This window comes from Daejeonella rubra (genome assembly GCF_900103545.1).
Lineage (GTDB): Bacteria > Bacteroidota > Bacteroidia > Sphingobacteriales > Sphingobacteriaceae > Daejeonella > Daejeonella rubra.
This window is the reverse complement of the sequence record NZ_FNHH01000029.1, coordinates 1-50,112: the sequence shown is the minus strand read 5'-3', so window position 1 is coordinate 50,112 and position 50,112 is coordinate 1. Positions and strand designations below refer to the sequence as shown.

The window sequence follows — 50,112 nt, the reverse complement described above, 5'->3', positions numbered from 1 at the left end:
GGTAACCTTTCCCTCGGAATCGTGGCGTACTTTGCTTCGGAATGGGCGGCGTACTTTGTGTCGGAATCGTGGCGTACTATGGAGCGGAATATCCATAAAGCAGGTCTGAAAATCATTCTAAACAAAAACACCCTTAAGTTCAATCAAACTTAAGGGTGTTTTTGTTTTATGTCAATTTTTACTTGAAAATGTAACTGATATACTTTTTATCAGAATTACCAGGTCTTTTAGTGCCTCAGATTCCTGATCTTCTGTTCATCAAGAACTATAATTGTTCCATTGTCTTCTACTTCAATCAATTTTTCAGTCTTGAATTCTTTAAGGGTTCTGATGGTTGATTCTAAAGACGAACCAACTACATGAGCAAGATCTTCACGGGAAATATTTATAATACTTTTGCCGTTTTTACTTTCTTTTAATTTGTCTATCAGCCTTACAATTCCTATGGCCACTTTCTTTCTTAATGAATTATATGCCATATTGATAATTATTTTTTCATTTTCACTAATGTTTTGGGATAACATAGTAATGAACTCTTTTGCGATAATGGAGTTTGTATGGATCTTTTGCAGGAAGTCTTCCTTTGGAATAAGTACAATTGAAGAATCCTCCATCAGTCTGGCATTTTTGCTGTAATTGCATTCCTTCAATATTTCGGTATATCCAAAGAAATCTCCTTTAGAGTATATGCCTGTAATTAGTTCTTTGCCATCTTCATTAACAATAAATTCTTTAACCTTCCCTGATTTAATGTAGTATAATGCTGAAGGTCGTTGTCCGGGCATATAAAGAACATGCTTTCTTTTAAAATATTGGGTCTCATGCCTTTCTGTTATGAGACAACTTGCTTTACCTATACTACTAGGACTAAAACTATCGTCTTTTTCAGTATCACTTGTCAAATGAAATTTGTTTTTTAAACTTTCATTTTTGTCTATTCTTAATCTTATGGTATTTAACAGATCGTTGCTGTCAAATGGTTTTACCAGGTAGTCATCAGCCCCAAGGCTCATTCCTTTTCGTTGATTCACATAATCTGCATTTCCCGAAAGAAAGATAAAGGGTGTTCCTGAAGTTTTAGGATGATTGCTTAAAATATGAATTACACCATAGCCGTCTATATCCGGCATTTGCACATCACATATAATAAATTGGGGGCTTTCTTTTAAAGCAGTTTCAATACCGGTCTTGCCATTATCGCAACTTAGTACTTTGTAGCCGGAGAGGCTTAGTAACTGATCCAGTTTATCTCTAAAGGATTTATCATCTTCAATCAATAGGATTTTTTTCATTTCTAATACTTTGCTGAATACTGAGGTTAATAGTTCTTCACGACATGTTTTAAAAGCTTATATGGTCAGGATTATTTTTCATTTAGTAGTATTAATTCAAATTGATCTCAAAAAATAATATACTATTACAAATAGTTTATTATATATGATTATGATTATTTAATACTACTCTTTTACTAATTTGTTGGGGTTCCCGTAAAAGTGTTTTATATATGAATTTGTCTATTTCAATCTTTTCCTTTTATAAATTGAAATAATAGGTTTAAGTACCACAAACTAAATTTACAATAAAATATTTATTTTATTATATGATTTTAATCAATTTTTTAATTGATTAAAATCAGTTTTATTCAATTGTAAATTTGTAAGCTATTGATTATGATTTGATTATTTTTCTAAGGCCTGAACTAGATCCAAAATTAATATGATTTTGAATAGGCTTAAAATGACAAAAGCTGATCTATCGATCAGCTTTTGTACTCGGAGCGGGAATCGAACCCGCACGACCTTTAAGGGTCACAGGATTTTAAGTCCTGCGTGTCTACCAGTTCCACCATCCGAGCAGATGGTTATTCGATTTTATATTCCGGTAACCGAAACCGTTCTCGTGTCTACCTCCCGATAATAATCGGGATCCACCATCCGAGCAGATGGTTATTCGATTTTATATTCCGGTAACCGAAACCGTTCTCGTGTCTACCTCCCGATAATAATCGGGATCCACCATCCGAGCAGATGGTTATTCGATTTTATATTCCGGTAACCGAAACCGTTCTCGTGTCTACCTCCCGATAATAATCGGGATCCACCATCCGAGCGTGGATTATTTACTATTTCAAACAAAAATTCCCTCTGTGAGGAGGGAGTTTCTTATTGGAGCGAAAGACGAGATTCGAACTCGCGACCCCGACCTTGGCAAGGTCGTGCTCTACCAACTGAGCTACTTTCGCGTTTTGGTGAGTGCAAATATAGGCAGAAAAGCTATTCTGGCAAGTATTTTTTAATTTTTTTACAACAATTAATCTAACTTATTGTTAATCAGTAAGTCTGTGATCAAGTCAAGCTCATATCCCTTGCTTGCAGCAAAGCGCGTCAAAAGATATCTTAGTTTAAATGGCTCTTTTTCGGAAATCATTTTTGATTTTTTTTCAAGAATTTTCTTTAACATGGACAGATAATCATCGTCATCAATTGCTTTCAGAGATTTAAGGATCAGCTTGTCCGGAATCCGTTTCAGTTTTAAACCTTGCCTGATCTTGATCTTACCCCATCCTTTAATTCTGAATTTACCCAGTGAATAGGCGAGGGCAAAACGTTCTTCATTCAAAAAATTTTGTTCTATTAGTTCTGATATGATCTCTTCAACATCTTTTTGATGCAATCCCCATTCATAAAGTTTGTTGCGAATTTCAAACTGTGATCTTTCCTGATAAGCACAATAACTTTCTGCCTTTACTTTAGCCTGTTCTCTGCTAAATATTTTCGGACTGGGTTCTTCATTTCTCAAAGCATTGAAATATCGTAAATATTTGAGAGGATTCCTTAAAAATTATTCAAATTTACGTCATGAATCACCTTCTCTATAGCGTTGAAGAATTGACTGAGATTTTTAATGCCAGAGCATTCGTCAGGGATAGGGGATCAGTTATCAGAACCTTACTCACAGATAGCAGGAAGTTGAATGATCCTGCAAAGGGTTTGTTCTTTGCTTTGAAGTCACGCAGAGATGGTCATAGTTTTATTTCAGAGGTTTATAAACAGGGAGTAAGAAACTTTGTTATCTCAGATCCTGACTTTTCCATTTTACAGTTCAAAGACGCTAATTTTTTCCTGGTTCAGGATACCTTAATGGCTCTTCAGAGCTTGTCTGCAAGTCACCGCAGCAGGTATGATTATCCTGTAATTGGAATAACAGGAAGTAATGGAAAAACAATTGTAAAAGAATGGCTTTATCAGCTACTTTCTCCCGAAAATAACATTATTCGAAGTCCCAAGAGCTTTAATTCACAGATCGGTGTGCCTGTTTCTGTTTGGGAAATGAATGAAGAGTATGATTTTGCGATTTTTGAGGCCGGAATCTCCAAATCAGGGGAGATGGAAAATCTTGCTAAAATTATCAGACCAACCATTGGTATTCTTACCAATATTGGTGAGGCACATCAAATAGGTTTCGAATCTAATGAAGAAAAGATCAGCGAGAAATTGAAACTGTTCGAGCTTGCAGATCTTTTTATTTACTCAGGAAAATACCTGCATGAATTTCAGGGTACCTTGCCAGGTGAAAATAAATTCACCTGGAGTTTTTATGAAAAAGCAGATCTGGAAATCATTAAAGTTGAGTCACTTGATAATAAATTCCAGGTTTTACTTGCTCAATATTTGGGAAGGGAAATACAGGCTATCATACCTTTTAAGGATCAGGCATCCTTAGAAAATGCTGTAATTTGCTGGGCGACCATGCTGGCACTTGGTTATGAACCCGGAGAAGCTAGTATAAGGCTTGAGAAGCTCATTCCAATTGGAATGCGACTAGAATTAAAAAATGGCATAAACAATTGTTCTGTGATTGACGATTCATACAGCCTTGACCTTTCTTCACTTGCAATTGCTTTAGATTTTTTAAAACAGCAAAATCAGCATCCACGCAGAACATTGATCCTTTCTGATATTCCAGGGGTTGATTCTGAGCTTGTTTATGAAAAAGTCAGGCATTTGCTCGTAAATAAATCAGTCGACCGCCTGATCGCGGTTGGAGAAAAGATCATTAAATATGTCACAGATTTCCCTTGTGAAGTTGAATTGTTCAAATCGACTGAAGATCTCCTCAGTCAATTTTCCTCTTTAAAATTTCAGAATGAGACGGTCCTGTTAAAGGGAGCAAGAACATTCGGATTTGAAGATATCAGTCAGCTTTTAACCCAAAAGGTACATGAAACCGTTCTTGAGATCAATTTAAATGCATTAGAACATAATCTTAATTATTACAAATCTGAAATAGGTACAGGTACCAAAATAATGGCAATGGTAAAGGCTTTTTCTTATGGAAGCGGAAGTTTTGAAATTGCAAATTTGCTGGAGTTTAATAAAGTGGATTATTTGGCGGTGGCTTATGCCGATGAAGGTGTTGCATTGAGAAAGGCGGGATCAAGTCTTCCTATAATGGTCATGAGCCCTGATGCTAGGGCCTTTGATACCATTATAAAGCATGAATTAGAACCTGAGATCTACTCGGTTCGCGTTTTAAATGAATTTGAAGAGGTTTTAAAGCTCAAGAACCTCTCAAATTATCCTGTACATATAAAACTGGATACAGGTATGCATAGACTTGGTTTTATGGAAGAGGAGCTTGATCAACTATTGTCATTATTAAATGGGAATAAATTGATGCATGTTCAAAGTGTATTTTCTCATCTGGTAGCCAGTGAAGATCCTGAGCATGATGATTTCACATCCCAACAAATTTCTCTTTTTATAAAACTATCCGATAAGATCAGAGAAGGACTGGGATACTCATTTATTCGTCATTTGGCTAATTCCTCTGGTATTAGTCGCTGGCCGGATGCCCGATTCGAGATGGTCCGTCTGGGTATAGGATTGTACGGTATAGATTCTGCATTTGGTAATAAATCTCCATTACAAACCGTAACTTCGCTGAAAACCAGCATTTCGCAGATCAAAAAGATTCCTGCGGGAGATACAGTTGGGTATAGCAGAGAAGGAAAAATGCCTGATGGGGGTACAATAGCTACTGTAAAAATCGGTTATGCCGATGGATACAACCGCGGGTTAGGTAATGGAAAAGGAAAAATGCTTGTTAGAGGGAATATAGTTCCAACAATTGGTAAAATTTGTATGGACATGTGTATGATTGATATTACAGGCATTAACGCAGAGGAGGGCGATGAGGTGGTCGTATTTAATGATGTTATCCGTGTGGAAGATATTGCAAAACAGCTGAATACAATTCCCTATGAAGTGCTTACTGGCATCTCTCAGCGGGTAAAACGAATATATTATTATGAATAGAATTGTCAGAGCTTTATTTAATTACCTGGTAAGAGGTGCATTGGTCATATTGCCTGTTGCTGCCGCATTGTTTTTTATTTACTGGGCGGTTTCTAAAGTGGACTCTGCACTTAATTTAAGCGATGTGATCTGGGTAGATCAAACGGGTAAGCCGATATATATTCCAGGTCTTGGTATCCTGACTGTTATTGTTTTTCTCATTGTTGTTGGCATTGTGGTAACAAACTTCGTAACTGACCCAATAAAGAAATGGTTTGGCCGTTGGTTCAAAAGATTACCTGTTTTTAATGTGATCTATACCTCTTTCAAAGATCTCACAGAGGCATTTGTTGGTGACGACAAAAAATTTAGTGAGCCTGTGGTTGTGGAAGTGAATGAAACGGGTTTGAAAAAAATAGGTTTCCTTACGCAAAAAGATCTATCCAAGATCGGCTATCCCGGTGAAGTAGCTGTTTATTTTCCTTTATCATACTCGTTTGCAGGTCAATTATGCATTGTGAGTTCTGACCGGGTGAAACCTTTGAAGATGAGTGCAAGTGAGGCTATGAAATTTATTGTCTCGGGTGGGGTAAGTCAGTTATGAAATTTAAGATAAACTGCATCTTAGTTTTCTATCTCTCAGATCTTGCCAGTTTCAGATAATGAATTTGTTTCCCTGAATGGATAATTTTTGATTACAAGCCATTGATTCCCGTCATGCTTAAGCAGACTCAAATGATCAACTTTGAAACTTGCTGTAAACTTTTTGTCTTTGTATTCTTCCCATATCAGCGGAAAAACCTCAGGCTTTATATCCCGGTAGGCAATTGTCAGATGTGGACGAAAGGGAAAAATATCTGAAGGATGTTTATCAATTCCTTTTTCGATCATTGTAGCGCTGATGATATTATAAAGTTTCAGTATCCCGGGGTTTATCAATCCCCGAAGTACAATTGCATGGGTGTTGAAAGCCTCAAAATTTTCAATGTCCTGTACAAATGATTCCTGCTCTGCCAACGCATATTGAATCATTCTGATGAAATTAATTTCAAAATCCTCTTCAAGTCTGAAAGGACGATAGATAGAAATATGTACCGGTGGTTTAAGAGCTTTCAGAACGCCAAATTTTTCCGAACAATGCAATCTTATCTCATGGATCTCCCTGGACAGGTCATGAGGTGGAATGATTGCAAGAAGATATAAACTGGACATGTTTTCTGTGCTTTTTTTGTAAAAATCTTAAATAGAATTCTAAAAAACGATGATGTAATATGATTTTCAAATTCTTCGAAATGGGAAAAACAAAATATGCAGGTTATTACTGGAAGATCTATTCCAATCATAACCTGCATATAAGAAAAAAAAATATTAGAACTATTTCAGTCTGCGAACAAATTAGATCCGGACTTTATTTTTTCCCGACCGCTATCTTATATAATGAAAGTCCCATGATTACAAAGAACACAAATCCCATGATCTGATATCCTCCAGAGCCAAGCAAAGAAGTAAGATGTTCTTCCATATTCAGCTTACCTACCGGACCTGCAGTACTTCCAAAGGCCATCAGAAACGCATAAATAACTCCCATGAGAGCACCACCAGCAACAAGACCGGTTGCAAAAAGATTTCCTTGTCCCAGTTCATCATCATCTGATTTGCTGCCTTTTTTCTTTGATCTCATATCAACCAAACCTTTTATAGCACCTCCTGCGAAGATCGGAAGGGTAGTGGAAAGCGGTAAATAAGCCCCTACAGCAAAAGAAAGGGATTTTACACCGCATAATTCAACTGTTATCGCCAGAAAGACCCCGACAAGCACAAATTGCCAGTCGAGGTTGAAGGACAGCAATCCTTTGATCAGAGTGGCCATGAGTGTGCCTTGTGGAGCAGGGTAGGTATCTGTTCCAATGGCATGAGTAATTCCCTGTGCGGCCATTTCGGCTGTGGGCCTGTCAAGTATCGATAAAGTTGCACCGATCACTACCGCAGATACAATAGCTCCAACAAATAAGGCTAGCTGCTGATATTTGGGTGTTGCTCCTACAATATAACCTGTCTTAAGGTCCTGTGAAGTTGCTCCGGCATTGGCTGCCGCTATACAGATCATACTACCAACAACCAAAGCCATTGGTTCATATGACAGGCCTGTCCATCCAATACTGATAAAAATTAAGCATGTACCCATCAAAGTGGCAATGGTCATTCCTGATACCGGATTCGAGGATGTTCCTATCAAACCAACTATCCGGCTTGATACTGTGACAAAGAAAAAGCCGAAAATAATCACTAAAACGCCAATTAGTAATTTATTTAAGATCGAGTCTCCGGGAATTTGAGGTAAAATTGCCATGAGTAGTATCAAAGCCAGACTGCCAAATATCACAATCCTGAAGGAAAGATCATTGTCTGTACGTTTGATCACTTTTAATTCAGCGCTGCTTTTATTCATTGAAGCCAGGCTCGACTTAAACGAAGAAATGATCGTTGGGATAGTTTTTAACAGGGTAATAAAACCACCCGCAGCAACAGCACCTGCACCGATCTGTTTAATATATGCCTGATAGATGGCAGTTGCAGTGTTTTCAAATACCATATTTAATGGGTCATAGTTTCCCGGGCCTCCCGGAGCATACACGTTATTTAGATAACCCAGTTTAACTAATTGATATGCAATTGTTTCTGCGGGTACCAATGTGGCCAGAAGTGGTATAAGTCCTAACCAGGCAAGCACACCGCCTGCAACGAGAACTCCGGCTATTTTAGGTCCAATGATATATCCAACGCCCATGTATTCAGGAGTAATCTCTCCATTGATTGTAGCTGATGGAAAGAATCTGTTCGTCTGCCTTGTTGCCCATGTTGGTGCCTCAGCGATCAGGTGAAATACCTTTTGGAGTATAGCATAACCGAAAGCAAAGGCAAGGCCGTAGTAGGCAGTTTTTGCAAAATCACCACCCTTTTCTCCCGCAATTAAAACAGAAGCACAGGCAGTACCTTCCGGGTAAGGGAGACTTTCATGTTCGTCTACGATCAATGATTTTCGCAATGGGATCATCATTAATGTACCGAGTATACCTCCCAGAGCGGCAAGGAAGAAGATTGGCCAATAGGAGAAAAATGATTCACTGTTGCTACCGGCAGATAGAAAAAGGAACCCGGGTAAAGTAAAAACAACACCTGCAGCTATAGACTCGCCTGCAGAACCAGTGGTTTGTATGATATTGTTCTCCAGAATGGTGGTTTTAAAAAACTTTCTCCCGATAGAAATGGCAAGAACAGCAATAGGAATTGATGCTGATACGGTCAATCCTGCTTTCAATGCCAGGTAGACTGTTGCGGCACCAAAAATTATTCCGAAAACGGCTCCTAAAAGAACTGATTTTACAGTAAATTCAGCAACCGAGCTGCTGGATGGCACATAAGGCTTAAATTCTTTTTTAGTAATTGTTTCAGACATATTGGATTTTTTGGTTTTTTCTAAATTAAAGATAGTTCTTTTACTGATATTTGAAATAAATTGCTTAAGAGGTTGAATAATTGAATTTTATTATGAAAAAAGCTGTTTTTCTGGACAGGGATGGGGTTTTAAATAAAGAATTGGGAGATTATGTCTGTCGGTTTGAGGATTTTAAAATATTGGAACACAATTTCACTGCATTAAAGGAATTACAGAATAGGGGGTATCTATTGATCGTGATTACCAACCAGGGCGGACTAGCAAAGGGATGGTATTCGGTTGAAGAACTTGATAAAATGCATGATCATTTAAAAAGAACTTATGCAGAACAGGGTGTGCTGATATCAGAGGCCTACTATTGTAATCATCATCCCGAATACAATGGAAAATGTTTATGCCGTAAGCCGGGTTCATTGATGCTTGAGAAAGCTGTTGCCCGTTTTGGAATTGATGCTTCTCAATCTTATTTTATTGGCGACAGAGAAAGAGATGTTATGGCTGGTGAAGCTGCAGGAGTGACCGGGATATTGATCGATAGTGATCAGCCGATTAGCGAGATTTTGAGTTTAATTGCTTAGGCTTTTTTTCTGTTATCTGTTGTCAGGAAAAAGCTGTAAATTTAAAATTAGTGCTGAATTGTCCTTGTTCTTTGATCCTGGTTCCTGGCTCAATTGGTCAGTTATCTGTTGACATGCAGGTTGCATAAAAAGGTGGTGCATTTTACTATTTAAATCGAGTTTGGATCTGAAAGGATGCAATATTCAGCTAATTATTAATTGTATTCAAAATTTATATCAGCCAATCCAGCTATGAAAAACTCATATTTAGTACATATTCAGTCTCTCCGCCCAGACAGATAACAGATAACTTTTATTCCTCAGCTATTATTTTATTAATTATTATCTCCGCGTGCACCCTTGAATTTTCAATGAACCAAATATGTGTATTCATGCCACCGCAGACTACCCCTGCAAGGTAAATTCCTTTCATATTGGTTTCCATGGTTATTGGATCATGTTCAGGAGCTTGTTTTTCATCTGTAGATATCCTGATACCGATTTTTCTAAGAAATGAAAAATCAGGCTGATAGCCTGTCATCGCCAGTACAAAATCATTGGCAATAGTAATTTTGCCTTCCGGTCCAATAATTTCTGCTTCATGCTCATTGATTGCGCTTAAGCTTGAATTAAAATAGGCCTTAATGCTTCCTTCTTTGATACGGTTTATAATATCGGGCCTGACCCAATATTTTACACGTTCACCGATCTCCGATTCACGGATCACCATACTGACTTCAGCACCTTTTCTATATGTTTCCAGAGCAGCATCTACAGAAGAGTTATTGGCCCCAACTACCAAAACTTTCTGTTTTGCATAGAAATGAGGGTCCTTGTAGTAGTGTTTTACCTTCGGAAGATCTTCTCCCGGAATATTTAATTTATTTGGAATATCATAGAATCCTGTAGAAACAATGATGTTTTTAACCTGATAGTCTGCCTTATTGGTATGTACAAGGTATTCATCCGACTTTTTGTCAACAGATTCAACCTTTTCAAATAAATTCAGGTTCAAGTCAAATTTATCTGCAACTCTTCTGTAATATTCTAAAGCCTCGCTTCGTGTTGGTTTAATATTATTGCTGACAAAAGGCACTCCACCAATTTCCAGTTTATCTGAAGTAGAGAAGAAGGTCATATTTGAAGGATAATTATAAAGAGAATTAACCATACAGCCTTTTTCTATGATCACATAGCTTAGTCCTGCAGCCTGAGCTTCGATGCCACAAGTTAGTCCTATTGGACCTCCTCCAATGATCAGAATATCGTATTTATTGTCCAATTTCAGATTTTGAGTATTGCGTTATGACTATTAACTTAAGTACAGAAGGCTTAAAATGATAAAAGCATAGAGTTTTATACTCTATGCTTTTTCCTTTATTCTTTCATCTTTTACCTTTAAGCTTTCTTCTTATTTTCCTGCAGCTTTTGCATGATCTGCGAGGAACTGTGCCAGTCCGCTGTCAGTCAATGGATGTTTTGATAAAGCGATCATAGCAGAAAGTGGTCCTGTGATCACATCAGCACCTATTTTAGCACAGTTAATAATGTGCATTGGATGACGAACTGAAGCCGCAAGTATCTGTGTTTCGAAACCATAATTATCATAAATAAGGCGTATATCTTCAATTAAGGTCAAACCGTCGGTAGAAACATCATCAAGACGGCCAATAAAAGGAGATACATAGGTAGCACCAACTTTAGCAGCTAAAAGAGCCTGGCCTGAAGAAAATACAAGGGTACAATTGGTCTTAATGCCTTTTGAACTAAAGTATTTTATAGCTTTTATACCCTCAGCGATCATTGGTACTTTTACAACGATCTTTGGATCCAGTGCAGCTAATATTTCACCTTCTTTCACCATGTTTTCGAAGTCGGTAGCAATGACTTCTGCACTTACATCTCCTTCAACCAAAGCACATATAGCTTTATAATGATTGATTACATTCTGATCACCAGTTATTCCTTCTTTAGCCATCAGGCTTGGATTGGTGGTTACTCCATCTAAAATTCCGAGTGCCTGGGCTTCTTTGATCTGGGCGAGGTTTGCAGTGTCTATAAAGAATTTCATGTCAATTGAATTAGCAAATTAGTGAATGTGCAAATTAGCAAATTATGCTTTCTTGCTAGTGGAAATTATTTTATTAATGATTTTTTGTATTTCTATTAGCTGTTCATTCAAAGCGGGTAGTTCTGAATGATTATGTAATTCTTTGCACAATGCAAGCCAATATTCAGTTTCATCCACTTCTTTTATTGCAATTTTGAATTTATGAATAAAATCGGCCTTGCTTTCTGCATTCTGTGCTTCTCTTACGTTGGCACCAATAGAAGTAGAACTTTTAAACAGTTGATTGGCAAGTGGAAAATCTTTGCTTTTTTGAAGGACCTGGCAATATTTGGCGGCATTAACAGCGAAAGAAAATGTTTTTAAAACTATTGGATTTTCATCAGCCTTTAGCCTGCTCATATTGAAGCAATTTGCTAATTAGCTCATTTGCTAATTAACTCAATTTTAAAAAATGGGCAAGCACCTTTTATCGCACCGCTACAACCTTCTACCCTTGCTGTGTTCCCACCCTGGGGGAGTTCAAAGGGAGCTGGTCGTAAAAGACTTGCCCGTCACAAAAGTAAAAAAAAAAAGGAATTAATGCCCCTGAGGTATAAATATGATGTATGAAATAGCAATATGGCAACAATATTGGTAATAAATTATAAATATTCTAAATTTGATGGTATAAAATGATATTTTTTGATTGAATGATAAAAATAGTTGTAAATTAAGTAATGACACCACTTTTTGTTACTTTAGTCAGCTTATAAATTTTAGATTTTTGATGACAAATACTGACAGCCAAACACAAGGTTTATACAACTCTGCAATGGAGCATGATGCCTGTGGAGTTGGTTTTATTGCAAATATTAAGGGCCGGAAATCGCATCAGATCGTTAGTGATGCCCTTACTATTTTAGAAAATATGGAACACCGCGGTGCATGCGGTTGTGATCCGGATTCAGGTGATGGGGCAGGGATATTAATTCAGATCCCTCATGATTTTTTTAAACAGGAGGCTCTCAAAGTAAATATCAGTCTTGATAAGGCAGGTAGTTATGGTGTGGGAATGATATTCCTTCCCAAAAAAGCCACTATCAAAGAGGCTTGCCGCAGAGCGATCGGGAAGGCAGCAGAAAAGCTTGGTTTAACCATAATGGGATATCGTAAGGTTCCTGTTAATGCAGGTATAATCGGTGAGACAGCTTTTTCTTCTGAGCCGGATATTGAGCAGGTCTTTATTTCTAAACCTGCAAATATTCACACTCCTGAAGATTTTGAGCGAAAATTATATGTGCTTAAAAACTATATCACCAAATCAGTAAGAGAAACAGTGATAGGGGCAGAGCAGCAATTTTACATTGTTTCGCTCTCTCAGAATGTTATTATCTATAAAGGTGAGTTTACCAGCAGCCAGGTAAGGATCTATTTCCCTGATCTGAATGAAGCTGGTTTAACTTCTGCTTTTGGTATGATCCATTCACGTTTCTCTACAAATACTTTTCCTTCATGGCGGCTTGCACAACCATTCAGGTTTATAGCCCATAATGGTGAGATAAATACTTTAAAAGGAAATTTAAACTGGTTTTATTCCGGCATACGCTCATTTGCGTCTCCATTTTTCTCCAAAGATGAAATGGATATGCTTTTGCCTGTAATTGATAATAATCAATCAGATTCTGCTTGTCTTGATAATGTGATCGAATTACTGTTCCATTGCGGACGGTCATTGCCTCATGTAATGATGATGCTTATTCCCGAAGCATGGGATGGCAACGAGCAAATGGATCCTGCTACAAAGGCATTTTATGAATACCATGCAACATTGATCGAGCCCTGGGATGGACCAGCGGCTATTGCATTTACTGATGGTCATTTGATCGGTGCCACACTTGACCGTAACGGTCTTCGTCCTCAGCGTTTTGTGATCACTAGTGATGATCGTATAATTGTTGCCTCTGAAGCGGGAGTTTTACCTGTAGATGAATCAAAAGTAATCAAGAAGGGGCGTTTGCAGCCAGGTAAGATGTTGGTTGTGGATACAATTAAGGGCGAAATTATTGAAGATGACGAGATAAAGAAGGAGATCACCACGCAACAGCCGTACGGTACATGGCTTGAGAATTATAAGATCAGGCTGGAAGATCTGGATGAGCCTAGAGTAGCTTTTACTCAATTATCCAATGAATCAACATTTAAGTATCAGCAAGTTTTCGGGTTTTCCCGTGAAGATATTGAGACTCTGATCATGCCAATGGCACTTACAGGTAAAGAAGCTATTGGTTCAATGGGGACTGATACTCCATTGGCTGTGTTTTCTGACAGGCCACAACACCTTGCAAACTACTTTAAACAATTGTTTGCGCAGGTTACTAACCCTCCAATTGACCCAATCCGTGAGCGTCTGGTAATGAGCCTCGCAGGATTTATGGGTAATAACGGTAATATTCTTGATGAGGATGAAATGCACTGTCATTGTGTGGCATTACCTCATCCGGTATTAAGTAATACAGAACTTGAAAAGATCAGAAGTATTGATACAGGTTCATTTCAGGCAAAAACATTACAAACATATTTTAAAGCCGACGGACAAGCAGGTTCTTTACAAAGAGGCCTGGATCGTTTGTGCAGATATGCAGAAGATGCTGTTCATGATGGTTTTGAGGTATTAATACTTTCAGATCGTGCAATCGACTCTGAACATGCTCCGATACCATCATTGTTAGCTGTTTCAGCCGTACATCATCACCTGATCAAAAAAGGTCTTCGTGGCGCAGTTGGTATCATGGTTGAAGCTGGTGATGTATGGGAAGTTCATCATTTTGCATGTCTGATCGCATTCGGTGCAACTGCAGTTAATCCTTACCTTGCTCTTGCAACCATACGTAAACTAAAAACTGATGAAAAGCTGGATACTCAATTGGATTTGAAGGCTTTATATAAAAATTATACCAAATCGGTTAACGATGGACTCCTGAAGATATTTTCTAAAATGGGAATATCTACACTTCAGTCATATCATGGTGCTCAAATATTTGAGATCATCGGATTGAATCAGGATGTAATTGAACATTATTTCACAGGTGCTGTTTCGCGCATCAGTGGAATGGGCCTTGACGACCTGGCAGAGGAAGCATTGCGTAAGCATTACCTTGGTTTCAGGCGCACAGGTGTGGAAGCAAAATTGTTACCTGAAGGTGGTGTTTATCAATGGAAAAGAAAGGGTGAGGCCCATCTTTTTAATCCTGAAACCGTTCATTTACTGCAGCATTCTACACGTACCAATAATTACGAGGTTTATAAAAAGTATGCTCAGCATATTAATAAGCAAACAGATTCCTTGTATACTATCCGCGGACTACTGGACTTTGCACATCACCGTCAGCCGGTTCCTTTGGATGAAGTTGAGCCTGTTGAAGCTATCCTGAAGCGTTTTGCTACCGGTGCGATGTCATTCGGTTCAATCTCTCATGAAGCGCATAGTACTCTCGCCATTGCAATGAACAGTATCGGGGCAAAAAGTAATACCGGTGAAGGCGGAGAGGATGAATTGAGATATGAGCCATTGGCGGATGGTGGATCAATGCGTTCAGCAATTAAGCAGATCGCATCCGGTAGGTTTGGTGTTACTGCAAACTACCTGACTAATGCCGATGAATTACAGATAAAAATGGCTCAGGGTGCTAAGCCAGGTGAAGGTGGTCAGTTACCCGGAGATAAAGTTGATGAATGGATCGCTAAGGTTCGGCATGCAACTCCGGGTGTAGGATTGATCTCTCCTCCTCCTCATCATGATATCTATTCGATTGAAGATCTTGCTCAGTTGATCTTTGACTTGAAAAATGCCAATCGTGCTGCCAGGATAAGTGTAAAGCTTGTTTCTAAAGCAGGTGTAGGTACAATCGCTGCTGGTGTGGCAAAAGCACATGCTGATGTGATCCTTATCGCAGGTTATGATGGTGGAACCGGGGCTTCTCCGCTTACATCGATCAAGCATGCAGGATTGCCATGGGAACTCGGACTTGCAGAGGCTCAGCAAACTCTGGTAAAGAATAAACTAAGAAGCAGAGTTGTACTTCAGACTGACGGACAATTAAAAACAGGTAAGGATATTGCCATTGCGACTCTTTTGGGTGCAGAGGAGTGGGGGGTGGCTACAGCGGCTCTTGTTGCTGGTGGTTGTATTATGATGCGTAAATGTCATCTAAATACATGCCCTGTTGGTGTTGCTACTCAGGACCCTGAATTAAGGAAGTTGTTTTCAGGCAAGCCTGAGCATATCGTTAATCTTTTCAGGTTTATTGCTGAGGAATTACGTGAGATCATGGCTGAACTTGGATTCAGAACCATTAATGATATGGTTGGAAGGGTTCAGTTTCTTAAAATGCGCGATGATGTTGATCACTGGAAAGTTAAAAATATCGATCTGTCGGCTATTTTATACTCAATGGATAACCCATCAGGCATGACCCTCTACAATAGTGAGAAACAGGATCATAATCTGGATAATATACTTGACTGGAAGCTTTTAGAGCATGCTAAAAATGCGATAGACTCAAAAGAACCAGTATTTGCAGCTTTTGATATAAAAAATACCGATCGTACCACTGGAACACTACTTTCTAATGAGATAACTAAGAAATACCAGTCGGCCGGTTTACCTCAGAATACCATAAACTATAAGTTTACAGGCTCTGCCGGTCAGAGTTTTGGAGCCTTCTGTACAAAAGGGATTTCTTTTGAATTGACTGGTGAAGCCAATGATTACGTTGGAAAGGGTCTTTCAGGTGCTCAATTGGTTATCTATCCATCTGTAAAGAGTAAGGTTTTATCTCAGGATAATATCATCATCGGAAATGTGGCGCTTTATGGGGCAACATCGGGTGAATTATTTGTCAGAGGACAAGCAGGAGAGCGTTTTGCTGTACGGAATTCAGGTGCTATAGCGGTAGTTGAAGGTGTTGGTGATCATGGATGCGAATACATGACTGGTGGAAGAGCCCTGATCCTTGGTAAAACAGGACGGAATTTTGCTGCTGGAATGAGCGGTGGTATTGCCTGGGTATATGATCCGGATAATTCATTTGTGAGTAATTGCAATACCGAGATGGTAGAATTGGATCCTCTTACTCCTAAAGATGAGGAAGAGATATTAAACTTGCTAAACAAGCACTTCCAGCTTACCCAGAGCCAGGTAGCAAAATATATTCTTGATGACTGGGATAATGCTTCAGCATCATTTATAAAAGTATTCCCATCAGAATACAAAAGGGTTTTACAGCAACAACAATTACAACAATCAGCAGGATAATGGGAAAAGTTACAGGATTTAAAGAGTATGACAGGGAGCTTCCTAACAAAATTGCCCCTGCAGAGCGATTGGAAAATTATAATGAATTTGTTCAGGAATATGAACCTGAAAAATTAAATCAGCAAGCAGCAAGATGCATGAATTGTGGAATTCCTTTTTGCCATTCAGGTTGCCCTCTTGGCAACGTTATTCCAGAATTCAATGATGCAGTTTATCAGGGAAAATGGGAGGAAGCATATCTTATTCTTTCCTCTACGAATAATTTCCCTGAGTTTACAGGACGTATTTGTCCGGCACCTTGCGAGGCTGCCTGCGTATTAGGAATTAATAAACCCGCTGTAGCGATTGAAGAGATTGAAAGACATATTATTGAGATTGCATTTTCGAAAGGTTTTGTAAAGCCTAATGCTACCTTACAAAGATCGGGAAAGAATGTAGCGGTCATTGGTTCTGGTCCTGCAGGATTAGCTGCTGCAGCGCAAATGAATAAGGCTGGACATACAGTAACTGTATATGAACGCGATGATCGTCCGGGTGGTTTATTACGCTACGGAATTCCTGATTTTAAACTTGAAAAATCAGTAATCGACCGTCGATTGGATGTAATGGAACAAGAAGGAATCAAGTTTGTATGTAATACCGAAATTGGTGTGAAAGATGATATGAAAGCCTTTATTGATCAGCATGATGCAGTGATTATGGCTGCGGGATCTACTATTCCGCGTAATCTTACTATTCCAGGCCGTGATTTCAAAGGGATTCATTTTGCTATGGACTTCCTGAAGCAGCAGAATAAAGATGTAAGTAATTCTGCAATCCCTGGCGAGCGTATTCTTGCTACCGGTAAGGATGTGGTTGTAATAGGCGGTGGTGATACAGGCTCTGATTGCGTAGGAACATCAAACAGGCAACATGCAAATACTGTAAAACAGTTTGAGCTAATGGTTCAGCCACCGGCACAACGTAATGAAAACATGCCCTGGCCAACCTATCCTATGTTACTCAAAACAACCAGCTCCCATGAGGAAGGATGTGAAAGGTTCTGGGGTATCAATACCAAAGAGTTTTTAGGTGATGAAAAAGGTGATTTGAGGGCAATTCTTGTTTCTGATGTAAGCTGGGAGCTGGATTCTTTGGGCCGTCCGGTAAAGTTCAATGAAGTTGAAGGTTCTGAAAGGGAAATTCCTTGCCAGCTGATATTATTAGCCATGGGATTCCTGCATCCTCAGCACCAGGGGCTTGTTCAGAATACAGGACTTGAACTTGACGCCAGAGGAAATGTTAAGGCAGTTGAAGGGCAATATCAGACAAATATTCAGAAAGTTTTTGCTGCAGGCGATATGCGTCGTGGTCAGTCATTGGTTGTTTGGGCCATTTCTGAGGGCAGGGAAGCTGCCCGCAAAGCAGATGAGTTCCTGATGGGACGAACCAGCTTGCCAAGCAAGGACCGAATCAATGAATATGTAAGTTTATAATTTTTATAAAATTAAGGACACTCTGGTTTAATCCTCTTTTGGATTAAGGCAGAGTTTTTTTTTTAGCCTAGTCCGCCGCTTATCCTGTTATAATTAAACTCACCAAAATACTCACGCCTTAAACCCAGGATCATCTTTCTGGAAGTTCTCATTTTCTGATAATTATTTTGAATCAGGAAGTTTATTCCGCTTTGATTGCCGAGCGGGAACCTGAACTTGTTTTTGATGCGCATTCTTAATTTCATGAGCTCGGTACCTGCTTCAGGATCATTGGCAATGATGGCCTGCTCAAAGAAATGAGGAAAATATACTCCGCTAACAATTCCTTCCTTTAAGTAAATGAGCGATGATTTTAAATGATCATTTATAATTAAACCCCGGTTTTCACCTGAGGTTTGTTTATCGAGCTGCAAGATCTTATCCCGGTATTTTTCCTGAAAGGGAATAACTGCTGCAGGATCCTTAAGATTTTGATTGATCAGTTCTCCGTCCAGATGTATGTATTCGGTTTCAACTTCAAAACCAATCTTTCTATAAACAGGAAAGCCCATATCTGTAGCATCCAGGTAAACTGTTTTAATCTTTTCATAATCTAATCGGCCAATAAGTGCCTCAGTCAGTTTTTGTCCGAGTCCCTGGTTCCTGAAATCAGGGTGAACGATCACATGCGCAAGCCATGCAGTATCTGGGTGCCTGATCGTTGTACCAACAGCCGCAATTTTATTTCCAATACTTATTTTGATTGGATCGCATGAAGGAGAGGAAATATAATAATAAAAATATGGCCTGATATCCTCCCATCCCTGAGGCTGCAGAATATTAAGAAGATCTATATCCCGGCTATCTATGGTTTGAATTTTCATCTGAATAAAATTGTTTTTTTAAGGCTATGAAGCCTTCCGGCGATAGGCAGGTTTCATTTATCTGATGGGTTTTTTCTTTCTGAACAAAGTTTTACTTCCATCTTCATTATTCTATCTGTCCTTGTTTTTTCTTGTTTTGCAGACATTATCCAGATAATATATTTTTTTTTATTGGTGTAGGATAAGGACTCAAAAAATTGAATGGCCCCTGGGCTAAGTTTTTCTCTGAGCATTGAGGGCATCCTTACCTTACGATTATTGATATCAATAAATTCGGAAAGATCATTTTCCTTAATGGCAGAACTGCTTAAAGCAGATCTCCTGACCTGATCTTTCTGCCTGAGTCTTATGGCAGTCCAGATTTCATTTATTGACACTGCTGATACTGGAACAAGGTTAAACTCAGCGGTCATATCCCAGGAATCCGTCATCTCCAGATCTGAAGGCATGCCTGATGACTTCTTAGGATAACAGATCCAAAGGATAGTTTCGGGTTGAAGATGTGAATGAAGTTCTATTAAATATTTCTTTAAAGCTGCTTTATTAGAAACGAAAACTTGCAGCAAATCAAAGTGATCAGCTTTTTCGTAATAAAACCGCACTCCTTCAGGCAATGGCTCGAGCAGAGAAAGGTATTGGTCCGGAGAATTTATCAGTAATATCTGATTTCCGGATTTAATTAATAATTTTTTCGCAAGAGTATTTTTTGACATGCCTTTTTTATAGCTTCAATTTAGCAAAAAAGTCCCATAGCACAATTCCTGCAGATACAACAATATTAAAGGAATGCTTGGTCCCAAATTGCGGGATCTCAATGCAGGTATCAATCAGTTTCATTGCTTGATCGCTTACACCATTAACTTCATTGCCAAATATTAAAGCATATTTTTTTGAATTGTCTGGCTGATAATCATTCAGCATGGTACTGTTTTCTGCCTGTTCTATGGCAATGATCGTGTACCCACCTGATTTCAATTCATTTATTACATCGCAAACATCTTCTGAATAGGTCCATTCTATGGATTGAGTGGCTCCGAGTGCTGTTTTTTCAATTTCCCTATGTGGTGGTTGAGCAGTAATACCGCAAAGGCAGATCTTCTCAATTGCGAACCCATCTGAAGTACGAAAGATCGAACCGATATTATGCATACTTCTCACACTATCAAGAATCACAACCAGGGGTAATTTTTCCTGCTTTTTAAAGTCCTCAATACCAACACGGCCAAGTTCCTCCGTTTTTAATTTTCGCATGTTCAAAAATAGCTTCTTCGAATTGAAAGAGCTTTATATTTTATTCAAGTTTTTGCACTATTTTCAACGATTAAAATAAACCTTGATCAGTCTATAACTTTGAACATAAACGATGAAAACATCATCATTTTGCTAAAACCTGGAAGGGGTATGATTATCAAATCATGATCGTCCTGTCTAAAAGCAGGTTCATCAGTATAAAAAAATAAAAAGATGAAAATATTACAGTCTAAGGCTTTATTTCAGCATAATGGGTCAGATGTTTTTCTTTATACACTGAAAAATAAAGCAGGAGTTGAAGTTTGCATCAGTAATTTGGGAGCTATTATACAGTCATTTAAAGTCCCTGACCGGACCGGTAATGTAATTGACATAGTTCTTGGTTTTGATACAATGGAGCAATACCTGTCGTCTGATTACCTAAATACCAGCTCTTACCTGGGAGCCGTTGTTGGCCGATATGCAAATAGGGTAGGAAATGCTTGTATTGAAATTGACGGTCAAACTTTTCAATTGAGTTCTAATATGTCCCCTCATCAAATCCATGGTGGCTATGAAGGCTTTGACAGTAAGGTATGGCATGTCGAAAACACGGACGATCTATCTGTTGGAAAGCTTAAAATGTCGTACCTGAGTAAAGATGCTGAGGAGGGATATCCTGGAAATCTGACTGTTTCGATTTGTTTTTCTCTGAATGATGAAAATGAATTGATCATTGATACGGAGGCAATAACAGATAAATCAACGGCAATCAATCTGACACATCATGACTATTTTAACCTGCATGGTTCAGGCAGGATAGAGGATCATTGGGTTCAGATACCATCCGGATTCTATCTTGGTCAGCATCCGGATAATCTGGCGAATGGCGAAATACTGTCCGTGTTGGGAACGAAGTATGATTTTAAGAGTTCTAAGCAAATTAAAGAGGACTGGGACCCTGTTTCAGGCTATGACCAATCATTTGTATTGGATAAAGAATACGGAGTCTATGGGAAGGCGGCAACAGCATATTCTGATAAAAGCGGAATTAAACTGGAAGTCTTTACGGATGAACCCACCGTTCATTTTTATACCGGCAAGCATCTTGGGATTGCTGATGCTAGAAATGGAGCTTTTTATGGACCATTTTCAGGCTTTTGTTTCGAAACACAGCATCACTGTAATGCTGTGAATATTCCTGAATTTCCTTCAACAATACTTCGACCGGAACAAGTTTACAGGCATAAAACAGGTTATTGCGTTAGTAGTCAATAGGATTTCTTGTCTGAGCCAATATTTTCTTTTGATTTAAATGGTTAAGGGTAAAGAATCCGATTGCTGAAATAATGCAAATACCGCAAATACACCACCAAAATAGAGAGTAACCACCGTATTCTATTAAGAATGCACCATAAAGCGGACCAATGATCTGGGCTACCGCCCAGGAAATAGTATAAAGTGCCGCGTATTCTCCACGGTTATTTGCATTCGATCTGCTGGTCCAGAAGGTATTCATGAATGGCATTGAGAACATTTCACCAAAGGAAATGAACATGATAGAGATTACTGCTACCCAGGCCATAGCAGGAAGGATATTCAACAGTGAAAAAGCAAACCCCGTAATCAGAATACCAATCCCTACAAAATATAATGGAGGTTTTTTTCCATCGATCCTGCTGATCAACAACATTTCCACACCAACGATAAGCAGTCCGTTCATTGCCATCAAACCACCAATAAATTGTTCGCTTAAATTCCATTCTGATTTAAAAAATACTGGTTGTAAGGTAAACAGCTGAAAGAAACAGGATGCGAATAAAGTACTTAAAACAATAAAAGCGAGGTACAATTTATCACGGTAGGCTGATTTTACAACCGGCTTTTCGTGAGCTTTAAAATCAATTTTATCTTTTTTTACTGCCGGCAATAATTTTATCAGGATCAAGGCAGCTAGTATATTTGTTAAGCCATCAACAAAGAATAATAAATGATAGTCGATGGAGGCAATAAAACCTCCCATAGCCCCACCAAAAGACCAGCCCAGATTGATAGCCATCCTGTTTAACGAATAGGAACGGGTTCGGGTTTTTTCTGTACTGTAATGAGCAACAGCAGATGAATTGGCAGGCCTGAATCCTTCATTACAAATGCTGAGTATAAATGTTCCGATAGCCAGACTGAAAAATGTTTCGAGGAAGCTGAGAGCCATGAACATGAAACCACCGCTTATTAATGCTCCCACCTGCAAATAATAAAAACCGATCCTGTCTGTTATCTTACCGCCAATAAATGCCCCGAAAACAGAACCAAGGCCGAACAGAGCCATGATCATTCCTGCCTGAACAATGCTGAAGTTTAGTTTCTGAGTACAATAAATGGTAAGAAATGGAACCACCATGGTACCGCTTCGGTTGATAAGCATGACCAGGGATAGATACCAGTTCTCTCTGCTTAGTCCGGAAAAGGCTTTTTTGTATATATTAAGGGTGTTAGATAGCACAATTCAAAGATAGATGAATGGAAGAAAAGATCACCATGATCTATTGAATTAGACACATTACAGGAACAAAAATTACATATTGGACAGGAAGTATTTTCAAAGAATTTCCCACCATCAAACAGTTTTCCACAAACCTTCTAAAAACTAAGCAATCCATTAACTTTATCCTTCTAATAATTAATGATTTGTCGAAGAAGACCGAACAGAAGGAAACTCCTTTAATGCTGCAATACAATACGATCAAGGCTAAATATCCTGGTGCATTGCTATTGTTTCGTGTAGGTGATTTTTATGAAACTTTTGGACAGGATGCTGTAAAGGCATCAGGTATCCTTGGAATTGTTCTTACCAAGCGTGGAAATGGTTCCGGAACACATATCGAACTTGCTGGTTTTCCACATCATTCTTTGGAGACCTACCTGCCTAAATTAGTCAGAGCAGGACAAAGGGTAGCCATTTGCGACCAGCTGGAAGATCCTAAAACAACAAAAACGATCGTTAAGCGTGGAGTAACTGAGTTGATCACTCCCGGAGTTTCATACAGCGATAATATTATCCAGCAGAACACCAATAATTACCTGGCTTCACTTTATTTCGAAAAAAATTCATTCGGTATTGCATTTATAGATATTTCAACCGGAGAATTTTTAGTAGCCCAGGGCAATGCCGATTATATTGATAAGTTACTTCAAAGTTTTAAACCCAGTGAAGTGATTTTTCAGAAAAGCAGGCAGCGTGATTTTGTAGAAACATTTGGCGATAGATTTTATACCTATAACCTCGATGATTGGGCTTACAGCGGTGATTATGCCTCTGAATTTCTTTTGAAACATTTTGAAGTTAAATCATTGAAAGGTTTTGGTATTGAGAAATTCCCCCTGGCCATCACTGCGGCAGGTGTTGCTTTGCATTATCTGAATGAGACGGAGCATCGTAATCTTCAGCATATATCTTCGGTTTCGAGAATTGAAGAGGATCGTTATATGTGGCTTGACCGCTTCACAATACGCAATTTAGAATTAATTGGCTCAGCCAATGAAAATGCGGTCAGTCTTGTTGATGTTTTGGATAAGACCTGTTCACCAATGGGAGCCCGTTTGCTAAGGCGATGGATCATTATGCCTCTTAAAGAGCTGAAACCGATACAGGAACGCCTGGATGTGGTTGAATTTCTGGTCAATAATGATGAATTGCGTGAAAAGCTGCTTCATGAATTGAAACAGATTGGTGATCTGGAAAGACTAATCTCAAAAATCGGACTTCAGAAAGCTAATCCAAGGGAAGTTATGCAGTTGAAACGTGCATTATATGCCATTTTCAATCTGAAAGAACTTTGCCAGAGTTCTGATAATTATGCATTAAAAACTATTGCAGAGCAGTTGAATCCTTGTCTGCTTATACGCGATAAAATCGAACGGGAATTAAATCCTGATCCTCCGGTCATGTTGATCAAAGGCAGTGTTATTGCCGATGGAGTAGATGAGGAGCTTGACCGCTTAAGAAAGATCGCTTTTGGTGGTAAAGGATATCTGCTTGAAATACAAAAACGGGAAGCTGAAATCACAGGTATTCCATCACTTAAAGTAGCATTTAATAATGTTTTTGGTTATTATCTTGAAGTAACTCATACTCACAAGGATAAAGTGCCGTCAGAATGGCTCAGGAAACAAACCCTGGTCAATGCCGAACGCTATATTACACCGGAATTAAAAGAATATGAAGAGCAGATTCTGGGTGCAGAAGAAAAGATTCAGGTTTTGGAAACCCGCTTATACAATGAACTGACCTATGCACTTTCCGAATTCATTAAACCAATACAGCTTAATGCTCAATTAGTAGCACAGCTTGACGTGCTGTTGAATTTCTCAAATCTGGCTATCAAAAACTATTATGTTAAGCCAGTTATTGATGATAGTACCATAATCGATATCAAAGGAGGCAGGCATCCTGTGATTGAAAAGAATCTTCCTCCCGGCGAGGAATATATCACTAATGATGTATTTCTGGATAGTGATAGTCAGCAGATCATCATCATTACCGGTCCGAACATGTCGGGTAAGTCGGCCTTGTTGAGGCAAACCGGCCTGATCGTATTGATGGCACAAATGGGATGTTTTGTCCCTGCAAAGGAAGCTCAGATTGGAATTGTAGATAAGATATTTACTCGTGTTGGAGCTTCTGATAACCTGACCACAGGAGAGTCAACCTTCATGGTTGAAATGAATGAAACTGCCAGTATTCTGAATAATTTATCGCCAAGAAGCTTGATCCTGATGGATGAGATCGGTCGGGGAACAAGTACCTATGATGGGATCTCCATTGCATGGTCCATTGCTGAATATCTTCATAATCACCCGACTGCACAGGCGAAAACTCTGTTTGCAACCCATTATCACGAGTTGAATGAATTGACAAATTCATTCAACAGAATTAAGAATTTTAATGTTTCAGTAAAAGAGCTGGGTAACAAGGTTATTTTCCTTCGCAAGCTGGTACCCGGTGGGAGTGAGCATAGTTTTGGTATTCATGTTGCAAAGATGGCCGGTATGCCTCAAAAATTGGTCAGTCGTGCAAATGAGATCCTGAAACGACTTGAGCAGGAAAGGACTGGCGGGGAAGATATTAAAGATAGTATCAAAAAAGTGCAAAAACAGGCTTATCAGCTGCAAATGTTCTCTATTGACGATCCGGTATTGGTTAAAATCAGGGATATGCTAAATAACCTTGAAGTAAATACACTAACACCAGTAGAGGCATTGATGAAGCTGGATGAGATCCAGAGGGTGTTGAAATCGTGAGAAGATAGAGACAAGAACCAGGAATCAAGAACCTGGAACCAAGAACCAGGACGATTAGGTGTTCATTTCAAACCAGCACTATTTCTCAGATAACTGACAACTTAAGAATTGAGCCAGGAACCAAGAACCAGGAGCCAAGACGATTAAGTGTTCATTTCAAACTAGTGTTATGTCACTCATCAATTGACGGATAAAGTTTCAATAATTTCATCCTCTCATCGTCACAGGTATGCCGCCATTTTATTTTAGCCTCCTTGGTATTTCGATGTGTTCGTCAAAGTATTAATGACATGACACCAGTAAGGCCGCTAAATAGGCTCCAGCTTTAGCTGGAGTTAACGAGTTTGTTTATTTTCGGGCTTCAGCCCAATATTCTGCAACATGTGAGGAAAAATATATTGGGCTTTAGCCCGATAGATATTATAAATGACATAGCAGGTATTTAGACTGCACTATTTGAAAATTTTGGAATACTAAAAATTCGGGTTAGGGAATGGTAGATGTGGTTTAGTTATCGGTATTTCGGCGCTGAAGCACCAGTATTTGTTCTGTTCCGGTCGCTTAGGTTTTGGGCTGAAGCCCGGTCTGAAAACCGGATCTTAACCCGGAGCTAAAGCACCGGGCTATTGAGCGATATGGCTATCCTTAGGCTCAGTATTTTTTATTCAATCATTTCAGTTACCCGTCATCAAGTGTCATCTCACGAATTAATTGACGATTAGAGTTTTAATGGTTTTATCCTGGTATCGTCACATTAAACTGCCATTATTTTAGCCTCCTTAGCATTCAGATGTTTTCGTCAAACTATATGTGACATGACACTAGTACTATTTCTCAGATAACTGACAACAAATGTCACTAACCACCTAATTACTAACCAACTAACCAACTGTTAACTTAAGAGTATGGTGCCTGGATGCAAAAAAAAGTGCCCCAGAATAAGGTTTTTCCAGGGCACATTTTCTTTCCAATTGGAATTATTATTGATCAACTCTTCCTGATTTTTTATCCTGTTCTCTTCCAATCACATATCCGGCCCCAGCGCCAACAACACCACCGATCGCAGCACCTCTGCCATCTTTTTTATCAACCAGTATTCCTGTTCCAGCACCAACAACACCACCGATCACGGCACCTTTTGCAGCTGAACTCCAGCCTTTTTTCTGAGTTGTAGTGGTAGAGGTTTGAGTACTTGTTCCCGTTGAAGATCTGGTACTGCTGATATTATTCCTTCTTTGAGTTGCTGCTGAAGCTGCAGCAATTGCTGCCATCGAATCTGCAGTAGCTACACGCTTAAAGCTATCCAATTGCTGAACCATTCTAATAGAGTCCTGATCAATTTTGGCGGTCTCACTAGCATTTCCATTGCATGCAGAAATTATTCCGGCAAATGCAAACATGATTAGTATATTTCTCATAATTTTTTTATTTACCGCATTAAAACGGTTATTATAGTACATGAAATAATGATGCCAAAGAATTATATATTTTGAAATATTATTTCACCTGGAGAAAAAATGGCCTTTAAACTACAGCAGCTTTAGTTTATTGTCTTTTCAATATGTATGATATGAGATCTGTAAAATTGAAAGTGGCAATATACCTGGTTTAAAAGGCATAAATTGAGGTATTAAGCCAATATTTATCTCTTTTTTACTATTCAGGATTATTGATCTGATGGATTTATCAGGTTTAAAGCTATTGGTTTCATTATCTTTAAAATCGATGACAAGAACTATTCGGCTAATATTTACTTTTTACAATACTTACAATATCCCAAGTATTCTCATTTCTGTACTATCTGCCGGTATTTTCCGGATAAGTGGCATGTCCTTTTTTGTTGTTATTTTCTGGTTTAAACTTATTTCGATGGGTTTTATCATAACATTCATAAATAGTTACAGGAGTAAAGAATATTTTTACTACCAGAATCTGGGTTTATCAAAAATTGCTTTGTGGACTGGCAGCCTTGTATTTGATTTTGTTTTGTTTCTGGCTTTAATTTTTGGCGTCTATCAATTGAGATGAAGCATATACTGGAGGTTGATGGTGTGAGTTTGAATTTTTCAGGAAGAGTGATTCTTTCTGATATTTATTTGAAGTCTGAAACAGGAAAGATCATTGGCCTTTTAGGCAGGAATGGACAGGGGAAATCTTGTTTAATGAAAATCATTTCCGGGACTTTAAAAGCGGAAAGCAGATCCATTCGATTTGACGGAAAAACTGTTTTTGAATTGGCAGGAAGATCAGATCTTTTAGTATACCTTCCTCAATTTAATTTTATTCCTTCATTCCTTACCTTAGAAAGAATTTTCAAAGATTTCAGCCTGGATATTTCTGAGTTTGAAACACAATTCTCGGAATTTATTACAAAATCTAAATTAAAGATCTCAGAATTTTCCGGTGGAGAAAGGCGACTGGTGGAACTTTATGTACTAATCAAATGTAAATCGAAATTTGCCCTTCTTGATGAGCCTTTTACCCATATTAGTCCTTTGCAGATTGAAAGAATTAAAAAATTGCTCATCACAGAAAAGGAAAATAAGGGCTTTATTATTTCCGATCATATGTTCAGACATATCACTGATATAGCAGATAGTATTTACTTATTGAATGATGGGAAGCTACATTTAACAAATTCTATGGAAGATATCGAAACATTGGGATATGCCAGGATCTAAGCTCAGAAACTTACTTATTCACAGCTGTGCAAAAACAGTTGTTTGATATCAATCTTAATAAACACAATTTCGGTTTATGCTCAGATCAAGAAGTGTTTTATTCTGCCTTGGATTAATGATCTTATCTTGTTTTTATACATCCTGTAAAAGCAAAAAGATCATTACTGATGCCTCCAAAGCTAAAGTGATCTCTTCAGGAAGTATTAAGGAGCGGTATGCCTCCATTATGAATGTAAAGGAAAAAGACCTTGATAATGAAAAGCTCTATCGTTTTATTGACAATTGGCTAGGGGTTCCATACAGAAATGGTGGGATGGATAAAAGAGGAGTGGACTGCTCTGGTTTTACAATTTTACTTGCGAAGGAAATCTATAATAAACCCTTGCCTCGTACTGCAAGATCAATGGCAGATGATGTAAAACGCAAATTTGAAAAGGATCTGAAGGAAGGTGATCTTGTTTTTTTTGATTTCGAAGGACAGAAATTTAGTCATGTTGGGATCTATCTTCATAATAATAAATTTGTTCATGCTTCTACCTCGAAAGGGGTTATTATCAGCGATTTGAAAGATCCCTGGTATTATAAATATTTCAGCAGAGCAGGAAGTGTTAAACCGTAGGCTCAATAGATTCATGTTTTCTGTTTTTTAATCAGTAATTTTGTCAAATAATTAATCCCCCGAATATTTATGAGCAAGGAGAAAGGCGACTATACATTCTGGATGAAATATAAACGCTTTGCCAGCACAGAAATACTGATGTATCTGATCATGGTCATTGGAATTCTGGCAGGTATCATAATCTTTAGTTAATCGCATGAAATTAAATCTTAAACGTCCCCTCGCTTTTTTTGATCTGGAAACTACCGGTGTAAATGTTGCATCAGACCGGATCGTTGAAATCTCCATCCTTAAGGCGATGCCTGATGGTACAGAAGATGTAAAAACTATGCGTATCAATCCCGGAATTCCAATTCCGCTTGAGTCATCCCTGATTCACGGCATCTACGATGAGGATATAAAACATGCTCAAACATTTAAGCAGGCAGGTGAGGAGCTGGCCAGATTTTTAGATGATTGTGACCTTGCAGGTTATAATTCCAACCGCTTTGATATTCCTGTATTAATGGAAGAGTTTCTGCGTGCCGGAATCGATTTTGATATAGATAACAGACATTTTGTGGATGTTCAGAATATTTTTCACCAAATGGAACAGCGTACCTTAAAGGCTGCTTATCAGTTCTATTGTGGTAAAAATATTGAAAATGCTCACTCCGCTGAAGCGGATATTAAAGCCACCTACGAGGTTCTGAAAGCGCAGATCGAGAAATATGAAAATAAAGACTGGGAAGATAAAAAGGGTCTGGTCAGTAAGCCTGTTCAGAATAATATAGAGGCACTGCATAAATTCACTAATCTCAATAAACCGGTAGATTTTGCCGCCAGAATGGTGTATAATGAGGATGGTGTGGAAGTTATCAATTTTGGAAAACATAAAGGAAGGGCTGTTGAAGATGTTTTTCAATCTGAACCAAGTTATTATAACTGGATGCTTAATGGTGATTTCCCGCTTTATACTAAACGCTGCCTGGAGAAGATATGGAACCGCATGAATGCTAAAAAAGAGCAATTGCGTAATGAAAGGCAAGCTGCAAATACCGCTCCCAGACCAGAATCAGTAAATCCACAAAAACCTAAAGAAGAAGCTAAGCCTATTAATACGGATATGCTCGAGCAGTTAAAGATGAAATTTGGGAAATGATTAGAGTTATCACCCGATAGCGATCGGGTTAACAGTTTAGGTACGTTAGCCAGACAACAGACAACAGACAACAGACAACACTAGTACAACCCGACAGGATAGTACGGCTTTGCAATTACCCCCTCATCGCTTAAAAGCGGATGCAAAATTTCAGACTTGAGAATTTTCTGAATACTTGTTTTTTTGCCATTGACCCAGACCTTATTCTGAACAAACCTGATACCATGGCTATAATCTACATGGATTGTTGAATGTCCGTTGTATAATGGCTGAATTGCTTTACCATCCGGCTTATGCCAGCCATAAATCACCACACGAAGTAGTCCTTTATCGTTATATGTTTTATTGGAGATCACCACATCTTTCTTGTTTCCGGCAGTAAGGCTCCCATTTGGAAATTGGCTGAGCGTATTTTTTCTTTGTTCCTGAACCATCGAATTATGTTTTTCAAAAATTGGGACTGTGATCATTGCTTTTGAAGGAGGAATAGGCTGTGGTACCATTTTTACAGCGGCATTTTGATAGATTCTGTTCGATATTTTACGGGTGGGAAGGCTGCATTTTAATAGATCAGCTACTTTCTGAGCTAATTGCGGGCGCATAGGGCAATAAAAATAATCATCATCATTACCAATGGCCAGAAAGTCGGGCAGGACAAAGTATTTAATAGTATTATTCTTGTTATTTATTAAAACTGTATCTCTGATCTCAATCAATTTGCGGTAGAATTCCGGAATATTACCTGAGCGAACTTCACTAAAAATGATCTTTTCTCTTAAATCGATGCTTATGGTACTGTCCCGGATGCTTTTTGAGAATTCTAATCCGCTTTTTGATGTAATATTTCGTTTTGCGATATGAAGTCGTTGTGCTGAACAAAAGAACGGACTAATTAAAAAAGCAAACACTAAAAAGTATCTCATCATCAATTTAATAAGCAGGTTATCTTTTATCAATATTATTCAGATTTTGAATGAACGATTCACTAACAGGGATCTGATTGCCCTGAATGTGTACCTGATGTCTTTCAATCTTATCAATTGCCTTATATGCAGCGATATAGGAGCGGTGAGTACGAATAAATTTATCTCTGGGAAGTATTACTTCTAATTCAGCAAAGGTCATTCGGGACAGCAGACTTTTATTCTTCAAAACAAAATTGACGTAGTTCCCTGCTGCTTCCAGGTATAGAATGTCTGAAAAATGGACCTTTTCCTGTTCGTATCCGGTCTTAAGGAATATGAAATCTGCCTGTCCGCTTTTATTCCTTAGCTGATATAATTCATAAGCTTTATTGCATCCTTTTATAAACCGGCTCAGTGAAAAAGGTTTGAGCAGGTAATCGATTGCATCCAGTTCAAAGCTTGCGACTGCATGTTCAGAATAGGCTGTTGTAAAAATTACCATAGGTTTTTTATTCAGGCTATTTAAAAAGTCAATTCCTGAAATATCAGGCATTTTAATATCCAGAAATATCAGGTCTATACTTTCCTTCTGAATATATTCCATAGCCTGAAATGCGTCTGTAAATTCTGCTTTCAGATTTAGAAAGGGAACTTTGGACGAATGACTCCGTACAACCTCAAGAGCTAAGGGTTCATCATCCAGTGCAATAGCTATCATCAATAAGTTATGATTTTAAAGGTTTTTATCAATTGAAACAACAGGAGTATGCACTAGTGAAATATGGTTTTTCAGGAAGTGACCAATGTTTTTTCTGTTTAACCATTCAAGCATTAAATTACAATTTTTATTGGTAACAGAGTGTTTGGATTGTTGAGTTATTTTAAGATCTGGTTGGAGTTCTTCTCTGCTATATTGCTGCTTAAAACAGCATTTTTCTTCGCATGAATAAGTTACAAGTCCCAGAAAAAGAATTAATAATGCTCTTCTCATACAATTAAGTATTAATCCAGCTGAATAGTCAGGTGAATGAAAAACTCTTTCCCATTTTCCCGAATGGTTAATTCATGCTTACCTGGGTAAAGTAGTCGCAGTCTTTGCTGAACATTGTTCAGTCCTATACCGTTCTTCTCACTTTCCGGATCATTGGAATTTTTCGCATGTATGGAATTGGAAACATCGAAATAAAGGCTTTTATCTTTACATAGCAGACTTATTCTTATACCGGATGATTCTTTCAGACTTATTCCATGTTTAAAAGCATTTTCAACAAAAGGAATTAACAGCATTGGTGCGATCTGAAGATTTCCCATATGTTCTTCAATTTCTGATTGTATGGTAATATCAGGTGAAGTTTGAGTGCGTAATGTTTGTAAAGCAATGTAATTATTCAGGTACTCGATTTCTCTGGTTAATGATATTTTTTCCTGCATATTTTCATGAAGCATGAATCGCATCATGTCACCAAGTCTTTGTATACCATCTGCTGTCCGCTCTGATCTCTCTTGTAAAGCAGTACCATATAATGAGTTTAAAATATTAAACAGAAAATGGGGATTGATCTGAGAACGAAGGAAATTGAGGTTCGCATTTGAATGTCCGAGGGCAGTTTTCAGTCCTATTATTTCATAATTTGCCGTTAATCTTTGTTTATAGAGGTACCAGGAAAGTGGACCTGTGATAAGAAGCTGAAAGGCAATATTGAAAAGACTGACTGCAATGGCGATCTCCGGATCATTTCTATGATTGAAAATAAGGGAGAATAGTGAAAGAGGAATGACGCTGATCACTGTTATTCCAGCCAGTTTCCAAAAATATGCCTTAAAAGTTTTACCCTTTTTATAGACTTGCGGAATCAGATTGTAAATCGAATAACAATAAATTGTAATTCCCATCAGTGTGCATATGGCTATAACAATAACTGCCCCTTCATCAGCATTTCCAATTAATAGTAGAAATAATCCAATCATCCAGAGTATAAAGGCATAAATCCCATCCCGGGTTATTACCCGGTATTCTGATTGAATCAGGTCGGAGTTCTCCAACAGATAGATTGCCACGTACTTGATTGCAGTGTAAAATGCAAACATGATCATCAACCAGAATGAATACATGATATTATCCTGAAAGAGCTTGGTATAAAGGTCTTCATCAGGGTACTGGTCGAATAAATATCCTTTTATCCAGGTATCCGTTGTACCCATAGAAACACTTATGAAATAGAATATTACATGGATATAAATGATGTTTTTTGCAATATTTTCTTTTCGACTGAGTGGTGGTATTATCAGTAGTGTTAGCAATAAATAGCTGCCATAGAAAACCGCGTATCTGAATAAAGTTGGTATGAAATAGTTATCGAAATATGAATACTGCTGCAAGGATTCCCTGAATAGACCCTTATTAGGTACCCAGTTTTGATTAATTGATCCGGAGACCAAAAAAAATATTGAAAATACGAACATGGTGGTTACTGCCCAAAATTCGATCTTATTGATATCAGCCGGTTTGTTTATAATTTGTTTCATATTTTATTGTTTACGGAACAATGTTAAGCTGTACATCCTGTTTGAACTAATAAATGTGATGAAAGTCCCGTAAAATGTGATGAATTTGTTTTAAGATATGAATCTCTGTAATTATGACCTTAAAAAATCGATATTTCTCTTTAATCCACTAAACTTTGTTCTTTTAACGGCTGAGTTTTCAAAGACTTTTTTAAAGGTATCTTCATTAATTTCCTGCCAATCACGCTGCGATAATTCTAAAAGATCATCATGTGGATTGAATAAAGGTTCAGTATTTAGGACAGAAAACTTATTCCAGGGACAAACATCCTGGCAAATGTCGCAGCCGAACATCCAGTTATCCATTTTACCTTTGAACTCAGTAGGAAGTTCATTTTTAAGCTCAATGGTCAGGTAGGAAATACATCTGCTTCCATCTACTACATAAGGCCCAACAATGGCATCAGTAGGGCAGGCATCTATGCATTTTGTACAGGTTCCGCAATGATCTTTTGTTGGCGCCAGATCGTATTCCAGATCAAGGTCAATGATCAATTCTGCCAGAAAGAAAAATGAACCAGATTTTTTATTGATCAGGTTCGTATGCTTGCCTATCCAGCCTAATCCTGCTTTTTTTGCCCATACCTTATCCAGTACAGGTGCAGAATCAACAAAGGAACGACCGCTAACTTCACCGATCCCCTCCTGTATTAACTGCATCAATTGGTTCAGCTTTTCTTTTATTACTGCATGATAATCATCGCCATATGCATACTGACTTATTTTAGGTGCAAATGGATCTTTTTGTTTCTGATCAGTATAATAATTTAATGCAAGTGAAATAACCGATTTAGCTCCATAAACGAGTTTACATGGGTCAAGACGTTTATCGAAATGGTTCTCCATATAGCTCATTTCTGCGTTATAGCCCTTTTTAAGCCAGTTTTCAAGTCGTGGAGCTTCTTCTTCCAGGAATTCTGCTTTTGATATACCACAGAACAGAAAGCCCAGTTTCAATGCCTCTGATTTTATAAACCGTGAATATTGAGCTCTGTTGATCATAATGAAATTCAAAGATAAAAAATATGCTTGTTACGAATGCTGGCTATTCAATATTTGAAGCCTGAACAAGTATGGTTTATCTAAATAATATCCTTTGTGGTATAGCATTTGCAAGACTAGTGTAAATAAATATTCATTATGAAAACACATTTTCTTAAACTTTCAGCGCTTACAATTGGTTTAGTTGTTTCTGCTGCAGTGAACGCTCAGGATAAACCTGAAAGTCCCAAATTATTTTCTCCAGCTTCTTCTTTTAATACATGGTCGGTAGGAATTAGTGGTGGCATGCTTGCACCCACAATATTTTCCGGACAAAACGATTTTAGTCAGTGGAAGCCTGAATTAGGATATGGTGCTTATATCAAAAAACAAATTTTACCAGCATTTGGTATTCAGGCAGATTTTTTGGCCGGAAAGCTGAAGGCTGATAATTCAAAAGCATGGGGAAATGGAATGGATCCAGTAAGCCCTTATTCTTCTTATGAAACTAAGCTTGCTTATTCAGGAAGTTTGAGTACAAACTTTACACTAGCTAATATTTATTGGATGAACCGTCAAAATGTGGTTCAACCTTATTTAAGCGCTGGAGCAGGATTAATGAGTTATAACATTGTATTAAAGAATAATGCAGGTACAGAAACTAAATTCAACTCAGGTGAAAATGTAAATGAAGTATTTATTCCGGTTGGTGCTGGTTTAAAGTTCAGCTTAGGTAATAATGTTAATCTTGATCTTGGTTATACCATGAACTTTGTTGATGGTGATAACATGGATGGATTCCGTTCAGGTATTCAAAATGATAAGTTCTCTTATTCACATATCGGACTTGAATTTGCATTGGGGAGTAAGTCAAAAAGACAATTATCTACCTATAACCCGGTTGCTGCATTAGAGGATGATTATATCACCAGAAATGCTAAGCTACAGGCAGATCTTGATGCTGATCGTGCAAAACATGCAGCTCATATGGCTCAAATGGATGCTGATTGGAAACGTTATCTGAATGATGCGGATAAAGATGGTGTATCAGATTACTTTGATAAATGCCCTAACACTCCAGCAGGAACTCAGGTAGATGGTGCAGGTTGTGAATTAAAAGTAACAACAAATACAACAGTAGTTAACCCGGTTCGTGTGGTAGTTACTGAAGAAGACAGAAAAGTTGTTGCTGAAGCAATCCGTAACCTTGAATTTGATTTTGCAAAATCTACCTTACGTTCAACTTCATACCCAAGCCTTAACAGGGTTGCTGACTTGCTAAAATCTAAAGACTTTAGTTTAAAATTAGCTGGTCATACTGATAATGTAGGTAGTGATGCAGCGAACTTGAAACTGTCTAAAGATCGTGCAGAGTCAGTGAAATCATATCTGGTAAGTCAGGGAGCTAATTCTTCACGCATTGAAGCTGTTGGATATGGCGAAAGTCAGCCAATCTCTACTAATAAAACTGCCAAAGGTCGTCAGGATAATAGAAGAGTAGAATTTACATTATACTAGAACCAATTATAATAAATAAAAAGGGGGCTGATCCATTTGGATCAGCCCCCTTTTTTATTTGATCGTTTTATTGAAAAGTTCCAGTGTTCTTGACCAGGCTAGTTTTGCGGCCTCGGGATTATATCGTTCACCACCTGTATCGTTATTAAATGCATGCTGAACTCCATCATAGATAAATAACTGGTAATCTGTTCCCGCTGCTTTTAGTGCTGCCTCGTAAGCCGGAATGCCAGCATTTACACGGGTATCCAAACCTGCATAATGCAGCATCAGCTTTGCTTTTATTTTTGGTACATCGGCTGCATCCGGCTGACCTCCATAATAGGCTACTGCCGCCTTTAATTCCGGAGAATTTACTGCCATGCGATTTGTTAAGGCACCACCCCAGCAAAATCCAACACAGGCTGTTTTTCCATTACTTTCTGATCTTGATCTTAGGTAATCAAAGGCATTCAGGAAATTTTGCAGATTTTTAGGAGCCTCAATTTTACTGAACATGGCTCTGGCTTCATCAACGTTTTCAGGAGTCCCGCCAAAAGGTGAAAGTGCATCGGGAGCCAGTGCAATAAAACCGGCTTTTGCAATTCGTCTGGTTATATCTTTTATATGAGGGTTCAAGCCACGGTTTTCATGAATCACAACAACACTTCCATATTTGCCACGTCCCTTAGGTCTTGCAAGATATCCTTTCATAGTGCTGCCATCACCAGAGTAGCTGATATCCTCAAGGATAAGATCTTCATCCTGTTCAGAAACAGTGGCAGCCTGTGCATAACCAACTTCTAATAGTGATAGGGCAGAGGTTGCAACTGCTACACTTCCGGTAAGTTTTACCAGCCGGCTCATGAATTGTTTACGGCTTAAAGGTTTATGGGTGTATTCGTCGTAGAGATTGATAATTTCCTGATTCATATTGATTTATGTTTAAATTAATTTCAATTAAAATATTTTAACTATAAAGAATATTTCGGATATTTTTCAATAAAATAACTGACATATGCTTAGTTATGCTACTACCATACTAAGCAATGCAACTAATAATATTAATATTCAGGATAAGGTAATGAAAAAAAATAAAAATTGAATCTAGCTTAAAAAATGTATTTCGCAGGAAGGATCAAAACAAGGTATTTCCACCTGTTTTTAGTCGGCCGAGATGTTTATAGGCAATTTCAGTACATTCTCTTCCCCTTGAAGTACGCATAATGTATCCTTCCTGAATGAGGAATGGTTCATATACTTCTTCGATTGTACCTTCTTCTTCTCCAACGGCAGTGGCAATAGTTTTTAAGCCTACTGGTCCGCCCTTGAATTTATCAATAATGGTTATCAGGATTTTATTATCCATCTCATCCAGACCATGCTCATCCACATTCAGTGCGTTTAGGGCATATTTAGCGATCTCGGTATCGATATTGCCATTGCCTTTTATCTGGGCAAAATCACGAGTCCGGCGTAAAAGGGCATTTGCAATACGAGGTGTACCACGACTCCTCCGGGCTATTTCATAAGCGCCTTCATCTGAAATTTCAGTTTTAAGAATTTCTGCAGAGCGCAATACAATGGTTGTAAGCAGTTTGGCATCGTAGTATTCAAGACGGCTGTTTATCCCGAATCGTGCTCTCAGAGGAGCTGTTAGAAGTCCTGAGCGCGTTGTTGCTCCAACAAGTGTGAAGGGATTTAATGAGATCTGTACTGAGCGGGCATTGGGTCCGGTTTCAAGCATGATATCGATCTTGAAATCTTCCATCGCGGAGTACAGGTATTCTTCAACCAGCGGACTTAAGCGATGTATTTCGTCAATAAAAAGAATATCACCCTCTTCCAGATTGGTTAGTAAACCTGCAAGATCTCCTGGTTTATCTAAAACAGGTCCTGAAGTGATACGGATATTTACTCCCATTTCATTCGCTATAATATGCGATAGAGTAGTCTTTCCTAATCCCGGAGGTCCATGCAACAGCACATGATCGAGTGCTTCACCTCTAAGTTTCGCTGCCTGAACGAATATGCGCAGATTGGCAAGTATTTTATGTTGCCCTGTAAAATCTTCAAAAACCTGCGGACGAAGAACTTTTTCTATCTCCCGTTCTACAGGTGAAAGATTTTCTTCGGCGGGGTCAAGGTTTTCGTTCATAAGGCCAGAATGTCTTTATTAATTTGTTTAGATAAATATAAAATTCAATTCTTATTTTTTGGAATCTAAATTCCTCGAATAATCCCTGAAAAAACTGCTTAGCTTAATCTGAATAACACCTAAAAAGGCTTCTCTGAATATTCTGGTGCTCATTTTTGAAGTTCCTTCAGTACGGTCAGTAAAGATGATTGGTACTTCAACTACTTCAAAGCCATACCTGATCGTTGTAAATTTCATTTCGATCTGGAATGCATATCCAATAAACTTTATCTTATTGAGTGGAATAGTTTCCAGTACGATGCGCCTGTAACATTTAAATCCAGCTGTAGCATCCTGGATATTGATACGGGTGACCAATCTAACATAAACAGAAGCAAAATATGACATCAAAACCCGGCTCATAGGCCAGTTTACTACATTTACACCTTTTATATATCTTGAGCCAATGGCGAGATCAGAACCATCAATACATGCGAATTTTAATTTGACAAGATCTTCCGGATTATGTGAAAAATCGGCATCCATTTCGAAAATATATTCGTAATGTCGTTCAAGAGCCCATTTAAAACCATGAATATAGGCAGTTCCTAATCCTAGTTTTCCTTTGCGCTCTTCAATATGAAGCATTCCCTCATATTCTTCCTGAAGGCTTTTTACAATATCTGCTGTTCCATCCGGGGAACCGTCATCAACTACCAGAATATGGAATACATCGGGAAGAGAGAAAACTTTTCGAATGATATTTTCGATATTTTCCTTCTCGTTGTAGGTTGGAATAATGACAAGGCTGTCTGATAACACGTACTAAAATTATTAACTGCGAATATACTGCTTTAAACGAAAAGAGAGATGTATTTAACATCTCTCTGATCTGTATTTTTAAAGTGTTAAAATATTATTCTGCTTTGAGTGATGCCATAGTTTCTGCTGAGAAATCTTCAGCGCCATGTGCAAGCCTTTTTAATGGTTTAAGTATAGAGATTACAATACCACCAATAAGCGTGCAGAATACAGCTATTCCTATAAATATTTCAAATTCTCCTGCAGTTTGTGACCAAACACCTACCCATCCAGCAACATAATTACCCAGGCCGGTTGCCGCGAAAAATACCCCCATCATGATCGAAGCATATTTCAAGGGAGCCAATTTGGTGATATAGGATAGAGCAACAGGGGATGCACTTAGTTCTCCGATAGTATGGAAAAGGTAAGCCAGAACAAGCCAGTACATCGCTGAAGAACCTTCATTCTGATATTGAGCTGAAGCTGCAGTCATAAAAAGAAATCCCCAACCCATGATTATCACTCCAATAGCTATCTTAAATATGGATGATGCTTCTTTTCCACTTCTTTTTCTGTTATACCAGAATGCTGCAACAGGAATTCCCAGCGTTATTATAAAGAATGAATTGACAGACTGGAACCAGGTTGCAGGAACCGTCCAGTTCAGGAAGCCGATGATCCTATTTGTTTTTTCAGCAGCATAAAGGTTCATTAAACCTCCTGCCTGCTCAAATGCTCCCCAGAATACAATGATCATCAGGAATGATAAAAGCATCACTTTCACACGATCTTTTTCTATCGCTGTAAGTGGCTTGTTTTTTATTTCCTGATCTGCAACAGATAATTCTTTAGTTGCTTCTCCAACACCCTGAAGGTATTTTTGTCCAAATATGAAAATAACCAAACCAATCGCCATTCCTATACCCGCCAGGCCGAAACCATAATGCCAGCCCATGGTCTCGCCAACGTATCCAATGATTATACCTGCCAGAAATGCTCCAACATTGATTCCGATATAAAAAATAGTAAATCCTTTATCACGACGGTCATCACCTTTAGGATAGAGTCCGCCAACCATAGTTGAAATGTTTGGCTTTAAACAACCAACTCCTGCAATTATTAATCCTAAACCCACATAAAATGTTATTAATGACTGGAATGCAAGGATACTGTGCCCGGCTACCAGCAGGACTCCACCTAAAATAACTGCCTTTTTCTGACCGATCAACTTATCTGCAAGGATTCCGCCAGGGATGGAGGATAAATAAACCAGAAAGGTATAAATACCATACAACTTTAAGGCCTCGCTGCTTGTCCAGCCAAAACCAGGGTTTTCTCCGTTAACCGATGAAACAAGAAAAAGCACGAGGAGTGCCCGCATACCATAGAAACTAAACCTTTCCCACATTTCTGTAAGAAACAGTATATACAAGCCTCTGGGATGTCCGAAAAGTTGTTTTTGTTGCAATTCCATATAATTTAATTGATAATTGATTGGTTAGCTTTTGTTACTTCTTAAATGTTAAAAAGAAGTAAAAAGTTCAATTATAATTAAATTTTACTAAAATTGATGCTTTATATATTCTTAATGTTAAAATCTTCTTAAATGATTGAACAGACTGCCCTGATAACGAATGATGCTGTTGTGTTAGGAATCCTAATGGGTATTCTTGGATTGGTCTTCTGGACATCAGAAAGCAATATTGTTTTTTTTAAAAAGCTATATACTGTTATTCCGCCTATACTTCTGTGCTATTTCCTTCCTGGTCTATTAAATTCAATGGGGATTATTTCGGGTACAACTTCATCGCTTTATACCATGGCATCCAGGTACCTGTTACCTGCCAGTCTGGTATTGTTTACATTAAGTCTTGATTTAAGGGAGATATGGAAATTAAGAAAAAAAGCGGGATTAATGTTTATCACAGCCTCGATCAGTATAATGCTTGGCGGGCCTGCAGCAGTTTTTCTTGTTTCGCTGTTTGCACCTGAAATTGTAGGTGGTGAAGGTGCTGAAGAGGTTTGGAGAGGATTGAGTACGGTCGCCGGAACCTGGATTGGGGGAGGTGCGAATCAGGCAGCAATGTATGAGATATTTAAGCCTAGTCCCGATCTCTTTTCTGCTATGGTTGCCCTTGATGTGTTTATTTCTTATCTGTGGATGGCTTTGTTGCTTTTTGGAGCAGGTAAAAATGTTCTGATAAATAGATTTTTAAAAGCTGATGATCAATCGGTTACAGAAATAAAAGATAAAATCGAAGCATATCAGCTAAGTATAATGAGGATTCCTAAAATGGAAGATATCATACTGATACTTGGAATTGGCTTTGGCGTAACTGGAATTGCCCACTTTGGGGCAGATAATATTGCGCCCTGGATAACTATTAATGCACCTTATCTGAGCGCATTTAGTCTTACTTCCGGTTTTTTCTGGCTTGTAATTATAGCTACGACTTTAGGCATGGTGCTCTCCTTTACCAGACTCAGGAATCTTGAAGGAGCAGGGGCTTCAAGAATTGGAAGCGTATTATTGTATGTATTGATCGCAACTATAGGCATGCAAATGAATATCATGGCTATTTTTAATAAACCGGGTGTACTTATCGTTGGATTGGTATGGATCCTGATACATATTATTGTGATTTTTATTGTTGCCAAGCTTACTAAAACTCCATTCTTTTTCCTTGCAGTTGGCAGTATGGCTAATATCGGAGGTCCAGCATCTGCACCTGTAATTGCCAGTGCCTTTCATCCTTCACTAGCTCCCATTGGGGTATTATTAGCTGTTTTTGGCTATGTTATAGGTACTTACGGAGCCTATGTTTGTGGTTTGATGATGCAGGCAGTGTCGCCTTAGGCATCAAGGTTCTGCATGCCTATATCTGTGTTGAGTTACGTTTTACTGGTTGTTTGTTCAGGCCTGTTAAATATTCGCTTGACTGAGATTCAGACTTACAAATATTACCTACAGCTTAAAACTTCTGATTCATCTTTTTCGGGTCATTGAAATTATCATCCTGATCTGTTGAATCATTCTTTAATTCAAGGTCCGGTACAAATTTCCATCTGCCATTTTGAAGTTTAAAACCATCATAAGAAAAATCAGGTCCATAAAGTTCAAACCTCCCTTTCAGTTTCGGATCAGGGGGAGCCAGATGGTCAAAAACGATCGTATTGGTAGAAGGCTCATAATTCAAAACCATGGAAGCTCTTCGGTCATATTCAAAAATTATCCGCTTTTTTCCTGGATTATCCTGGTCTCCATCAAATACAGGCATGCCAAAATGTGCCTTCCCATCCTTGAAATAGAGAATTTCGATCACCTTCTTTGTTGATTTAACCGTATTTCCTTTCCATCCAAGTAGCACATAATAGGGGATTGGAACATTGTTCAATACTGAAATTATCCTGTAATACTGAGCACCGTACCATCTGTCATTGCTTGTAGTACTATCAGATGGACTTTTAAAGGCAGGAGTATAATCAATCAATGGAAACAATTCAAGCCTACCATCAGGCTTATTCATCTGTACTGTTCCATAATATCGGTAGCTGCCATCATTATTCATTACATGCCAACTGAAAATCCGGAACCTTTTATCTGATGACGACTGAATGGAAATTGCTTTTACTGAATCAAAAGGAAAATTAAAAGAATAAGGTGTTTTTAAGGCAGTTACAAGAGTTTTAATCAGTTTATAACTTGCATTATAGCGTTCAGGCTCAATACTGTCATTCACCATTTTATAGCTAAGCTCTTTCAGACTATCCTGAAATGCCATTAGCTGCTGCTGGTTTTTATTGCCTGAAGGCTGGCCTTCTGCTTTTGTCAGAATTAAAAGGAGAAGGCCACCGATCAGAAATACTTGCTTCATGTGCTTTTATTGAAGGTTTTCAATGACCATAGCACTTGCTCCACCACCGCCATTACAAATTGCTGCAACCCCTATTTTTGCGTTATTTTGTTTAAGGACATTGATTAGTGTAACAACTATTCTTGCGCCGGATGCGCCAAGAGGATGTCCTAGTGAAACGGCACCGCCATTAACATTTACTTTAGAGGGATCAAGCTTTAAGATTCTGTTATTTGCCAGCGATACAACTGAAAAAGCTTCATTGATCTCATAATAATCTACATCACCGGCTTGTATTCCTCCGCGTTCTAAAGCAATAGGAATAGCTTTAGACGGAGTGGTGGTAAACCATTCAGGTGCCTGCTGAGCATCTGCATAAGATATGATCCTGGCCAATGGCTTTAAACCAAGTTCATCTGCTTTTTCTTTACTCATTAAAACCAGAGCTGCAGCACCATCGTTTAGTGTAGATGCATTGGCTGCAGTTACAGTCCCGTCCTTTTTGAAAACGGTTTTTAATGAAGAAATCTTATCAAATTTAACGGCATTAACCTCTTCATCATTCTCAATGAGACTTATTTCACCTTTTCTGTCTTTTATTTCAACCGGAGTGATCTCATTTTTGAATTTGCCTTCTGCCTGTGAAGCCTGAGACCTTTTATAGGATTCTATTGCATAAGCATCCTGGTCTTCACGGCTAATATTGCAATCTGTAGCGCATAGTTCAGCTGCCGATCCCATATGGTAGTCATTATAAACATCCCAAAGGCCATCCTTTACCAGGCCATCAATGATCTTTCCATCGCCTAGCCGATAACCATTTCTGGCCTTATCCAGGTAATAGGGAACATTACTCATGCTTTCCATTCCTCCTGCAATAACAATATCATTTTGTCCCATTGCAATACTTTGTGCAGCGAACATAATTGCTTTTGTGCCTGATGCACATACTTTATTTATCGTAGTGGCAGGAATATCCGGAAGCCCTGCAAATTTTGCTGCCTGAGTTGCTGGAGCCTGCCCGATATTTGCCGACAGCACATTACCCATAAACACTTCCTGAACTTGTCCCGGGTCAATACCTGCACGTTCAACGGCAGCTTTAATGGCAGTAGCGCCCAGCTGACTTGCTGTAAGTGCAGACAAAGAACCTCCGAAACTTCCAATAGGAGTTCTTACTGCTGATATAATATAAACTTCTTTCATCTGTTTTTATTTAATTTTTTATTGGTGATGAACCAGCCTGACGGTAGGCAGGGTGATCATGATTTTATAATCATAGCCCTGCGGGTTTTAGCAAAATCAGGATGGTTTCATTTTGGTACAATTGATTAGTTGTTGCAAGTTAGGAATTTGCAGGCAAGAGCAATTCAATTAACGCTATAATAAAAGATTTGTTACTGAATAATAACAATTCTATAAAGTAATATGTGCTTATTTCAACAAGATTATATATCAATTAAAAATTCAAATAATTAACATAAATACTTAATAATCAATATTTTTCCTTAATGGATATGCCATTAAATCCAATAATGGAATCAGGAAGGCTTTTTAAGTCAATCTCAGCCTTAGTATTTGGGATATAAGTTTTATAGCTGAATTTTTCCGGTTTACGTTTCGGCACTTCGATCAGTGTATAGGTTTTAACTGCCTCAGTAGTATTCCCAATCAGTTTTCTTGGTCCATCGCCAATACAACCTGCATTCAAAAATCGTATACCATCTTTTACCGCTGGATAGAATGCATGCTGATGTCCGCTGATATAGAGGTCAATGCCATTTTTATTAAAAAAACTTAGGGCCGCTTCCGGGTCTGAATTTACTTCCCCCGCTTTGTTCTTACTATCTACAATAGCATAAAGGGGTAAATGCCCAATCAGGATTCTCAAACTCGCTTTTTTTGCAAGTTTTTCATTCAGCTGTTTTTTCATCCAGTCGTACACTTCCGGATCAATTTTGGCACCTGCAGCGTCCCAGCTTATGAAAAAAACATTGTTTTTGATATAGCTATAATAAAAAGGATAATGACTTGAATCAACAAAATCTAATCCCGTAGCTTCGATATTGTCCTTCCAGAATTTTTGAGATAATTTACGGTCTGTCAGGTAGGTAGGAGAGGCATCATGGTTTCCAACGGTAAAGCCAAAAGGTATATTTAACTTTCGGACAGGATCTAGTACTGTTGTTTTAAAGCTATCCCACATAGCATTGATATTTTCTTCGCTTAAAGAAGCCTTTTGCCCTGCAACCATATCACCTGCACAGAGTATGATATCGGGTTTTATTAAGTCCAACTGACTAATAACTGCTTTTACATCATCACTATAACTTGTAGAACCATAGCTTGAATTTAGATCAGATATAACACATATCTTCAGCACCTTAGCTTTCCGGTTGTTTTTACCTGCAGGTTCATCTTGAAATGAAGCACTACTTTTGAAATTAAATGAACTGAAAAGTATAAAAAGTAAGATGCTAAGGAGTATGGCTGTATAGTTGATTTTCATGAAATGATTTTTGTACCCAAAGCTAATTATTAAAGTAGTATCGATTTAACAATATGATCATGCATTTTTTTTTGGTAAACTCATCTTTTTGAGGATATTTAATAAATGATCAGAGACGTTTCAAACCTTAATAAATTCTTCATTATTCTGCTTTTAGTTGTGAGTACAGGATGCTCTTCTTTACAAACTGCAAATAAGCTAACCTTCTTTCAGATGGCTGACACGCAGTTTGGATTTTTTAATGCGAATAAAGAATTCAGCAGGGAAACTGTAAATTATGAAAAGGCGATTGCGGAAACAAACAGATTGAAGCCCTCATTTGTTGTTGTTTGTGGTGATCTGGTTAATAAACCGGGTGATCTGCCACAGATCAGCGAATACAAAAGGATATCGGCTAAATTAGATCCATCTATTAAAATTTATAGTGTATCTGGTAACCATGATGTAGAAAATATACCCACAATAGCAAGTTTGGCTCTATATAAACAACATTTTGGAAGTGATCGCTACACTTTTCGTTCAGGAAATATTTTTGGTATCGTAATAAATTCATCCCTGATCAAAGATCCTTCGCTGGCACCTGCTGAAGCTGCAGACCAGTTGGAATGGTTGATTGAAGTACTTGAGGATGCAAAAAAATCAAATGCAAAGAATATCATGGTATTTATGCATCATTCCTTGTTTCTTAGGGATGCAAATGAAGCTGATGAGTATTTTAATATCAACACGGAGCGACGTAAAATATACCTTGAACTTTTCAAAAAATATGGCGTTAAACAGGTTTTTGCAGGACATTATCATCGTAATGCCTATGGCAAATCGGGTGATATGGAAATGATCACTACGGGGCCGGTCGGCAGACCCTTAGGTGCAGACAGTTCTGGTTTCAGGATTGTAAACGTTAAGGGAAAGATAGTTGATCATAAATATTTCGCTCTGGATTCTCTTCCTGCTCAACTAAAGTATAAGAAATAGAATTTTAAGAGTTCTGTATTCAGAAAAACTAATCAGGTAAGATAGATTTTTAATTCTTCATGGATCCGTTTTGCTATTTTAGCAAATATCTCCCATTTTAACACCTGAATATTCATGATTTTTGATACTTATTATATACTGATCGTTCTGTGTATCCTGGTGATCATGTCCTACCTTTTTAATATAATCTCAGATCGCTTAAAGGTTCCTTCTGTTATATTACTGATCAGTTGCGGAATTTTATTTAAGATCATTGGTGATTACTTTCAATTTGTTTTCCCTGTTTCCAGAACTGTCCTTGAATTACTGGGAGTTGTAGGATTGATACTCATAGTTTTAGAAGGATCACTTGATCTTAAGATTACTCCTGATAAGCGACAGCTGATCAAAAGATCACTGCTGGCAGCTATCCTGATGTTGTTTTCAACTACTATCGCAATTGCTTTTATCCTTGGATTTACATTAGATATGTCTTTTAAGCAAGCATTACCTTATGCGGTTGCAATGGGAGTGATCAGTAGTGCTATTGCCATTCCAAGTGTCAATAAACTGGAGCCCAATAAGAAAGATTTTATTATTTATGAATCCAGTTTCTCTGATATTATTGGAATCATGCTATTCAACTACGTGATCTCAAATGAATTGCTTTCCATTATGACGGTTGGCACTTTTTTGGGAAATCTGGTGCTGATCTGTGTAATATCCATTATATGTACACTTTTTGTATTGTTGCTTTTTAAATATCTGAAAGGGCACATAAAAGTTTTTCTTATCCTTTCGATTTTGATCCTGGTTTATTCACTTTCAAAGCAATTGCATCTGCCATCTTTGTTTTTTATTCTGGTTTTTGGCCTGGTACTTAATAATGTTGAACCATATCTCAGGGGTTGGTTAAAAGATTATCTTCATCCTGAAAAGCTTTTGGAAGTTAATATTGAACTAAAAACCATGACCGCTGAGCTTGCCTTCCTCATACGGACCTTCTTTTTCCTTTTGTTTGGATACAGTATTGATATTTCACTAATTGTTTTAAAGCCGGTTGTTCTGACAGGCACCCTCGTTATATTGGTTATATTATTACTCCGTTATGTTTTTTTACGCTTTATATCCAAGACGAATATTTTTCCTGAACTGTTTATTGCTCCACGTGGTTTAATAACAATTATTCTTTTTTACAGTATTCCAATCCATCTTGCTACCGATAAATTCAATGAGGGCGTTCTATCTTTTGTTATTCTAGGATCGGGCCTGATCATGATGCTGGGGCTAATTTTTACCAATAAAAAATTCAATGTAGAGAATGAGTTAGCGCCGGAAAAGTTTGATAATGGGGATACTAATAGAGAATAATCTTGTAAAATTCAATTTATCACCTTATTAATTGCCTGTAAACTAATAGATTATATGATCATTTTCTTATAAGCCATCATACAACCAATATGCAGGCCTTCATGGAATGGAATAAAGTTCAATGCATCCTCAATCGAACTGATCTCAACATTAAACCGGGTCTTCCAGCTTTGATAATTATTGAAAGCATCTATTTTTAAATCGGCATCTACTCGTTCCAGGGAAGTAATGAGCAGTGTTTTGATTGATTCGATTTCTTCTGTACTGAATTCATGATCCGGTCTGGACCCATTTTTAAATGAATCGAAAAATTTCTGATCTAAATTTAATGGCAAGCCTCCACGCAGGTAAAACACACCTTCTTGCGCTGCGATCAGGTGCCCCAGGTTCCAGATAATATTATTGTTAAATCCTTCAGGGATCTGGTTTAGTTGTTCCGGACTTAAATCATTGATAAGTTCCAGAATTATCAATCTTGTTTTTCTTATGTTATCGATTTGCTTGTTCATGTTGATGAATTTTGGTGTGAAATTAAAGATTCACACGGAAATACATTAATTTATATTCTAACATTTAACTGTCAATTTCATTTATTCATTTTGCAAAGAATTCATTACTCCTTTCAAATGAGAATGATGATATTCAGCCTTAAATAAATTTTCATTGAAAAATCCGGAATATGATGCAGTTGTTATTGGCTCAGGACCCAACGGTCTTTCTGCTGCTATTACATTACAACAGGCCGGGTTAACTGTATTAATACTTGAGGCAAAGCAAACAATCGGAGGTGGACTTCGATCAGAAGAACTTACATTGCCAGGTTTTATACATGATGTTTGCTCAGCAATTCATCCTCTTGCAGCCGGATCGCCCTTTTTTAATTCCCTGCCATTGGAGCAATTCGGATTGGAATTTATCTATCCGGAAATTGCTGCTGCTCATCCTTTTGATGGTGGAACAGAAGCAGTTTTAAAGGGGTCTGTAGAAGAGACTGCTAGTAAGCTCGGAATTGACACAGAATCTTACCTTGAACTTCTTGCCCCATTAGTTAGAAACTGGACTGATTTAGCTCCGGATATTTTAGCGCCTCTCCATTATCCAAAGTATCCATTAGCTATGGTTTCTTTTGGGTTGAATGCCCTGAAATCAGCTTCTTTTTTAGCTAAAAGATTTAAATCTAAGGAGGCCAAAGGACTTTGGGCGGGTATGGCTGCTCATTCTATGCAATCATTGTCGAACAGTACTTCTGCTGCTGCCGGACTAGTTCTACTGGCAACCGGACATGCAAAAGGATGGCCTGTACCAAAGGGGGGATCAAAAAATATTGCACAAGCACTTGCTTCTTATTTTATTTCAATTGGCGGAAAGATAGAAACAGGTGCTCATGTAAAGTCAATGTCTGACATCCCATCATCACGAACCTTACTATTTGATCTTACTCCAAAACAAATATTGGAAATTGCAGGAGAGCACTTTTCATCAATTTATAAATGGCAGTTAAAACGCTACCGTTATGGGATGGGGGTGTTTAAAATAGACTGGGCTTTAGATGGTCCAATTCCTTTTACTGCATCAGGGTGTCTCAGAGCAGGCACCGTTCATCTCGGGAATACCTTCGAAGAAATTGCAGGAGGGGAACAGATGACTTCCAAAGGAAAGCATCCCGAAAAGCCATTTGTCTTAATGGCACAGCAAAGTATCGTTGATCCATCCCGTGCTCCTCAAGGCAAACATACAGCATGGGGCTATTGCCATGTACCTAACGGATCAGAAAAGGATATGACTGCTGCTATTGAGAAACAAGTGGAACGATTTGCTCCCGGGTTCAGAGACCTTATTCTGGCAAAGCATACCATGAATACCAAAGAGATCGAAGTTTATAACCCTAATTATATCGGTGGAGATATCAATGGAGGGGTGATCGATATGGGGCAGCTATTTACCAGACCTGCTCTTCGAACTTCCCCATATCGTACATCTGCTAAGGGCATTTATATTTGTTCTTCCTCAACTCCTCCCGGTGGTGGGGTACATGGTATGTGCGGCTATCGTGCTGCAAAACAGTCTCTTAAAGATGTATTCAATATAGATATTGCCCTGTAAAACATATGTTATTAAAAAAAAGCATTTGAAATGCACAAAGAATATCAGAAGTAATCCCCGGCTCCCATTCATTTACCATACCTTCAAGGAAGTATCTTGCAGACAAAGAAGAAGTTAATTTATATTAAATGTAGTTTGGGTTAGATTTCCAAAGTTGTATTTAGGATAGGATCAGGTTCAAATTTGTGGACTAATCATATTTTCAGCCTAAAGAGAAAAAAATGATTGTAAATGCTCCTGATCTTAACTAACATTTCCGGAATTATTCCGGAGGGGGGCAAAGAACTTTTGTATTGGACAATCAGAGCTGACCAAAACCCCGTTTTAATAGCAACTGAACGTAAAATGGCTATACACCAAACGAATCTAAGACCTGCCTAAGACCTCTCTTTTAGCTTTCTTTTTTCCTGTTTTTAATTTAAGTTCTTGATAAACAGTGTACTTATT

Annotated in this window: 41 protein-coding genes, 2 tRNA genes and 1 other RNA gene; 16 read left to right on the top strand and 28 right to left on the bottom strand. The window is 38.1% G+C overall.

Annotation, left to right across the window (positions count from 1 at the left end; all coding sequences use genetic code 11):
• Positions 1–227 precede the first annotated feature (227 nt).
• From BLR27_RS15685 to BLR27_RS15670, 4 genes are all read right to left on the bottom strand, one after another.
• Positions 228–1,292 (bottom strand): response regulator, encoded by a 1,065-nt coding sequence (locus BLR27_RS15685; protein ID WP_090706463.1) that lies wholly within the window; start codon positions 1,290–1,292, stop codon positions 228–230.
• 477 nt (positions 1,293–1,769) lie between these two features.
• A tRNA-Leu gene (locus BLR27_RS15680) sits at positions 1,770–1,855 on the bottom strand.
• 311 nt (positions 1,856–2,166) lie between these two features.
• Positions 2,167–2,242, bottom strand: a tRNA-Gly gene (locus BLR27_RS15675).
• A 68-nt stretch (positions 2,243–2,310) separates the two neighbouring features.
• A complete protein-coding gene (locus BLR27_RS15670) occupies positions 2,311–2,799 on the bottom strand; it encodes a regulatory protein RecX (RefSeq protein WP_090706462.1) in 489 nt (162 codons plus the stop codon).
• Positions 2,800–2,858: 59 nt separating this feature from the next.
• Here BLR27_RS15670 and BLR27_RS15665 point away from each other — a divergent pair, with 59 nt between their 5' ends.
• Both BLR27_RS15665 and BLR27_RS15660 read left to right on the top strand, forming a co-directional pair.
• Positions 2,859–5,318, top strand: a complete 2,460-nt coding sequence (locus BLR27_RS15665; RefSeq protein ID WP_090706460.1) for a bifunctional UDP-N-acetylmuramoyl-tripeptide:D-alanyl-D-alanine ligase/alanine racemase — start codon at positions 2,859–2,861, stop codon at positions 5,316–5,318.
• Positions 5,311–5,901, top strand: coding sequence for a DUF502 domain-containing protein (locus tag BLR27_RS15660; RefSeq protein WP_176767723.1), 591 nt, complete (start codon positions 5,311–5,313; stop codon positions 5,899–5,901). The genes BLR27_RS15665 and BLR27_RS15660 overlap by 8 nt, the downstream gene beginning before the upstream one ends.
• 35 nt (positions 5,902–5,936) lie before the next feature.
• On the opposite strand, the gene BLR27_RS15655 is transcribed toward BLR27_RS15660, so the two are convergent.
• Both BLR27_RS15655 and BLR27_RS15650 read right to left on the bottom strand, forming a co-directional pair.
• A complete protein-coding gene (locus tag BLR27_RS15655) occupies positions 5,937–6,509 on the bottom strand; it encodes a 2'-5' RNA ligase family protein (RefSeq protein WP_090706456.1) in 573 nt (190 codons plus the stop codon).
• A 196-nt stretch (positions 6,510–6,705) separates the two neighbouring features.
• Positions 6,706–8,754 carry an OPT family oligopeptide transporter gene (locus BLR27_RS15650; RefSeq protein WP_090706455.1) on the bottom strand — a complete coding sequence of 683 codons (2,049 nt, stop codon included), beginning with the start codon at positions 8,752–8,754 and terminating at the stop codon, positions 6,706–6,708.
• Between the two features lie 92 nt (positions 8,755–8,846).
• Between BLR27_RS15650 and BLR27_RS15645 the strand changes: the two genes are divergently transcribed.
• The gene (locus BLR27_RS15645) at positions 8,847–9,332 is read left to right on the top strand and encodes a D-glycero-alpha-D-manno-heptose-1,7-bisphosphate 7-phosphatase (RefSeq protein WP_090706454.1); all 486 of its coding nucleotides are present in this window, start codon (positions 8,847–8,849) and stop codon (positions 9,330–9,332) included.
• Positions 9,333–9,624: 292 nt separating this feature from the next.
• Here BLR27_RS15645 and BLR27_RS15640 read toward each other — a convergent pair whose 3' ends face one another.
• From BLR27_RS15640 to ffs, 4 genes are all read right to left on the bottom strand, one after another.
• Complete coding sequence (locus tag BLR27_RS15640; RefSeq protein WP_245704535.1) at positions 9,625–10,593, bottom strand: YpdA family putative bacillithiol disulfide reductase; 969 nt, start codon at positions 10,591–10,593, stop codon at positions 9,625–9,627.
• Positions 10,594–10,722: 129 nt separating this feature from the next.
• Positions 10,723–11,382, bottom strand: a complete 660-nt coding sequence (fsa, locus tag BLR27_RS15635) for a fructose-6-phosphate aldolase (RefSeq protein WP_090706451.1) — start codon at positions 11,380–11,382, stop codon at positions 10,723–10,725.
• 42 nt (positions 11,383–11,424) lie between these two features.
• Positions 11,425–11,781: a four helix bundle protein gene (locus BLR27_RS15630; protein ID WP_090706449.1), complete on the bottom strand. Its 357-nt coding sequence runs from the start codon at positions 11,779–11,781 to the stop codon at positions 11,425–11,427.
• A gap of 51 nt (positions 11,782–11,832) precedes the next feature.
• Positions 11,833–11,932, bottom strand: an RNA gene (ffs, locus tag BLR27_RS15625) — signal recognition particle sRNA small type.
• A 216-nt stretch (positions 11,933–12,148) separates the two neighbouring features.
• Between ffs and gltB the strand changes: the two genes are divergently transcribed.
• Together gltB and BLR27_RS15615 are read left to right on the top strand one after the other, a co-directional pair.
• Positions 12,149–16,675 carry a glutamate synthase large subunit gene (gltB, locus tag BLR27_RS15620; RefSeq protein WP_090706448.1) on the top strand — a complete coding sequence of 1,509 codons (4,527 nt, stop codon included), beginning with the start codon at positions 12,149–12,151 and terminating at the stop codon, positions 16,673–16,675.
• Entirely contained in the window at positions 16,675–18,150 is a 1,476-nt protein-coding gene (locus BLR27_RS15615) for a glutamate synthase subunit beta (protein ID WP_090706446.1), read from the top strand. Before gltB ends, BLR27_RS15615 begins: the two co-directional genes overlap by 1 nt.
• 62 nt (positions 18,151–18,212) lie before the next feature.
• On the opposite strand, the gene BLR27_RS15610 is transcribed toward BLR27_RS15615, so the two are convergent.
• Genes BLR27_RS15610 through BLR27_RS15600 form a run of 3 tightly spaced genes read right to left on the bottom strand, consistent with a single transcriptional unit; the run spans position 18,213 to position 20,264 of the window.
• The gene (locus tag BLR27_RS15610) at positions 18,213–19,013 is read right to left on the bottom strand and encodes a GNAT family N-acetyltransferase (RefSeq protein ID WP_090706444.1); all 801 of its coding nucleotides are present in this window, start codon (positions 19,011–19,013) and stop codon (positions 18,213–18,215) included.
• 53 nt (positions 19,014–19,066) lie between these two features.
• Complete coding sequence (locus tag BLR27_RS15605; RefSeq protein ID WP_090706442.1) at positions 19,067–19,726, bottom strand: YdeI/OmpD-associated family protein; 660 nt, start codon at positions 19,724–19,726, stop codon at positions 19,067–19,069.
• 7 nt (positions 19,727–19,733) lie between these two features.
• On the bottom strand, positions 19,734–20,264 hold the full coding sequence (locus tag BLR27_RS15600; RefSeq protein ID WP_090706440.1) for an RNA methyltransferase: 531 nt from the start codon (positions 20,262–20,264) through the stop codon (positions 19,734–19,736).
• A 213-nt stretch (positions 20,265–20,477) separates the two neighbouring features.
• On the opposite strand from BLR27_RS15600, the gene BLR27_RS15595 reads away from it, so the two are divergent.
• Positions 20,478–21,521 carry an aldose epimerase family protein gene (locus BLR27_RS15595; protein WP_090706438.1) on the top strand — a complete coding sequence of 348 codons (1,044 nt, stop codon included), beginning with the start codon at positions 20,478–20,480 and terminating at the stop codon, positions 21,519–21,521.
• Here BLR27_RS15595 and BLR27_RS15590 read toward each other — a convergent pair.
• Positions 21,508–22,746: an MFS transporter gene (locus tag BLR27_RS15590; protein ID WP_090706437.1), complete on the bottom strand. Its 1,239-nt coding sequence runs from the start codon at positions 22,744–22,746 to the stop codon at positions 21,508–21,510. The two genes, BLR27_RS15595 and BLR27_RS15590, sit on opposite strands and share 14 nt — an antisense overlap.
• Positions 22,747–22,967: 221 nt before the next feature.
• Between BLR27_RS15590 and mutS the strand changes: the two genes are divergently transcribed.
• On the top strand, positions 22,968–25,544 hold the full coding sequence (gene mutS, locus BLR27_RS15585; RefSeq protein WP_090706435.1) for a DNA mismatch repair protein MutS: 2,577 nt from the start codon (positions 22,968–22,970) through the stop codon (positions 25,542–25,544).
• Positions 25,545–26,524: 980 nt separating this feature from the next.
• Here mutS and BLR27_RS15580 read toward each other — a convergent pair.
• Positions 26,525–26,962 (bottom strand): YMGG-like glycine zipper-containing protein, encoded by a 438-nt coding sequence (locus BLR27_RS15580; RefSeq protein WP_176767722.1) that lies wholly within the window; start codon positions 26,960–26,962, stop codon positions 26,525–26,527.
• A 606-nt stretch (positions 26,963–27,568) separates the two neighbouring features.
• On the opposite strand from BLR27_RS15580, the gene BLR27_RS15570 reads away from it, so the two are divergent.
• From BLR27_RS15570 to BLR27_RS15560, 4 genes are all read left to right on the top strand, one after another.
• Positions 27,569–28,225, top strand: a complete 657-nt coding sequence (locus tag BLR27_RS15570) for an ATP-binding cassette domain-containing protein (protein WP_090706429.1) — start codon at positions 27,569–27,571, stop codon at positions 28,223–28,225.
• A gap of 76 nt (positions 28,226–28,301) precedes the next feature.
• Positions 28,302–28,844: a C40 family peptidase gene (locus tag BLR27_RS15565; protein ID WP_176767721.1), complete on the top strand. Its 543-nt coding sequence runs from the start codon at positions 28,302–28,304 to the stop codon at positions 28,842–28,844.
• A gap of 69 nt (positions 28,845–28,913) precedes the next feature.
• The gene (locus BLR27_RS18825; protein WP_262485659.1) at positions 28,914–29,036 is read left to right on the top strand and encodes a hypothetical protein; all 123 of its coding nucleotides are present in this window, start codon (positions 28,914–28,916) and stop codon (positions 29,034–29,036) included.
• Between the two features lie 4 nt (positions 29,037–29,040).
• Positions 29,041–29,985 carry a 3'-5' exonuclease gene (locus BLR27_RS15560; RefSeq protein WP_090706427.1) on the top strand — a complete coding sequence of 315 codons (945 nt, stop codon included), beginning with the start codon at positions 29,041–29,043 and terminating at the stop codon, positions 29,983–29,985.
• Positions 29,986–30,065: 80 nt separating this feature from the next.
• On the opposite strand, the gene BLR27_RS15555 is transcribed toward BLR27_RS15560, so the two are convergent.
• The 5 genes from BLR27_RS15555 to queG form a co-directional block, all read right to left on the bottom strand.
• Positions 30,066–30,911, bottom strand: a complete 846-nt coding sequence (locus tag BLR27_RS15555; RefSeq protein ID WP_143007764.1) for a hypothetical protein — start codon at positions 30,909–30,911, stop codon at positions 30,066–30,068.
• A gap of 16 nt (positions 30,912–30,927) precedes the next feature.
• Positions 30,928–31,608, bottom strand: coding sequence for a LytR/AlgR family response regulator transcription factor (locus BLR27_RS15550; protein ID WP_090706424.1), 681 nt, complete (start codon positions 31,606–31,608; stop codon positions 30,928–30,930).
• Positions 31,609–31,623: 15 nt separating this feature from the next.
• On the bottom strand, positions 31,624–31,881 hold the full coding sequence (locus BLR27_RS15545; protein WP_090706422.1) for a hypothetical protein: 258 nt from the start codon (positions 31,879–31,881) through the stop codon (positions 31,624–31,626).
• 11 nt (positions 31,882–31,892) lie between these two features.
• On the bottom strand, positions 31,893–33,416 hold the full coding sequence (locus BLR27_RS15540; RefSeq protein WP_090706420.1) for a sensor histidine kinase: 1,524 nt from the start codon (positions 33,414–33,416) through the stop codon (positions 31,893–31,895).
• A 111-nt stretch (positions 33,417–33,527) separates the two neighbouring features.
• The gene (queG, locus tag BLR27_RS15535; RefSeq protein ID WP_090706418.1) at positions 33,528–34,457 is read right to left on the bottom strand and encodes a tRNA epoxyqueuosine(34) reductase QueG; all 930 of its coding nucleotides are present in this window, start codon (positions 34,455–34,457) and stop codon (positions 33,528–33,530) included.
• 138 nt (positions 34,458–34,595) lie between these two features.
• Between queG and BLR27_RS15530 the strand changes: the two genes are divergently transcribed.
• On the top strand, positions 34,596–35,954 hold the full coding sequence (locus BLR27_RS15530) for an OmpA family protein (protein ID WP_090706416.1): 1,359 nt from the start codon (positions 34,596–34,598) through the stop codon (positions 35,952–35,954).
• 54 nt (positions 35,955–36,008) lie between these two features.
• Here BLR27_RS15530 and BLR27_RS15525 read toward each other — a convergent pair whose 3' ends face one another.
• The 4 genes from BLR27_RS15525 to BLR27_RS15510 all read right to left on the bottom strand — a co-directional run bounded on the left by BLR27_RS15525 (position 36,009) and on the right by BLR27_RS15510 (position 40,348).
• Positions 36,009–36,866, bottom strand: coding sequence for a dienelactone hydrolase family protein (locus tag BLR27_RS15525; RefSeq protein ID WP_090706414.1), 858 nt, complete (start codon positions 36,864–36,866; stop codon positions 36,009–36,011).
• A gap of 205 nt (positions 36,867–37,071) precedes the next feature.
• Positions 37,072–38,091 carry a Holliday junction branch migration DNA helicase RuvB gene (gene ruvB, locus BLR27_RS15520; protein ID WP_090706412.1) on the bottom strand — a complete coding sequence of 340 codons (1,020 nt, stop codon included), beginning with the start codon at positions 38,089–38,091 and terminating at the stop codon, positions 37,072–37,074.
• 51 nt (positions 38,092–38,142) lie between these two features.
• Positions 38,143–38,892, bottom strand: coding sequence for a polyprenol monophosphomannose synthase (locus BLR27_RS15515; protein WP_090706411.1), 750 nt, complete (start codon positions 38,890–38,892; stop codon positions 38,143–38,145).
• Between the two features lie 94 nt (positions 38,893–38,986).
• The gene (locus tag BLR27_RS15510) at positions 38,987–40,348 is read right to left on the bottom strand and encodes a peptide MFS transporter (protein WP_090706407.1); all 1,362 of its coding nucleotides are present in this window, start codon (positions 40,346–40,348) and stop codon (positions 38,987–38,989) included.
• Positions 40,349–40,480: 132 nt separating this feature from the next.
• On the opposite strand from BLR27_RS15510, the gene BLR27_RS15505 reads away from it, so the two are divergent.
• Complete coding sequence (locus tag BLR27_RS15505) at positions 40,481–41,731, top strand: DUF819 family protein (protein ID WP_090706405.1); 1,251 nt, start codon at positions 40,481–40,483, stop codon at positions 41,729–41,731.
• 115 nt (positions 41,732–41,846) lie between these two features.
• On the opposite strand, the gene BLR27_RS15500 is transcribed toward BLR27_RS15505, so the two are convergent.
• The 3 genes from BLR27_RS15500 to BLR27_RS15490 all read right to left on the bottom strand — a co-directional run bounded on the left by BLR27_RS15500 (position 41,847) and on the right by BLR27_RS15490 (position 45,237).
• Positions 41,847–42,749: a hypothetical protein gene (locus BLR27_RS15500; RefSeq protein ID WP_090706404.1), complete on the bottom strand. Its 903-nt coding sequence runs from the start codon at positions 42,747–42,749 to the stop codon at positions 41,847–41,849.
• Positions 42,750–42,755: 6 nt separating this feature from the next.
• Positions 42,756–43,934, bottom strand: a complete 1,179-nt coding sequence (locus BLR27_RS15495) for an acetyl-CoA C-acyltransferase (protein WP_090706402.1) — start codon at positions 43,932–43,934, stop codon at positions 42,756–42,758.
• Between the two features lie 289 nt (positions 43,935–44,223).
• A complete protein-coding gene (locus BLR27_RS15490) occupies positions 44,224–45,237 on the bottom strand; it encodes a metallophosphoesterase family protein (protein WP_090706400.1) in 1,014 nt (337 codons plus the stop codon).
• Between the two features lie 105 nt (positions 45,238–45,342).
• Between BLR27_RS15490 and BLR27_RS15485 the strand changes: the two genes are divergently transcribed.
• Positions 45,343–46,212: a metallophosphoesterase gene (locus BLR27_RS15485; protein WP_090706399.1), complete on the top strand. Its 870-nt coding sequence runs from the start codon at positions 45,343–45,345 to the stop codon at positions 46,210–46,212.
• 114 nt (positions 46,213–46,326) lie between these two features.
• Complete coding sequence (locus BLR27_RS15480) at positions 46,327–47,562, top strand: cation:proton antiporter domain-containing protein (RefSeq protein ID WP_090706397.1); 1,236 nt, start codon at positions 46,327–46,329, stop codon at positions 47,560–47,562.
• Between the two features lie 50 nt (positions 47,563–47,612).
• Here BLR27_RS15480 and BLR27_RS15475 read toward each other — a convergent pair whose 3' ends face one another.
• Positions 47,613–48,071: a DinB family protein gene (locus tag BLR27_RS15475; protein ID WP_090706396.1), complete on the bottom strand. Its 459-nt coding sequence runs from the start codon at positions 48,069–48,071 to the stop codon at positions 47,613–47,615.
• Between the two features lie 154 nt (positions 48,072–48,225).
• On the opposite strand from BLR27_RS15475, the gene BLR27_RS15470 reads away from it, so the two are divergent.
• Positions 48,226–49,665: a phytoene desaturase family protein gene (locus BLR27_RS15470; protein ID WP_090706394.1), complete on the top strand. Its 1,440-nt coding sequence runs from the start codon at positions 48,226–48,228 to the stop codon at positions 49,663–49,665.
• The last annotated feature ends 447 nt before the right edge of the window (positions 49,666–50,112 follow it).

What these genes read in the sequence shown, in the direction of transcription:
- fsa (WP_090706451.1), bottom strand. Translation starts at nt 11,382, where the DNA reads ATGAAATTCTTTATAGACACTGCAAACCTCGCCCAGATCAAAGAAGCC.
- BLR27_RS15565 (WP_176767721.1), top strand. Translation starts at nt 28,302, where the DNA reads ATGCTCAGATCAAGAAGTGTTTTATTCTGCCTTGGATTAATGATCTTA.
- BLR27_RS15600 (WP_090706440.1), bottom strand. Translation starts at nt 20,264, where the DNA reads ATGCGAAAATTAAAAACGGAGGAACTTGGCCGTGTTGGTATTGAGGAC.
- BLR27_RS15485 (WP_090706399.1), top strand. Translation starts at nt 45,343, where the DNA reads ATGATCAGAGACGTTTCAAACCTTAATAAATTCTTCATTATTCTGCTT.
- BLR27_RS15540 (WP_090706420.1), bottom strand. Translation starts at nt 33,416, where the DNA reads ATGAAACAAATTATAAACAAACCGGCTGATATCAATAAGATCGAATTT.
- BLR27_RS15630 (WP_090706449.1), bottom strand. Translation starts at nt 11,781, where the DNA reads ATGAGCAGGCTAAAGGCTGATGAAAATCCAATAGTTTTAAAAACATTT.
- BLR27_RS15550 (WP_090706424.1), bottom strand. Translation starts at nt 31,608, where the DNA reads ATGATAGCTATTGCACTGGATGATGAACCCTTAGCTCTTGAGGTTGTA.
- BLR27_RS15555 (WP_143007764.1), bottom strand. Translation starts at nt 30,911, where the DNA reads ATGATGAGATACTTTTTAGTGTTTGCTTTTTTAATTAGTCCGTTCTTT.
- BLR27_RS15580 (WP_176767722.1), bottom strand. Translation starts at nt 26,962, where the DNA reads ATGAGAAATATACTAATCATGTTTGCATTTGCCGGAATAATTTCTGCA.
- BLR27_RS15560 (WP_090706427.1), top strand. Translation starts at nt 29,041, where the DNA reads ATGAAATTAAATCTTAAACGTCCCCTCGCTTTTTTTGATCTGGAAACT.
- BLR27_RS15685 (WP_090706463.1), bottom strand. Translation starts at nt 1,292, where the DNA reads ATGAAAAAAATCCTATTGATTGAAGATGATAAATCCTTTAGAGATAAA.
- ruvB (WP_090706412.1), bottom strand. Translation starts at nt 38,091, where the DNA reads ATGAACGAAAACCTTGACCCCGCCGAAGAAAATCTTTCACCTGTAGAA.
- BLR27_RS15665 (WP_090706460.1), top strand. Translation starts at nt 2,859, where the DNA reads ATGAATCACCTTCTCTATAGCGTTGAAGAATTGACTGAGATTTTTAAT.
- mutS (WP_090706435.1), top strand. Translation starts at nt 22,968, where the DNA reads ATGCTGCAATACAATACGATCAAGGCTAAATATCCTGGTGCATTGCTA.
- BLR27_RS15475 (WP_090706396.1), bottom strand. Translation starts at nt 48,071, where the DNA reads ATGAACAAGCAAATCGATAACATAAGAAAAACAAGATTGATAATTCTG.
- BLR27_RS15495 (WP_090706402.1), bottom strand. Translation starts at nt 43,934, where the DNA reads ATGAAAGAAGTTTATATTATATCAGCAGTAAGAACTCCTATTGGAAGT.
- BLR27_RS15650 (WP_090706455.1), bottom strand. Translation starts at nt 8,754, where the DNA reads ATGTCTGAAACAATTACTAAAAAAGAATTTAAGCCTTATGTGCCATCC.
- BLR27_RS15615 (WP_090706446.1), top strand. Translation starts at nt 16,675, where the DNA reads ATGGGAAAAGTTACAGGATTTAAAGAGTATGACAGGGAGCTTCCTAAC.
- BLR27_RS15490 (WP_090706400.1), bottom strand. Translation starts at nt 45,237, where the DNA reads ATGAAAATCAACTATACAGCCATACTCCTTAGCATCTTACTTTTTATA.
- BLR27_RS15605 (WP_090706442.1), bottom strand. Translation starts at nt 19,726, where the DNA reads ATGTCAAAAAATACTCTTGCGAAAAAATTATTAATTAAATCCGGAAAT.
- BLR27_RS15570 (WP_090706429.1), top strand. Translation starts at nt 27,569, where the DNA reads ATGAAGCATATACTGGAGGTTGATGGTGTGAGTTTGAATTTTTCAGGA.
- BLR27_RS15525 (WP_090706414.1), bottom strand. Translation starts at nt 36,866, where the DNA reads ATGAATCAGGAAATTATCAATCTCTACGACGAATACACCCATAAACCT.
- BLR27_RS18825 (WP_262485659.1), top strand. Translation starts at nt 28,914, where the DNA reads ATGAGCAAGGAGAAAGGCGACTATACATTCTGGATGAAATATAAACGC.
- BLR27_RS15545 (WP_090706422.1), bottom strand. Translation starts at nt 31,881, where the DNA reads ATGAGAAGAGCATTATTAATTCTTTTTCTGGGACTTGTAACTTATTCA.
- BLR27_RS15595 (WP_090706438.1), top strand. Translation starts at nt 20,478, where the DNA reads ATGAAAATATTACAGTCTAAGGCTTTATTTCAGCATAATGGGTCAGAT.
- BLR27_RS15530 (WP_090706416.1), top strand. Translation starts at nt 34,596, where the DNA reads ATGAAAACACATTTTCTTAAACTTTCAGCGCTTACAATTGGTTTAGTT.
- BLR27_RS15500 (WP_090706404.1), bottom strand. Translation starts at nt 42,749, where the DNA reads ATGAAGCAAGTATTTCTGATCGGTGGCCTTCTCCTTTTAATTCTGACA.
- BLR27_RS15480 (WP_090706397.1), top strand. Translation starts at nt 46,327, where the DNA reads ATGATTTTTGATACTTATTATATACTGATCGTTCTGTGTATCCTGGTG.
- BLR27_RS15505 (WP_090706405.1), top strand. Translation starts at nt 40,481, where the DNA reads ATGATTGAACAGACTGCCCTGATAACGAATGATGCTGTTGTGTTAGGA.
- BLR27_RS15660 (WP_176767723.1), top strand. Translation starts at nt 5,311, where the DNA reads ATGAATAGAATTGTCAGAGCTTTATTTAATTACCTGGTAAGAGGTGCA.
- BLR27_RS15645 (WP_090706454.1), top strand. Translation starts at nt 8,847, where the DNA reads ATGAAAAAAGCTGTTTTTCTGGACAGGGATGGGGTTTTAAATAAAGAA.
- BLR27_RS15655 (WP_090706456.1), bottom strand. Translation starts at nt 6,509, where the DNA reads ATGTCCAGTTTATATCTTCTTGCAATCATTCCACCTCATGACCTGTCC.
- gltB (WP_090706448.1), top strand. Translation starts at nt 12,149, where the DNA reads ATGACAAATACTGACAGCCAAACACAAGGTTTATACAACTCTGCAATG.
- BLR27_RS15510 (WP_090706407.1), bottom strand. Translation starts at nt 40,348, where the DNA reads ATGGAATTGCAACAAAAACAACTTTTCGGACATCCCAGAGGCTTGTAT.
- queG (WP_090706418.1), bottom strand. Translation starts at nt 34,457, where the DNA reads ATGATCAACAGAGCTCAATATTCACGGTTTATAAAATCAGAGGCATTG.
- BLR27_RS15610 (WP_090706444.1), bottom strand. Translation starts at nt 19,013, where the DNA reads ATGAAAATTCAAACCATAGATAGCCGGGATATAGATCTTCTTAATATT.